The 55,736-nt window shown below is 67.8% G+C and carries 58 protein-coding genes and 4 tRNA genes (1 of these 62 running past the window's edge); 50 read left to right on the top strand and 12 right to left on the bottom strand.

The genetic code is table 11. The features are described 5' to 3' along the window. Positions 1-144, top strand: partial view of a PAS domain-containing protein gene (locus MX659_RS00310; protein ID WP_267191496.1) — the 3' end only. Its footprint begins 240 nt before the window's first position; 144 of the gene's 384 nt are visible here — the last part of the coding sequence; its start codon lies off the left edge, out of view; the stop codon is at positions 142-144. 79 nt (positions 145-223) lie between these two features. On the opposite strand, the gene rbr is transcribed toward MX659_RS00310, so the two are convergent. After that, positions 224-799 (bottom strand): rubrerythrin, encoded by a 576-nt coding sequence (gene rbr, locus MX659_RS00305; protein ID WP_267191495.1) that lies wholly within the window; start codon positions 797-799, stop codon positions 224-226. 113 nt (positions 800-912) lie between these two features. Between rbr and prxU the strand changes: the two genes are divergently transcribed. Next, positions 913-1,629 carry a thioredoxin-dependent peroxiredoxin gene (gene prxU / locus MX659_RS00300; RefSeq protein WP_267191494.1) on the top strand — a complete coding sequence of 239 codons (717 nt, stop codon included), beginning with the start codon at positions 913-915 and terminating at the stop codon, positions 1,627-1,629. A gap of 426 nt (positions 1,630-2,055) precedes the next feature. Then, a complete protein-coding gene (purB, locus tag MX659_RS00295) occupies positions 2,056-3,396 on the top strand; it encodes an adenylosuccinate lyase (RefSeq protein ID WP_267192477.1) in 1,341 nt (446 codons plus the stop codon). Positions 3,397-3,528: 132 nt separating this feature from the next. On the opposite strand, the gene MX659_RS00290 is transcribed toward purB, so the two are convergent. Continuing rightward, positions 3,529-3,978: a hypothetical protein gene (locus MX659_RS00290; RefSeq protein WP_267191493.1), complete on the bottom strand. Its 450-nt coding sequence runs from the start codon at positions 3,976-3,978 to the stop codon at positions 3,529-3,531. A gap of 57 nt (positions 3,979-4,035) precedes the next feature. Then, positions 4,036-4,941 carry a DUF1295 domain-containing protein gene (locus MX659_RS00285; RefSeq protein WP_267191492.1) on the bottom strand — a complete coding sequence of 302 codons (906 nt, stop codon included), beginning with the start codon at positions 4,939-4,941 and terminating at the stop codon, positions 4,036-4,038. Between the two features lie 252 nt (positions 4,942-5,193). Here MX659_RS00285 and heR point away from each other — a divergent pair, with 252 nt between their 5' ends. After that, the gene (gene heR, locus MX659_RS00280) at positions 5,194-5,952 is read left to right on the top strand and encodes a heliorhodopsin HeR (RefSeq protein ID WP_267191491.1); all 759 of its coding nucleotides are present in this window, start codon (positions 5,194-5,196) and stop codon (positions 5,950-5,952) included. 180 nt (positions 5,953-6,132) lie between these two features. Here the strand turns inward: heR and MX659_RS00275 are convergent, their stop codons facing one another. Next, entirely contained in the window at positions 6,133-6,936 is an 804-nt protein-coding gene (locus MX659_RS00275; RefSeq protein WP_267191490.1) for an SDR family NAD(P)-dependent oxidoreductase, read from the bottom strand. Between the two features lie 187 nt (positions 6,937-7,123). Here MX659_RS00275 and panD point away from each other — a divergent pair, with 187 nt between their 5' ends. The 3 genes from panD to MX659_RS00260 all read left to right on the top strand — a co-directional run bounded on the left by panD (position 7,124) and on the right by MX659_RS00260 (position 11,818). Then, entirely contained in the window at positions 7,124-7,525 is a 402-nt protein-coding gene (gene panD / locus MX659_RS00270) for an aspartate 1-decarboxylase (protein WP_267191489.1), read from the top strand. Positions 7,526-7,999: 474 nt separating this feature from the next. Next, entirely contained in the window at positions 8,000-9,430 is a 1,431-nt protein-coding gene (locus tag MX659_RS00265) for an urease accessory protein UreH domain-containing protein (RefSeq protein ID WP_267191488.1), read from the top strand. Between the two features lie 39 nt (positions 9,431-9,469). Further along, entirely contained in the window at positions 9,470-11,818 is a 2,349-nt protein-coding gene (locus MX659_RS00260) for a heavy metal translocating P-type ATPase (protein ID WP_267191487.1), read from the top strand. A gap of 29 nt (positions 11,819-11,847) precedes the next feature. Here the strand turns inward: MX659_RS00260 and MX659_RS00255 are convergent, their stop codons facing one another. Beyond that, on the bottom strand, positions 11,848-14,307 hold the full coding sequence (locus tag MX659_RS00255) for an ATP-binding protein (RefSeq protein ID WP_267191486.1): 2,460 nt from the start codon (positions 14,305-14,307) through the stop codon (positions 11,848-11,850). Positions 14,308-14,455: 148 nt separating this feature from the next. Here MX659_RS00255 and MX659_RS00250 point away from each other — a divergent pair, with 148 nt between their 5' ends. The 24 genes from MX659_RS00250 (at position 14,456) to MX659_RS00135 (ending at position 37,425) form a co-directional block, all read left to right on the top strand. Continuing rightward, positions 14,456-16,051, top strand: coding sequence for an ASKHA domain-containing protein (locus MX659_RS00250; RefSeq protein WP_267191485.1), 1,596 nt, complete (start codon positions 14,456-14,458; stop codon positions 16,049-16,051). A gap of 71 nt (positions 16,052-16,122) precedes the next feature. Then, on the top strand, positions 16,123-17,385 hold the full coding sequence (yedE, locus tag MX659_RS00245; RefSeq protein WP_267191484.1) for a YedE family putative selenium transporter: 1,263 nt from the start codon (positions 16,123-16,125) through the stop codon (positions 17,383-17,385). Between the two features lie 14 nt (positions 17,386-17,399). Continuing rightward, positions 17,400-17,612 carry a sulfurtransferase TusA family protein gene (locus MX659_RS00240; RefSeq protein WP_267191483.1) on the top strand — a complete coding sequence of 71 codons (213 nt, stop codon included), beginning with the start codon at positions 17,400-17,402 and terminating at the stop codon, positions 17,610-17,612. Next, entirely contained in the window at positions 17,612-18,160 is a 549-nt protein-coding gene (locus MX659_RS00235; protein WP_267192476.1) for a DUF3343 domain-containing protein, read from the top strand. The genes MX659_RS00240 and MX659_RS00235 overlap by 1 nt, the downstream gene beginning before the upstream one ends. Next, a complete protein-coding gene (locus MX659_RS00230) occupies positions 18,157-19,044 on the top strand; it encodes an NAD(P)H-hydrate dehydratase (protein ID WP_267191482.1) in 888 nt (295 codons plus the stop codon). The genes MX659_RS00235 and MX659_RS00230 overlap by 4 nt, the downstream gene beginning before the upstream one ends. Continuing rightward, positions 19,034-19,201: a hypothetical protein gene (locus tag MX659_RS00225; RefSeq protein WP_267191481.1), complete on the top strand. Its 168-nt coding sequence runs from the start codon at positions 19,034-19,036 to the stop codon at positions 19,199-19,201. Before MX659_RS00230 ends, MX659_RS00225 begins: the two co-directional genes overlap by 11 nt. Before the next feature lie 115 nt (positions 19,202-19,316). Next, positions 19,317-20,201 (top strand): phosphoribosylaminoimidazolesuccinocarboxamide synthase, encoded by an 885-nt coding sequence (locus MX659_RS00220; protein ID WP_267191480.1) that lies wholly within the window; start codon positions 19,317-19,319, stop codon positions 20,199-20,201. Between the two features lie 3 nt (positions 20,202-20,204). Next, the gene (locus tag MX659_RS00215) at positions 20,205-20,618 is read left to right on the top strand and encodes a hypothetical protein (protein WP_267191479.1); all 414 of its coding nucleotides are present in this window, start codon (positions 20,205-20,207) and stop codon (positions 20,616-20,618) included. Further along, positions 20,615-20,908, top strand: coding sequence for a hypothetical protein (locus MX659_RS00210; RefSeq protein ID WP_267191478.1), 294 nt, complete (start codon positions 20,615-20,617; stop codon positions 20,906-20,908). Before MX659_RS00215 ends, MX659_RS00210 begins: the two co-directional genes overlap by 4 nt. Positions 20,909-20,920: 12 nt before the next feature. Continuing rightward, positions 20,921-21,163, top strand: coding sequence for a phosphoribosylformylglycinamidine synthase subunit PurS (gene purS / locus MX659_RS00205; protein WP_267191477.1), 243 nt, complete (start codon positions 20,921-20,923; stop codon positions 21,161-21,163). 3 nt (positions 21,164-21,166) lie between these two features. Further along, positions 21,167-21,865 (top strand): phosphoribosylformylglycinamidine synthase subunit PurQ, encoded by a 699-nt coding sequence (gene purQ / locus MX659_RS00200; RefSeq protein ID WP_267191476.1) that lies wholly within the window; start codon positions 21,167-21,169, stop codon positions 21,863-21,865. Position 21,866: 1 nt separating this feature from the next. After that, positions 21,867-22,265 carry a hypothetical protein gene (locus MX659_RS00195; protein WP_267191475.1) on the top strand — a complete coding sequence of 133 codons (399 nt, stop codon included), beginning with the start codon at positions 21,867-21,869 and terminating at the stop codon, positions 22,263-22,265. Then, positions 22,262-24,535 carry a phosphoribosylformylglycinamidine synthase subunit PurL gene (gene purL / locus MX659_RS00190; protein ID WP_267191474.1) on the top strand — a complete coding sequence of 758 codons (2,274 nt, stop codon included), beginning with the start codon at positions 22,262-22,264 and terminating at the stop codon, positions 24,533-24,535. The genes MX659_RS00195 and purL overlap by 4 nt, the downstream gene beginning before the upstream one ends. A 60-nt stretch (positions 24,536-24,595) precedes the next feature. Continuing rightward, on the top strand, positions 24,596-26,056 hold the full coding sequence (purF, locus tag MX659_RS00185; protein ID WP_267192475.1) for an amidophosphoribosyltransferase: 1,461 nt from the start codon (positions 24,596-24,598) through the stop codon (positions 26,054-26,056). Beyond that, complete coding sequence (locus tag MX659_RS00180; RefSeq protein WP_267191473.1) at positions 26,053-26,478, top strand: hypothetical protein; 426 nt, start codon at positions 26,053-26,055, stop codon at positions 26,476-26,478. The genes purF and MX659_RS00180 overlap by 4 nt, the downstream gene beginning before the upstream one ends. Positions 26,479-26,560: 82 nt before the next feature. Next, positions 26,561-27,613 (top strand): phosphoribosylformylglycinamidine cyclo-ligase, encoded by a 1,053-nt coding sequence (gene purM / locus MX659_RS00175; protein ID WP_267191472.1) that lies wholly within the window; start codon positions 26,561-26,563, stop codon positions 27,611-27,613. Beyond that, complete coding sequence (gene purN, locus MX659_RS00170; RefSeq protein ID WP_267191471.1) at positions 27,606-28,337, top strand: phosphoribosylglycinamide formyltransferase; 732 nt, start codon at positions 27,606-27,608, stop codon at positions 28,335-28,337. The genes purM and purN overlap by 8 nt, the downstream gene beginning before the upstream one ends. 92 nt (positions 28,338-28,429) lie before the next feature. Then, positions 28,430-29,182: an aminotransferase class IV gene (locus MX659_RS00165; RefSeq protein ID WP_267191470.1), complete on the top strand. Its 753-nt coding sequence runs from the start codon at positions 28,430-28,432 to the stop codon at positions 29,180-29,182. A 62-nt stretch (positions 29,183-29,244) separates the two neighbouring features. Beyond that, a complete protein-coding gene (locus tag MX659_RS00160; RefSeq protein ID WP_267191469.1) occupies positions 29,245-30,117 on the top strand; it encodes an ABC transporter ATP-binding protein in 873 nt (290 codons plus the stop codon). Next, the gene (locus tag MX659_RS00155; protein WP_267191468.1) at positions 30,114-31,358 is read left to right on the top strand and encodes an ABC transporter permease; all 1,245 of its coding nucleotides are present in this window, start codon (positions 30,114-30,116) and stop codon (positions 31,356-31,358) included. The genes MX659_RS00160 and MX659_RS00155 overlap by 4 nt, the downstream gene beginning before the upstream one ends. Beyond that, entirely contained in the window at positions 31,355-32,419 is a 1,065-nt protein-coding gene (locus MX659_RS00150) for an ABC transporter permease (protein WP_267191467.1), read from the top strand. Before MX659_RS00155 ends, MX659_RS00150 begins: the two co-directional genes overlap by 4 nt. A 145-nt stretch (positions 32,420-32,564) precedes the next feature. Continuing rightward, positions 32,565-33,728: a branched-chain amino acid ABC transporter substrate-binding protein gene (locus tag MX659_RS00145; protein ID WP_267191466.1), complete on the top strand. Its 1,164-nt coding sequence runs from the start codon at positions 32,565-32,567 to the stop codon at positions 33,726-33,728. A gap of 97 nt (positions 33,729-33,825) precedes the next feature. Then, positions 33,826-35,385 (top strand): bifunctional phosphoribosylaminoimidazolecarboxamide formyltransferase/IMP cyclohydrolase, encoded by a 1,560-nt coding sequence (gene purH / locus MX659_RS00140; RefSeq protein WP_267191465.1) that lies wholly within the window; start codon positions 33,826-33,828, stop codon positions 35,383-35,385. 69 nt (positions 35,386-35,454) lie between these two features. After that, positions 35,455-37,425 carry a methyl-accepting chemotaxis protein gene (locus tag MX659_RS00135; RefSeq protein WP_267191464.1) on the top strand — a complete coding sequence of 657 codons (1,971 nt, stop codon included), beginning with the start codon at positions 35,455-35,457 and terminating at the stop codon, positions 37,423-37,425. A gap of 9 nt (positions 37,426-37,434) precedes the next feature. Here MX659_RS00135 and MX659_RS00130 read toward each other — a convergent pair whose 3' ends face one another. Then, on the bottom strand, positions 37,435-38,457 hold the full coding sequence (locus tag MX659_RS00130) for a mechanosensitive ion channel family protein (protein WP_267191463.1): 1,023 nt from the start codon (positions 38,455-38,457) through the stop codon (positions 37,435-37,437). 149 nt (positions 38,458-38,606) lie between these two features. On the opposite strand from MX659_RS00130, the gene MX659_RS00125 reads away from it, so the two are divergent. The 6 genes from MX659_RS00125 to MX659_RS00100 all read left to right on the top strand — a co-directional run bounded on the left by MX659_RS00125 (position 38,607) and on the right by MX659_RS00100 (position 40,620). Next, positions 38,607-38,682, top strand: a tRNA-Lys gene (locus MX659_RS00125). 11 nt (positions 38,683-38,693) lie between these two features. Continuing rightward, a tRNA-Glu gene (locus tag MX659_RS00120) sits at positions 38,694-38,769 on the top strand. Between the two features lie 83 nt (positions 38,770-38,852). After that, a tRNA-Val gene (locus MX659_RS00115) sits at positions 38,853-38,927 on the top strand. Between the two features lie 245 nt (positions 38,928-39,172). Next, positions 39,173-39,646: a nucleotidyltransferase domain-containing protein gene (locus MX659_RS00110; RefSeq protein ID WP_267191462.1), complete on the top strand. Its 474-nt coding sequence runs from the start codon at positions 39,173-39,175 to the stop codon at positions 39,644-39,646. Continuing rightward, entirely contained in the window at positions 39,643-40,074 is a 432-nt protein-coding gene (locus tag MX659_RS00105; RefSeq protein WP_267191461.1) for a HEPN domain-containing protein, read from the top strand. Before MX659_RS00110 ends, MX659_RS00105 begins: the two co-directional genes overlap by 4 nt. Before the next feature lie 153 nt (positions 40,075-40,227). Beyond that, positions 40,228-40,620, top strand: a complete 393-nt coding sequence (locus MX659_RS00100; RefSeq protein WP_267191460.1) for a hypothetical protein — start codon at positions 40,228-40,230, stop codon at positions 40,618-40,620. Here the strand turns inward: MX659_RS00100 and MX659_RS00095 are convergent. Then, positions 40,605-41,516 (bottom strand): NAD(P)-dependent oxidoreductase, encoded by a 912-nt coding sequence (locus MX659_RS00095; protein ID WP_267191459.1) that lies wholly within the window; start codon positions 41,514-41,516, stop codon positions 40,605-40,607. The genes MX659_RS00100 and MX659_RS00095 overlap by 16 nt on opposite strands. 63 nt (positions 41,517-41,579) lie before the next feature. Continuing rightward, entirely contained in the window at positions 41,580-42,497 is a 918-nt protein-coding gene (locus tag MX659_RS00090; protein WP_267191458.1) for a cation diffusion facilitator family transporter, read from the bottom strand. A 120-nt stretch (positions 42,498-42,617) separates the two neighbouring features. On the opposite strand from MX659_RS00090, the gene MX659_RS00085 reads away from it, so the two are divergent. From MX659_RS00085 to cysK, 8 genes are all read left to right on the top strand, one after another. Then, positions 42,618-42,920, top strand: coding sequence for a hypothetical protein (locus MX659_RS00085; RefSeq protein ID WP_267191457.1), 303 nt, complete (start codon positions 42,618-42,620; stop codon positions 42,918-42,920). Further along, on the top strand, positions 42,898-43,776 hold the full coding sequence (locus MX659_RS00080) for an alpha/beta fold hydrolase (RefSeq protein ID WP_267191456.1): 879 nt from the start codon (positions 42,898-42,900) through the stop codon (positions 43,774-43,776). Before MX659_RS00085 ends, MX659_RS00080 begins: the two co-directional genes overlap by 23 nt. Before the next feature lie 38 nt (positions 43,777-43,814). Next, positions 43,815-44,765, top strand: coding sequence for a DUF72 domain-containing protein (locus MX659_RS00075; RefSeq protein ID WP_267191455.1), 951 nt, complete (start codon positions 43,815-43,817; stop codon positions 44,763-44,765). A 98-nt stretch (positions 44,766-44,863) separates the two neighbouring features. Continuing rightward, positions 44,864-45,277 (top strand): RrF2 family transcriptional regulator, encoded by a 414-nt coding sequence (locus tag MX659_RS00070; protein ID WP_267191454.1) that lies wholly within the window; start codon positions 44,864-44,866, stop codon positions 45,275-45,277. Beyond that, positions 45,274-46,479, top strand: coding sequence for a cysteine desulfurase family protein (locus tag MX659_RS00065; protein ID WP_267191453.1), 1,206 nt, complete (start codon positions 45,274-45,276; stop codon positions 46,477-46,479). The genes MX659_RS00070 and MX659_RS00065 overlap by 4 nt, the downstream gene beginning before the upstream one ends. A 12-nt stretch (positions 46,480-46,491) precedes the next feature. Next, positions 46,492-46,938 (top strand): Fe-S cluster assembly scaffold protein NifU, encoded by a 447-nt coding sequence (gene nifU / locus MX659_RS00060; RefSeq protein WP_267191452.1) that lies wholly within the window; start codon positions 46,492-46,494, stop codon positions 46,936-46,938. Positions 46,939-46,945: 7 nt separating this feature from the next. Continuing rightward, positions 46,946-47,998 carry a tRNA 2-thiouridine(34) synthase MnmA gene (gene mnmA / locus MX659_RS00055; RefSeq protein WP_267191451.1) on the top strand — a complete coding sequence of 351 codons (1,053 nt, stop codon included), beginning with the start codon at positions 46,946-46,948 and terminating at the stop codon, positions 47,996-47,998. Beyond that, positions 47,995-48,954 (top strand): cysteine synthase A, encoded by a 960-nt coding sequence (gene cysK, locus MX659_RS00050; RefSeq protein ID WP_323745431.1) that lies wholly within the window; start codon positions 47,995-47,997, stop codon positions 48,952-48,954. The genes mnmA and cysK overlap by 4 nt, the downstream gene beginning before the upstream one ends. Before the next feature lie 12 nt (positions 48,955-48,966). Here cysK and MX659_RS00045 read toward each other — a convergent pair whose 3' ends face one another. The 4 genes from MX659_RS00045 to ppcA all read right to left on the bottom strand — a co-directional run bounded on the left by MX659_RS00045 (position 48,967) and on the right by ppcA (position 52,684). Continuing rightward, positions 48,967-49,629, bottom strand: a complete 663-nt coding sequence (locus MX659_RS00045; RefSeq protein ID WP_267191450.1) for an amino acid ABC transporter permease — start codon at positions 49,627-49,629, stop codon at positions 48,967-48,969. Between the two features lie 68 nt (positions 49,630-49,697). Then, on the bottom strand, positions 49,698-50,546 hold the full coding sequence (locus MX659_RS00040) for a substrate-binding periplasmic protein (protein WP_267191449.1): 849 nt from the start codon (positions 50,544-50,546) through the stop codon (positions 49,698-49,700). Positions 50,547-50,581: 35 nt separating this feature from the next. Further along, positions 50,582-51,097 carry a CD3072 family TudS-related putative desulfidase gene (locus tag MX659_RS00035; protein ID WP_267191448.1) on the bottom strand — a complete coding sequence of 172 codons (516 nt, stop codon included), beginning with the start codon at positions 51,095-51,097 and terminating at the stop codon, positions 50,582-50,584. Positions 51,098-51,223: 126 nt separating this feature from the next. Beyond that, the gene (gene ppcA, locus MX659_RS00030) at positions 51,224-52,684 is read right to left on the bottom strand and encodes a phosphoenolpyruvate carboxylase (protein WP_267191447.1); all 1,461 of its coding nucleotides are present in this window, start codon (positions 52,682-52,684) and stop codon (positions 51,224-51,226) included. Positions 52,685-52,764: 80 nt separating this feature from the next. On the opposite strand from ppcA, the gene MX659_RS00025 reads away from it, so the two are divergent. The 5 genes from MX659_RS00025 to MX659_RS00005 all read left to right on the top strand — a co-directional run. Continuing rightward, complete coding sequence (locus MX659_RS00025; RefSeq protein WP_267191446.1) at positions 52,765-53,214, top strand: hypothetical protein; 450 nt, start codon at positions 52,765-52,767, stop codon at positions 53,212-53,214. A 92-nt stretch (positions 53,215-53,306) separates the two neighbouring features. After that, positions 53,307-53,383: transfer RNA gene (locus tag MX659_RS00020), tRNA-Asp, on the top strand. 225 nt (positions 53,384-53,608) lie between these two features. Next, the gene (locus tag MX659_RS00015; RefSeq protein WP_267191445.1) at positions 53,609-54,214 is read left to right on the top strand and encodes a hypothetical protein; all 606 of its coding nucleotides are present in this window, start codon (positions 53,609-53,611) and stop codon (positions 54,212-54,214) included. 109 nt (positions 54,215-54,323) lie between these two features. Beyond that, a complete protein-coding gene (locus tag MX659_RS00010) occupies positions 54,324-54,899 on the top strand; it encodes a cupin domain-containing protein (RefSeq protein WP_267191444.1) in 576 nt (191 codons plus the stop codon). Positions 54,900-54,909: 10 nt separating this feature from the next. Continuing rightward, a partial coding sequence (locus tag MX659_RS00005) for an AMP-binding protein (RefSeq protein ID WP_267191443.1) occupies positions 54,910-55,736 on the top strand: 827 nt, incomplete at its 3' end.

Below are 55,736 nucleotides of genomic sequence, written 5' to 3'. Positions count from 1 at the left end.
CGCTACACGCACACGACCTCCGAGCAGCGGGGAAGCCGGCTCATGGACGTCTCGCTCACCCCCCTCAAGTGCGAGGACGGCGATGTATACGGCGTCCTTTTGATCGCTCACGACGTCACTGACCACGTGAAAGGTGCGTCCTGAGCCTCTGCTGCGGTGCGGCGCAACGCGAAGCGCCCCGGCCTGGCCGGGGCGCTTCCTTCGTCAGCGCGATCTTCTCTGCTCAGTAGTTCTCGCACCACAGCTCGTAGTACGCCTGCGGGTGCTTGCAGGCAGGGCACTCCAGCGGGACCTCGGCGCCTTCGTACACGTAGCCGCAGTTGCGACACTTCCAGTACACGACGCCGTCTTTCTTGAACACCGTGTAGCCGTTGACGTTGTCCAGGAGCTTCCGGTATCGACGCTCGTGGTAGGACTCCACCTTCGCGATCTCCCGGAACGAGGCGGCGATCTCCGGGAATCCTTCCTCCTCGGCGACGCGTGCGAACTCCGGGTAGAGCGTGCCCCACTCCATGAGCTCGCCTTCGGCGGCAGCGAGCAGGTTCTCGGCGGTGGTGCCGATGACGCCGGCCGGGTAGGAGGCCGTGATCTCGACGTCGCCGCCCTCGAGGTACTTGAAGAAGACCTTGGCGTGCTCTTTCTCGTTGTCTGCGGTCTCGGTGAAGATCGCGGATATCTGCTCGAAGCCCTCCTTCTTGGCAACGCTTGCGAAGTACGTGTACCGCATGCGGGCCTGGCTTTCGCCGGCGAACGCCTTCAAGAGGTTCTGCTCGGTTCTCGTGCCCTTGATGCTCGGCATAGAGCCTCCGTTCGTCGTGTTGGCCTGAAGAGATGTGCAGGGTATATACCCGCTTGCACGTATCCATCCTGCGTCACACGGCGACGGCTCGAGCTCGATGAAAGGAGGATGCTGTGGCAGACGATGTCGTGGGATGTGCGCGTCCTACAGGATCAGTCGTTGGAGCGGAGCCGAAAAGCGTGGAAGGTCAACCATCTGATGAGAAGCGTCAGGAGGCGGCAGTGAGCAGCATCATGGTCGGTCGGAATGCGCCAGACTTCGTGGCTCCTGCATACCATAAGGGTTCGTTCAAGCAGGTGAAGCTCTCGGACTACCTTGGCAAGTGGGTCGTCTTGTGCTTCTATCCCGGCGACTTCACGTTCGTCTGACCGACCGAGATCTCTGCGGTCGCAGCCAAGTACGGCGAGTTCCAGGCCCTCGGCGTCGAGGTCATGGCCGTGAGTGTGGACTCGCAGTTCGTGCACAAGATCTGGGACGAACAAGAGCTCTCGAAGATGATCGAGGGCGGCATCCCGTTCCCGATGATCGCGGACGCCGCCGGCCATCTCGGGAAAGCCTACGGCGTGTACGACGACGAGGCGGGCGTCAACGTCCGCGGCCGATTCATCATCGACCCCGACGGTGTCGTGCAGGCAATGGAAGTGCTGACGCCACCGGTCGGCCGCAGGGTGGACGAGACGCTCCGGCAGATAAAGGCATTCCAGCACGTGCGCGAAACGAAAGGCGCCGAGGTGACCCCGTCCGGGTGGGAGCCCGGCAAGAAGGTCCTCAAGCCCGGTCCGGACTTGGTGGGTCGCGTGTGGGAGGTCTGGAAGCCCGGCGACGAGTAAAACATGGTACAGCCCAGGGGCCCCGCGCCGGCTCTGCGATACTGGCGCGGGGCCTCTCAGTTTCCCAAGGGCTCGACGGCCGGGAGGGAGGAGCGCACCGTGGCCTTTGACGCGCACACGGGACCACCCATCGAGCCGCTGAAGAACGGCCCGCTTGTGTACCGCAGGAGGATCGACGCCCAGGATCTTGCGCCGCTCTTGGCCGACGACCGCTCCGACATCGCGTGCAGCGAGACGGCGGTGCTCGGCCGGTGTGGAGCGTCGCACAACAAGCCTTCTGCGACGGCAAGCACTGGGACGTCGGCTTCGTCGAAGGCGAGAAACCGACCACGCGCTGAGGCGTTCTCGCGTGACCCCGGCGGCCCGGTCGGCGATAATGCGCATCGGAGCCATGCGCTGCACGCCGACTCGACGAAGGAGCCGACGATGATCGAACGCTACACGCGCCCCGAGATGGGCCGCATCTGGTCGCTCGAGAACAAGTTCGAGATCTGGAAGCGCATCGAGATCCTGGCGTGCGAGGCGCTTGCCGAGATCGGCATCGTCCCCCCTCACGACCTCGCCGTCATCCGCGAGAAGGCGGCGTTCGACGTAGCGCGCATCGAGGAGATCGAGCGCACCACGAACCACGACGTCATCGCGTTCCTCACGAACATGGCCGAGCACATCGACGCCGGCCTGGGCCCGGAAGATCCCAAACCGAGCCGCTGGGTGCACTATGGCATGACCTCGTCGGATCTCGGCGACACCGCGCTGTGCGTCCAGATGACGCAGGCCCAAGACATCATCATCGAAGACGTCAGGCGCCTCGGGCGCATCTGCAAGCGCCGCGCGCTGGAGTTCCGCGACACGGTGTGCGTCGGGCGCACCCACGGCATCCATGCTGAGCCGATGCTGTTCGGCCAGAAGTGGGCGAGCTGGGCGTGGATGCTCAAGCGCGCCGAGAGCAGGCTTATCGCCACACGCCAGTACTCCTGTGCGTGGGGCGCGATCTCTGGTGCCGTCGGCTCGTACAGCAACATCGACCCGTTCGTGGAGTCGTACGTGTGCGAGAAGCTGGGGCTCGCTCCCGATCCGTGTTCGACGCAGGTGATCGCGCGGGACAGGCACGCGCACGTGCTCGCCGTGCTCGCCACAGTCGCGGCCACCGCCGAAGCCATCGCGACCGAGGTCCGTGCGCTCCAGAAGACCGACACGATCGAGGTCGAAGAGCCGTTCGCTGAGGGCCAGAAGGGCTCCTCGGCCATGCCGCACAAGCGCAATCCCATCACCGCCGAGCGCGTCTGCGGGCTCGCGCGCGTGGTGAAGGCGAACGCGCAGGTCGGCTTCGACAACGTGGCGCTGTGGCACGAGCGCGACATCTCGCACTCGAGCGCGGAGCGCGTCGTGCTGGTCGACTCGTTCATCGCGCTCGACTACCTGCTCGACAAGCTGGCCTGGATCTTGGACGGACTGCGCGTCTATCCCGACAACATGCGCGCGAACCTGGAGAAGACGCGAGGGCTCATCTACTCCTCACGCGTGCTGCTGGCGCTCGTCGACGCGGGTATGAAGCGCGAGGATGCGTACGCTATCGTGCAGCGCAACGCGATGCGCGTGTGGGACGACATCCAGCACGCGCGAAGCGGACCGAGCTTCCGTGAGATGCTCGAGTCCGACACCGACTGCGTGCTCAGCCCAGACCAGCTTGACGCCATCTTCGATCCCCGTGCGTTCCTGAAGCGCGCAGGCGTGATCTTCGAGCGGCTGGAGGCGCTGGAGTTCTGATCCGGCAGGCCTCCGGTCGGTGCACGCTTGTGAGTTCGGTCCGCGGCGTGGAGCGCGATCCTGCCGGAAAGAGCGGGCCGCCCGGCACATCCGCCAGAGCGGCCCGCACTGTCGTGAGAACGGTGCTTCAGGTCACTGGACGTCGATGAAGATGGGATTCGAATAGAACCACAGGTCCGCGAACGCCTTGGCTCCGTCGTTCGTGCCGACAAGGTCGTCGATCAAGGGGTTGCCCTGAGCGTCCGTCTCGTTCGGAACGTCGAGGCCGAGGTTGGTGCCTCTCAGGCGGAGGTAGCAGTCGTGATCGACGTTCGTCAGCACGTACGAGACCGTGTGCCACGTCCCCTTGTTCGGCTGCCCGGCCCAGTCGGGGGACGAGAAGCGGGCGATGACGGCCGTCGTCGTGTTGACCTCGCTCTGGTACTCGGGAGTGCCAGGGAGGGCCTTGGGGCCCACGAGGCCCTTGATCAAGTCGATGTGATCGACCTTCGGAGCGTCACCGTTGGTGTTCTCCATCGGCACGTGGAAGCGGATGGACACGCGCACGTTCGAGCCAGGGCGAACCCGGAGCGTCTCGCCCATCGTGGCGGTGCGCAGCCCATTCTGCGTGCCGAAGCGCAGGCTGTCGATCAGGAGTTGCTATCTGGTTGCACGGCCGGGCCGGGTGCGTCCGCGCTTCCGCGGAGGAAGCGGCATGAGCACGGAGGTGCGCGTCTTGTACTCCTCGTAGTCGTCTTGCCCGCCCCAGCGCTCGTCGGCCTGGCGTTCGAGGATCGGCACGCCGCTTATGCGCGTGATGAGCAGGAAGACGAACAGCGGGGAGACGAGCGTCGCGAGCTGCCATCCGCGCAGGGCGGGGAAGGCGATCAGCGCCACGCCCGTCCACAGTGTGATCTCGCCGAAGTAGTTCGGGTGGCGTGACCACGACCACAGGCCGGTGCGGATGAATCGGCCCTTGTTCGCGGGGTCGGCCCGGAACCGGCTCTTCTGAGTGTCCGCGACAGCTTCGATCACGAAACCGGCAAGCCATACGGCAAGTCCGACAGCGGCCCAGGCATCCAAGGGGGACCGCGTCGTCGAGCTGATAGCGGCCAGGGCGGCTCCGGCGGTCAAGGTGATCCACAGCCCCTGGATGGTCCAGGCGTTGAGGTACTTCACGAACGAGGTCTTGATTTCCTCGAAACGGCTGTCCTTGCCTGCCCTGAGCACCCGTCTGAACAAGAAGAACCCGAGACGGCCAGCCCACACGATCACGAGCGCGGCGAGCAGAAGCGACCGTGCGTCGAGCGGCCTGCTGAGCAACGCCGTCAGGACCGTAACCACGATGTAGGTGAGGCTGCCAGCGAGGTCGTAGAAGCGCTCGGTCTGCATGAGGTACGCGGGCACGAACGCCGCGATCTGCACCAAGAAGGCCAGGGCGACCGCCACGGCGAACACGGGGATCTGGCCGATGCGCGCGCTGCCCTGGGAACCGGCCCAGGCCACTGCGGCCGCGATGGCGATCGTTGCGGGGGTCGCGAGTACCTCTGACGGCTTCAGCTTCATGGGGCTCCTTCGATCAAGCGGTCGTGCGTCCGGCGGTCACCGGTCGTGTCGTATGTTCCCCATTGGTGCATCATGCTCGTGCGTGCGCCCCTCCGCCGAAAGCGTCGCGAGGCGAATCCGAGGTTTCCATTCGCTCGGTGAAGCCCGAAACGGGAATAGATGGAAGCGTGCGCCTGCAAGGTCGCGTTGGATGCAGGCGCGGCGCCCACCAACGCGAGGTGCGGCCGCACCTGACACGACAAAGGAGCGTCCATGAGCGACACAGAATCCCGGTTCAAGCGGCTCAGGCTCTACAACCTCGTCATGGGCTTCTTCCACCTGGCCCAGGGTCTGGCCATCGTGGTGATGACTCGCTCGTACAAGGTGGCGGTCACCGCGTCGTGGCTCGACACGCGGCCCGGCTCGGGCGTGTTCAGCCAGCCGAAGCTCTACTTCGAGTACGAGCTCGGATATGCAGTTGCGCTCTTCCTGTTCATGTCGGCGCTCGCCCACTTCGTCATCGCCGGGCCAGCATTCAGGGGGTACGTCGATGGCTTGAAGAAGAGCCACAACTACTACCGCTGGATCGAGTACGCCTTCAGCTCCTCGCTCATGGTCGTGCTGATCGCATCGATCACCGGCATCACCGACATCGCCGCACTCACGGCCATCGCGGGTGTGAACGCGTCGATGATCCTCTTCGGCTGGCTGATGGAGAAGTACGAGCAGCCCGGGAAGCCGGACTGGACGCCGTTCATCTTCGGGTGCATCGCGGGCATCTTCCCGTGGATGGCGATCGCGGTGTACCTGTGGGGGCCGGGTGCAAGCGACCTGACGCCCTCGTTCGTGTACTGGATCTTCGTCTCGATCTTCTTGTTCTTCAACAGCTTCGCCCTCAACCAGTTCTTGCAGTACAAGCAGGTCGGGAAGTGGAAGGACTACCTGTTCGGCGAGTCCGCATACGTGTTCTTGAGCCTCGCGGCGAAGTCGCTGCTCGCCTGGCTCGTGTTCGCGAACGTGCTGGTGCCGTAAGACGCCAGCGGGACTCGGATAGAAGGTGCGACTCTCAGCGGGGCCTGGTTCGGTGCTGTCATGTGCGGGAGGCTGCTGCGCGGGCAGGCCGATCCATGCCCCGCGATGAACCGCTCGCGATGATCCATGGGCGCATGCCGAGTGCTGTGGCGCTCGTTCAGGCGCGGGGCTCTGGCGTGCTTACCCCAGCAGCGAGCGCATCTGCTTGTAGATGATCGCCGCGGCGCGCTCCGGCATCAGGCGGTATAGGCGGTCCATCATCTTCGCATCGCTCCCGATCAAGACGCGGTAGGCGTCGTTCTCCATGCCGTCGAGGATGGTGCGGGCAGCCTCCTGCGGCGAGGTGGTCTTGATCTTCGGGGCCTTTGCCTCAGCGCTCGCAGGAGCCTCCACTCCCGAGTGCTTGGAGATGTCGGTGGCGATCGCCCCGGGGAAGACGACGGTGACCGAGACGGTGGTGGCGGTCAGCTCCGAGTGCAGCCCCTCGGTCAGCAGCTTCACCGCCGCTTTCGACGCGCCGTAGACCGTCTGCCCGGGCACAGGCAGGAAGCCTCCCATGCTCGAGACGTTGACGATGTGCGCTGCGGGCCGCTTGAGCAGATGGGGCAGGAATGTCTTGGTCATGTACATGACGCCCCAGAAGTTGACGTTCATGACGCGCTCGATGGCGCCGTAGTCCAAGTCGTTGAGCTTCACGAACGGCTGGATGATGCCTGCGCAGTTGATGATCCCGTCGATCTGGCCGTGTGCTGCGATGATCGCGTCCGGCAATGCTTCGATGGCCGCCCTATCGGTGACGTTCACGACGTGGGTGGAGAGCCGCTCTGCCCGGGAGCCTGCGAGCCGGACGGTCTCCTGAAGCGCCTCCGCGCTGATGTCGAGCGCGGCCACGCGGGCTCCCCGGTCCAAGAGCTGCAGCACCAACTCGCGCCCGATGCCGTTGCCTCCGCCCGTGACCGCGATCGTCTTGCCTGAGACCCGCATCCCGTCCTCCCTTCCTGGTTGTCGGACCCAGCGGGGCCCGCCTCGCAATGAAGCGGTCGCTCCCGTTCGCTAGTGTAGTCCTCCGGGCGTTCGGCTGCAGCGTGCGAGCGGCTCAGGTATTCTTCCTCTGCACACCACAGGCCAGGGCTCGACCGCGCCGCGGCGGGCACCAGGAAGGGAGCAGAGCATGCTTCGAACGATGCTCGGAGGAAAGATCCATCGCGTCACAGTCACGGAAGCGAACGTGCAGTACGAGGGCAGCATCACCGTGGACGAAGGCCTGCTCGAGGCTGCCGGGATGCTGGTCGGCGAGGCAGTGGAGATCTGGGACGTCACGAACGGCGCTCGTCTGCGCACCTACACGATCGCGGGGCCGCGCGGTTCGGGCGTCGTGTGCGTCAACGGTGCAGCGGCACATCTGGTCGAAGCGGGAGACACCGTGATCATCGCGAACTTCGTGATGCTGGACGACGCAGAGGCGCGCGTTTGGTCGCCGAAAGTGGTGTTCGTCGACGAGCGCAATCGCGTGACGCAGGTCCGCACGGAGAGCGTGCAGGTTGGCACGCAGTTTGCGGATTCCACGTCGTGATGCCTGGTCACCGAACACGCTCGCATGCGGCAGCAGTGCTCGTCTTAGCGGCGCTGCTCGTTTCCGTCGTCGTCCCGATATGCACGATGCCGGAGTGCAACGGGCCCGCGTGCTCGCATCCGTCAGCGCCGTCTGAGCGGGCGAGCAGCCGATTCAAGAGCGCGTGCGGCCAGGGTGCCGACGACCGCGCCGGAGGGCCATCGTGCGACGAGAGCGTCATGCGGCACGAGCAGCCGGCGGTGTCGGTGTCGAACGCACGCGTCGACGGCCCCCGATGGTCGGTCGCGACCTGCGCGGCGCCGCATGCTCTTGCTGCGCTCGAGCGCGCCGTGCCCTTCGCGCAGCGCACCGACGCGCCGCCATCTCCACCTCCGGATCCGCGCTTCTGTCGTCTTGTGATCTGATAGCTCCTCCTCTGCGTGCCGCGCTTCGTGAGTGCGGGAATACGGCCTGTCTCTTTCCAGAGGAGGAAGCATGAATCTGTTCTGGCCCATGGTGGGCATCGGACTCGCCACGAGCGTGCACTGCGTGGCGATGTGCGGTCCGCTCGTGCTCACCTATGCTGTGCGGGGCGCCGACGGCGCGAGCGGCGTGGGACGCCTCGTACCTCACGTCGTGTACCAATCTGCACGCTTGACCAGCTACGTCCTGGTCGGCCTTCTGATGGGCTCCATCGGAGGGCTGTTGGGGCTCGGCCGCTTCCGCGGGTGGGTCACCGTCGCGGCCGGGATCATCATGGTGTTGCTCGGTCTCCAGATGACGGGCAAGTTCCCGGCGTTGACCCGGCTCGTGCCGCGCATGCCCAGACCGCTCATGAACGCGCTCGGCCGGCTCCGTCGCACCAGCAGGAGCGGTGGGACCGAGACGAGCCTGGCCACGCCGGCGGTGTTCGGGCTGATGACGGGGCTCATGCCGTGCGGTCCGCTGCTCTCGGCGCAGATCGCGGCCGCAGGTGCGGGCTCGGCGGCGGGCGGCGCGCTTGCGATGCTCGGCTTCGGACTGGGAACGATGCCCCTGATGCTCGGCTTCGGAGCGGCATCAGGGCTGCTCTCCGCGCAGTTCAAGCGCAGGATGATGGCGTTCGCCGCCGTGCTGGTCGCGGTGCTCGGGCTCGTGATGCTGGACCGAGGGCTCAATCTGATCGGCTCGCCGGTGTCGTTCTCGCGAATCGCGAGCGCGGTGACCGGACCGAGCTCGTCGAGCAGCACCTACGCAGTCGCAGCCGACGGTGTGGCCGAAGTGTCGCTGGTGATCGAGAACGTGCAGTTCAAGCCCCAGACCATCGAGGTGCCTGCAGGCAGGCCGGTGCGGCTCGTCGTCGACCGGCGAGAGGACAACGCATGCTCGGCCCAGCTCGCAGTGCCGCAGGCCGGGGTGCTGGTGGACCTCGCCGCCTTCAGCACCACGACGGTCGACCTCCCCGCGCTGCCCGAAGGGACGTACACCCTCACGTGCGGGATGGGCATGATGAGCGGCGAGATCCGTGCGGTTCCGACGGGCGGAGCTGCGTCGCGCGGCGGCAACGGCGGCCGGACGTCCGTGACGGCGGACGCGGCCGGCTCGCCAGCCGGCTCGTCGTACTCGTGCGCGTGCTGCGGAGGCGGCGCGAGCGGGCCGTCGGTGACCGGCACGGCCACGATAGACGCCGGAGTGCAGCGCATCACCATCGACACCTCGTCGGGACGCTACGTGCCCGACATCGTGGTGCTCAAGCGCGGCGTGCCGGCCGAGATCACCTTCACGCAGTCCACGGGCTGTCTTTCGGTGGTCGAGATACCGGATCTCGGTATCGCTCGCGACCTGACCGAGGGGCCCGTGACCATCACGCTTCCAGCGTTGGAGCCGGGCGAGATCGGGTTCAACTGCGGGATGCGCATGGTGTTCGGGAAGATAGTGGTTCAGTGAGATCAGTGGGCGAGAGCCCACCTGTGAATGGAGGAACCGGTGGAAGAGCCGAGATCTGATGCGACGAGCGAAAAGGAGCAGGTGGCTGAGGAGGCCGCATTCGCCCTCACCGGGATGACCTGTGCCGCGTGCGCTGCCGTGATAGAGAAGACGGTGAGCAGACTGCCGGGCGTCGAGGCCGTGAACGTCAACCTGGCGAGCGAGAAGATGACCGCGTCGTTCGACCCGGCCGTCGTGGCCGTGCGCGAGATCGTCGAGGCGGTGGAGCGGGCCGGGTACGGCGCCGCGCCCTTGGAAGAGGCGTCCTCGGCGCCAGGGGCGGTATCCGAAGCAGAAGACGTCCAGCGCGCGGCCCAGCGAGAGCACGAGCGCCGCCAGCAGCGGTTGTTGGTGTTCTCGGCAGCGCTCTCGGTGCCGCTGTTCTTGATCTCCATGGTGCCGCCGTTCATGGAGACCGTCCCCAGAGCGCTGGCCGCGCTGCTCGAACGCGTATTCGGCGGCATGTGGGACCCCATGATGGTGGCCAAGTACCTGGGCTTCGTCCTCGCGACCCCGGTCCAGCTCATCGCCGGCCGGCAGTTCTACCGCGGCTTCTGGCACGCGCTCAAGCAGCGGACCGGCAACATGGACACGCTCATCGCTATCGGCACGAGCGCGGCCTACCTCTACTCGACGGCTGCGACGTTCGTGCCAGCGCTCGAGAACGAGCCAGTGTTCTTCGAGACCGCAGCGCTGCTCATCACCTTCGTGCTGCTCGGGAAGCTCCTCGAAGCGCGGGCGAAGGGCCGGACGGGCAATGCCATCCGCAAACTGATGGGTCTTCAGGCCAAGACCGCAAGGGTCGTGCGAGACGGCGCGGAAGTCGACCTGCCGATCGAGCAGGTCGTCCCCGGCGACCTCATCGTGGTGCGGCCGGGCGAGAAGGTCCCGGTGGACGGCGTGGTCGTGGAGGGGCGTTCGTCAGTGGACGAGTCGATGCTCACTGGCGAATCGATCCCCGTCGAGAAGAACCCCGGGGACGCGGTGATCGGCGCCACGGTGAACAAGCTGGGGTCGTTCACGATGCGTGCCACCAAGGTCGGTCGTGACACGATGCTTGCGCAGATCGTGCGCCTCGTGGAGCAGGCGCAAGGCTCGAAAGCGCCCGTGCAGCGGTTCGCCGACCGCATCTCCGCGATCTTCGTGCCTGCGGTGCTCGCTGCCGCGGCGATGACCTTCCTGGTGTGGCTGCTGATCGTGCCGCGCTTCGCGGACCCCGGCCTGTACGCGGAGGTCACGCCGTTCGTCAAGGCGCTCCTTGCGGGCACAGCGGTCGTCGTCATCGCGTGCCCGTGCGCCTTGGGGCTGGCGACACCGACCGCCATCATGGTCGGCACCGGGAAGGGCGCCGAGCTCGGGGTGCTGTTCAAGACCGCCGAGGCGCTCGAGCGCTTGGAGAAGGTGGACGCGGTCGTCTTCGACAAGACGGGCACTCTCACGCTCGGCAAGCCGCAGGTCACCCGGACGCTCGCATTCGGCATCAGCGACGACGAGCTGCTTCGGCTCGCTGCGTCATTGGAGCGCGCCTCCGAACACCCCTTGGCCGATGCGGTGGTGGAACGAGCGCGCTCGCGTGGGCTTGCTCTCGACAAGCCGGACTCGTTCGAGGCTGTCCCAGGGCGGGGGGTGGCTGGCTCCGTGGAGGGCGTGCGCGTCGTGTGCGGCACGCGGAAGCTGCTCGCAGAGGAGGGCATCGACCTTTCGCGGGCTGAGGCGAGCGTGGAGGCGTTCGAGGACAGCGGCGAGACCGTCCTTCTCGTGGCGGTCGACGGACGCCTGGCAGGGCTGATCGCTGTCGCGGACACCATCAAGCCGGAGAGCCGCGAGGTCGTCCGGTTGCTCGAAAGCTCAGGCCGCGAGGTCTACATGATCACCGGTGACAACGCTCGCACTGCCCGCGCGATCGCCGAGCAGGCAGGCATCGACCCGAAGCGTGTGCTCGCCGAGGTCATGCCGGAGCGCAAGGCGAGCGAGGTCGCCAGGCTGCAGGACGAAGGCCGCGTGGTGGCGATGGTCGGGGACGGCATCAACGACACCCCCGCTCTGGCGCAAGCGGACGTGGGCATCGCGATGGGGGCCGGAACTGACGTCGCGCTCGAAGCGGGCGATGTGGTGCTGGTCCGAAACGACCTGCGCGACGTGGTGTCAGCCTTCGAGCTTTCCAAGGCGACGATGCGGAAGATCCGGCAGAACTTCGTCTGGGCGCTGGGGTACAACACGCTCGGCATTCCGGTAGCGGCACTGGGTCTGCTGCGGCCCGAGATCGCAGGCGCTGCGATGGCGCTCTCGAGCGTCAGCGTGGTGACGAGCTCGCTCATGCTGAAGCGGTTCAAGCCGAGCGTCCGGTAGGCAACGAGGGGCGGCCCGTCAGGGCCGCCTCACTCCTGGGGCAGCGTGAGCGTGAACGCGGAGCCCTTGCCCACGGTGCTCTTGACGGTAAGGGACCCTCCGAGGGCGCACGCGAGCTGCTTGGCTATCGCGAGACCCAGGCCGGTCCCTTCGCGCGCGCCGCCGTCCTGCAGGCGCACGAAGTCCTGGAAGATGTCGCCGAGGCGCTCCTTCGGGATGCCGGGGCCGGTGTCCTTCACGGTGAACGAGACGGTCCGGTGGCCGTCGCGGGAGACGATCACGGACACAGAGCCGGTGTCGGTGAACTTGACGGCGTTCGTGAGCAGGTTGAGCAGGATCTGCCGGACCCGGGTCTTGTCTGAAGTGAGCGGCGGCACGGGATCGGGGACCTCGCAGGCGAGGGCGAGGCCCTTCGTTTCAGCTGCTGGCCGAATCGTCTCTGTCACGTCGCGCACGAGCTCGGCGACGTCGATGGGCTCGCGTGAGAAGACGACCGCGCCGGCCTCGATACGCGAAAGGTCCAGCAGGTCGTTCACGAGCGTGAGCAGGTGGTGGCCCGATGCGTTCACCATCGAGAGCTGCTTGCGCTGCTCGTCGTTGAGCGGGCCGGCAAGGCCCTGGAGCAGCAGTTCCGTGAATCCGATGATGGAGTTGAGCGGGGTGCGAAGCTCGTGGCTCATCGTGCGCAAGAAGCGGGTCTTGGCCTCATTCGATTCGGCGAGCTCGCGGGTGCGCTGCTCGAGTTCCCGCGCCTGCTCTTCGAGCTGCTCTGCCTGCGCTTCCAGCTCGCGGTTTGCAGCGTTGAGCTGCTCGGTCTGGGCGAGCAGCTCCTCGTTGGCGGCAGCGATCTCCTCGTTCGACGCGGCGAGCTCCTCTGCCTGCGCCTGCAGTTCCTCGTTGGCGGTCTCAAGCTCTTCGGTGCGCTCTTGGACGCGCTGCTCGAGCTCGGCGTTGAGCGCCTCCAGCTCCTCGAGCGCACGAAGCCGCTCGACCTCGTGCCAGGCGGCCTCGAACACCAGAGCGAGCTCGACCGCGTCCTGCTCGTCGTAACCGGAAGCCCTGTTGGCAAGCCCGGCCACTGCGACCGGCGTTCCGTCCACAACGACCGGCACCGCGAGGAAGGTGGAAAGCGGAAGGTGGTGCCGAGGGTGACCGCGCGCTTCAAGCGCCCGGTCCGCGTCCCTATTGATGATGAGCGGCTCACCTGACGCGAGCGGTTCTGCCCAGGCGCCGATCTCTGCGGTGGGGATCCAGTCGATCGAGCGCACATCCGGCGGTCCGGGCTGGACGATGCTGTCGCTCAGCCGGACCTCGGGGCGCATACGGTCGCGCTCCGCGTCGTACCGGTACACCGCACCGGCCGGGCTTCCCGTTCTGTCCATGACTGCGCGGAGGAGGCGCACCAGCAGATCGTGGGTCGAGCTGGGCCTGGATCGCAGAGTCTCCAGCACCGTCGCGAGCCGCTGCGCGTCGACTCTCCGCCTCGCTGCCAGCCACCGGGACCACAGTCCCACGCTGCTGCCCACTATCGTGATCTCGAGCAGGGCGATGACGAGGAGCATGGCGGCCTCCTCGGACCGCCAGGCGGCCAGCGCCTCCGCCCGGTCTACCTTTGCGAGGAGCACCCACGGCGTGCCTTCCAGCTTCTCCGCGAAGGCGATGACCCGGACGCCGCGGTAGTCGCGTCCTTCAAGGATCCCGCTCGCCCCCCATGCAGCGAGGGCCTCCACAGACCCGGACGCGCGGTCGATCGACTTAGAAAGCGGCGGATTGCTCGCGTGACGGAGCGGTGTGAGTATCTGTGCCGCGTCACCGTCGCGCTCGAGAAGCAGGGTCTCTGCGCTTTCGGATGCGGTCGGCCACGTGCCGATCAGCGGATACAGGAAGTCGTCTGCGCGTACGCTCGCAACGAGGAGCGCCGTTGGTCGTCCGGCCGAATACTCGGGGAGGGGTACCACGAAATCGACGTGCGGCGGCTCATCAGGCGAGGAGCGATGGATGGTCGAGAACGCCACTTCCCGCGAAGCCACGGCGCGCTCGATCGCATCCCGAAGCGACGGCGCCACATGGGCGTCTACGGCATACGGTGCAAGGATCGGACGACCCTCAGCATCGGTGATCCGGGCGTCGGTGCACCCGTATCGGACTTTGAACGACGCCAGGTGGTCTTTCACGAGAGCCTCGTCTGCCGCCGTTGCGCTGCCTGATGTGATCGCGGCGACGGCGGACGTGAAGGGCTTCGCGCTCCCTAGAACGGTCAGCGCCTGCCTGTGCATGTCGAGCCACTGGAGGAGTTCCGACACCTTGTACGCAGCCGTGGTCTGGAGCTCTCGCACTACGGAGGCGCGCTCTTGCTCGGATTCTGCCTTGAGTAAGAAGGCTCCCCCGATGAGCGTGACGAGGAATGCTGCGACGACGCTCCACACGAGCCACGCGGGCGGCGTCGCCCTCTGAACGAGAAGCGGGGTCCGGGCCTTGTCGGGGGTCACCACCGTATCCATTCCGTGCGAGAGCGATGCCGGTCGCCATGCACATAGGCGACGATACTATACACCCATTGTCGGCTCTTGATGCGCGTTTCTGGAGCGAGCGGGTAGAATCGCACCACGGCCACGGCGTTTCGAGAGGCGTGCAGGATTGTCGCCACGAGTCGAGTTCCCCCGTCACGGTGTGCACGTGTGCGTCGAGCCGCACGCCACGCTCCTCGCGGCGGCCCGGGCGGCAGGCGTGCCTATCGATGCGCAGTGCAGCGGCGTAGGGACGTGCGGCAGGTGCGTGGTCCGCGCAGAAGGAGCGCTGTCGGCGCCCGCCGAGGAGGAGCTCGCCGTGCTCGGCGTCGATGCGGTCGCGAGCGGGCATCGTCTGGCGTGCCGGGCGCGGGTGCTCGGAGACGTGCGCGTGCACGATGCGGACGTCGCGCCCGTGCGGGCGGTCGCGCACGCGACGGAGGCATCTTTCTGGGAGCCGGACAGCCGAAAGCACCTGGGGGCCGGGTCGCTCGGGCTCGCGTTCGACATCGGCACCACAACGGTCGTGCTCGCGCTGGTCGATTTATCCACCGGCGACGTCGAGGCCACGCGGAGCATGCTGAATGCGCAGTTCCCGTGGGGCGCCGACGTCATGTCGCGCGTCGCTGCCGTCCAGCACGAAGGGCTCGAGGCGCTCCGAGCGCCGCTCGTCGCGCAAGTCGTGCGCCTCGCGAACGCCGTGATGGCCGACGCCGGGGCTCCGGCCTCTGCGGTCTCGGAGCTCGTGATGTGCGGGAACACCGCGATGCGCGGCATCTTCCTCGGCGACGACGTGGGCCCGCTCGGCGCCGCGCCGTACGAAGGGGTGCCGTTGGCGGCGCGCGACGCATCGGGGGCTGAGCTCGGGCTGGCGGGGCTCGAGCACGTCTCGGTGCACGCGCTTCCCTGCGCCTCGGCGTTCATCGGCGCGGACGTCGTCGCCGGCATCGTCGCGACGCGCTTCGCGCTCAGCGAAGGGCCCGCGCTCTTCATCGACCTCGGGACGAATGCGGAGGTCGTGCTGGCGACCGGTTCCGGCCTTCTCGCGGCGTCTGCTGCGGCAGGTCCGGCGCTGGAGGGGGCGGGCACCACGAGCGGCATGCGCGCCGCGCCAGGAGCCATCGAACGCGTGCGTCGGACGGAAGATGGGCTCGAGCTCGACGTCATCGGCGGCGTGCCGCCGCTCGGGTTGTGCGGCTCAGGGACGCTCGATCTGCTTGCGGCTCTGCTGGACGCGGGCGTGCTCGACCCGAGCGGAAGGCTTCAAGCGCCGGGCGGTCCGCTCGATGAGCGAGTGATCGAGCGCGACGGCGTCCGGGCCTTCGTGGTGGACGCCGGCCGTCCGGTCGTCCTCACCCAGAAAGACGTGCGGGCCGTCCAGCTCGCGAAGGGCGCCATACGGGCGGCGATCGAGCTTCTGCTCGACGAGGCCGGCATCAGAGCGGAGCAGGTGGAGCGCGTGGTGGTGGCCGGCGGCTTCGGTCTGCACGCAGACGCGTCCTCGCTGGTGCGCATCGGGATGGTGCCCCACGGCCTCGAGACGCGGTTCTCGTTCGTCGGGAATGCGGCGCTCGAGGGCGCTCGTGCCGCGTGCGTCTCGCGCGCCGCGCGACGCGAGGCGGACCGCGTGGCCGCGAGCATACGCACGCTGGACCTCGCATCGGCACCGCAGTTCCAAGGCGCTTTCGTCCGGGCGCTCGACTTCCCGCCGAAGAACCCGCGCTGATTGTTGACTATTCATCACATTTATAGATAGCATCACTCCAAGCGCAGTCATCGACTGAATGGGGTGGTGCCATGTCTGGAAGGCGCATGGTAGGGCCGTCTGCGTGGGTCTTCGGCGCGGCCGGGGCGTTCATCGGCGTCGTCGCGGCCTGGCTCGTGAGCCAGGGCAACCCGGGGAACATGGGTCTGTGCATCGCGTGCTTCCTGCGCGATACGGTCGGCTTCTTCGGCGGGACCAAGGCCAACATGGGGGCGGTCGCCTACATCCGGCCGGAGATCGTCGGTCTGATGCTGGGTGCGATGGCCGCCTCCCTCGCCACGAAGGAGTTCCGGCCTCGTGGCGGATCCAGCACGCCGCTTCGATTCGTGCTCGGATTCATCTTCATGACCTCGGCGCTCATCTTCTTGGGCTGCACCGTCAGGGCGTGGCTGCGGCTGGCCGGCGGCGACCTCAACGCCGTCTACGGCATCCTCGGGATCATCGTCGGGGTCACCGTGGGCGCTCTGTTCTTGAAGAGCGGCTACAACCTCGGTAGGTCCGTGAAGCTGCCTGCGCCCGTGGGATGGCTTGGACCCGTGCTCGCAATCGTGCTGCTGGCTCTCGCGCTCGCATCGTCCTCGGGCTCCGCTCCGATGGGCTTCACCGTCACCAAGGCAAAGGCGTTCGCGACGGGCACGACGCCCCCCGCCGTCTTCTTGAAAGGCCCTGATGGCAAACCGGCGACGATTCTCAAGCCGGAAGGTGCCACGCTTGCCGAAGACGGCTCGGTCGTAGGTGCCGATGGCGCAGTCGTCGCGTCTGCGGAGGCAGTGGCGAAGGCCAAGCCGCAGCCAGGCGGCAAGCGTGCACCGCTGTACATCGCGCTCGTTGCCGGTCTCGTCCTCGGCGTCGTGGCGCAGCGAAGCCGCTTCTGCTCCATCGGCGGCATCCGTGATGTCGTGCTGGTGCGGCGCTTCGACCTGCTCTTCGGCGTGATCGGCCTGCTCGTCGGCGCGTTCGTTGCCAACCTCGTGCTCGGCCAGTTCAATCTCGGCTTCGAGAACCAGCCTATCGCGCACACCGACGCGCTCGGCAACTTCGCGGCGATGACTGTGGCCGGCCTCGCTGCTGTCATGCTCGGTGGATGCCCGTTCCGGCAGGTCATCATGTCCGGCGAGGGCGATGCCGACGCGTTCGCGGCCGTCCTGGGCATGATGGGAGGCGCGCTGTTCGCGCACTGGTACGGCATCGCGTCCTCACCGAAGGGGCTGTCGCAGTACGGATGGCCGGCGCTCGCTGTCATGGCAGTCGTTCTCGTCGCCATCGCGCTCATCAAGCGCGAGCGGACGGCGTGAGGGAGGAGGCGCACATGGTCGAGGTCGATGTCAGAGGATTCTCGTGCCCGGTCCCGCTGATGCGCACGAAGAAGGCGCTCGAGGCAGAGCCGGAGGCGATCACCGTGCTCGTGGACAGCGGGACGGCGAAGGCGAATGTCGTGAACCTGCTCAAGGACAGCTCGTACGACGTAGCGATCGAGGAGACTGCCGAGGGCTGGACGATCATCGGCAAGAAGTCGTCGTGATGCTCTTCCGGAAGAAAGACCGCAGGGAGGCCCCGGACGCCCACGAGGCGTCCGGGCTCTTCCTGTTCGACCAAGTCCCGGACGCGTTGTGGGCGGAGCGCGTCTTGAAAAGAGCGGGGTACGACTACGCGCTCGTTGCGCCCCCGCACCACCTGCGGGCCGGCTGCGATCTCGCCGTCGCGGTGCCGCGCGTCGAGCACGTGGGCGCCGAGCGTCTGCTGCGCGAGTCAGGCGTGCCCGTGCGGGGCTGGGTCGACGATCCAGGCTCGTCGGCCGCACCTGTCGACCTCGTGACGACTGTGGACTTCGGAGACCACCTCATGGTGCGTGCGGGCAACATGAAGATCGTCGTCGACAAGAACACGCTGGTGATCGTCAACACCTCCGGCGGCGGCTGCCCTGACATCCCGTACCTCAACGTGGAGCTGGTCGGCAGGCGCTTGGACGAGGCTCCGCGACCGAAGTCGCTGGGGTATACGCTGTGCGGGCTGATGCTCGACCGCGCGTACGAAGAGGCGTGCGCTCTTCTAGGGGTGGAGCCGGCATGACGCTTCTCGTGGTCGCGACGTATCCGGTCGAAGGCGGTCCGCTGGTGCTCGGGCCAGCGTTCCTCGAAACCGACGGTTCGCTTCGCGTGGGCGATGCAGCCGTCCCGCATGCCCAGGGCACGGCCGCGATGCTCGGGGCGGCGTGCGCAGCGTCGCGCTACCTCGGGACTTCCGCGCCCTGGGCGCTCATCGCGGGCGACATCGGACGCGGCGACGGCACGCGCGCAGTCTTCAATGCTCTGCCAGCAGCGCTCGCGCAGGCGCGGCCGTCTGTCGTCGCGTTCCACTACCTGCAGCCGATCATGGCCCTCATGCGCGAGGCGGTCGGCGCGGTCGAGCGCGAGGCGCCTGGAGCGCTCTTGGTCGCGGACGCTGGGGGGATGTACGCCGCGAAGGCGGCGGGGCTCGCGTCTCGCTTCGAGCTGATGACGCCGGACGTCGGCGAGCTCGGCTTCCTGGCAGACCCTGCGGCCACACACCCTGCATACGTCTCGCACTATCTCTTCGGCACGGACGGGTTCGACCCCGTGAAGCTCAGCGGCCTGGCGCACGAGCGGGGCGGCGCAGCGCGCGTGCTCATCGTCAAGGGTGAGATCGACCACATAGCCGAGCAAGGCGAAGTCGTGGCGACCGTCGCTGAGCCCCTGGTCCCGGCCCTCGAGGCGATAGGCGGGACGGGCGACACGCTTGCAGGGCTGGCCTCCGCATTCTTGGCGGCGGGGTTCCCGACGCTGGACGCCGCCGTGTGCGCGGCGCGCGCGAACCGCGAGGCGGGTCGGGTCATGGGCGCTACGCCGGCGATGCGGGCCCGCGACCTCGTGGCCGCTCTGCCTGACGTGCTGCGCGACAACCTCTGCGCGTGGAGCGGTGCCTGTGCTCTGTGACGCCAGGTTTGGGCGGGCCTCCTTCCAGGGCCTGCGCGTCATCCGGCTGAAAGGCCGGTTGCACCTCCAAGTCCACAAGGCCGTCGCGTTCGTGCTCGCCGCCGCCGCGGTGTTCCACGCTCTCGCGGGGCTCGCCTTCTTAGGCGTGATCGGCTGAGGCACCGAACCAAGCAGTCGTTCGTCTCGCTGTCCGCTCCTGACGGCGGCGCCTCCTTGCCCTACAATGCGATGTGCGCACGACGCGCGATCTGGAGGGCATCGAAAGGGGCACCATGCAGCTGCCGGGTCTGACTCCCGATGCGCAGGGCAAGGTACGAGACATCTTCGATCTGGGCGATGAGCTGCTCATCGTCGCCACCGACCGCATCAGTGCGTTCGACGTCGTGCTGCCTGACCCGATCCCGTACAAGGGCGAGGTGCTCACGAAGATCTCGCTCTTCTGGTTCGACCACCTGAAAGACGTCGTTGCCAGCCACCTCATCTCCGCGGACGTGCGCGACCTGCCCGAGCAGTACGCGGAGTACGCTGAGGCGCTCAAAGGCCGCATGATGCTGGTTCGCAAGGCGCAGGTGTTCCCCGTGGAGTGCATCGTCCGGGGCTACCTGGCCGGTTCTGGCTGGAACGAGTATCGCGAGCACGGCACGGTGTGCGGGCAGAAGCTCCCGGCCGGCCTCGTGGAGTCCGACCGGCTGCCGGAGCCGATCTTCACGCCGTCGACGAAGGCCGCCATCGGCGAGCACGACGAGAACATCTCGTTCGAGCGGATGTGCGAGATCATCGGCGAGGAGCACGCCACGCGCCTGCGCGACGTCTCGCTCGAACTGTACTCGCGGGCAGCTGAGCACGCGCGCTCGTGCGGCATCATCATCGCGGACACGAAGTTCGAGTTCGGGCTCATCGATGGCGAGGTCGCCCTGATCGACGAGGTCCTCACGCCGGACTCGTCGCGCTTCTGGCCAGCGGACTCCTACGAGCCCGGCCACGGCCAGCCGAGCTTCGACAAGCAGTTCGTGCGTGACTGGCTGGAGGCGAGCGGCTGGGACAAGAAGCCGCCCGCGCCGTCGCTGCCAGAAGACGTCATCGTGATGACTGCCGAGAAGTACGTCGAGGCGTACGAAGCGATCACGGGCGAGCCGTTCGTCCCCGAGAACGAGTGAGAGATGGCCAGACGAAGCCCGCTCAACCCGCGCTACCAGAAGCATGCGAAGGTCGGTTCGACCAAGCGCAGCGCGTCGTCGCTCAAGCCTAAGCGAGAGGCGGGCTCTGCCACGAGCACTGTCTCGGCCGCGCCGAAGCAGGCGGCCGAGAAGAAGAGCGCGATACCGGCTCTCCCGACATCGCCTGAGATCCAGCGGTGGCGCCGGGTGTGGTGGGCGCTGTTCGCCGTGATGGTGGCGACCGCCGCCGTGAGCTACCTCCCGTCGCTCCGTCACGACGTCACTGCGCAGCGCGTGGGGATGGCCGTGCTTACTGCGGCGTTCTTTCCCGCGATGTACATCGAGCTCGTGGTCATCCGCCGCTTGCGCAACGACCTCATCAAGCAGCAGAAGAGCCAGAAGAAGGACAAGAAGTGAGCCTGAACGACCTGCCGCGGCACGTCCGCGCGCACGTGTACCTCACCTGGGCGGGGATGGGGCTCTCGGCGCTCGGCATCCTCGGGTTCTTCCTGTCGTTCAACGACGTTGCCGGGCCATCGCGCTGGGCGGTCGGCGTGCACCGCGACATCCCGTGGGGCGCGTACTCGGCCATCTTCGCATGGATCGCCGGGCTCATCATCACGTGGTACGGCAGGAAGCGGATCGACGCGGCCGTGCGCGCACGCAAGCGCGAGCTTGCTGACGCGGCGCGTGTGGACCTCGACTGAAGGGAAGCGGCAGTGGCCAGGTTCGACGTGTATGTGACGTACAAGAAGGGCATCTTCGACCCGCCGGGGGCGACTGCCGAGCGTGCGTTGCAGCACCTGGGCTACGACGAGGTCCGCTCGGTGCGGATCGGCAAGTACGTGCAGCTCGAGGTGGCCGACGGCACCAGCGAGGACCGGGTGCGCGAGATGTGCGAGAAGCTGCTGGCGAACCCGGTGATCGAGGACTTCCGCATCGTGCGCGTCGAGGAGGCGTAAGCGGTGCGGTTCGGCATCGTCGTCTTCCCCGGCTCCAACTGCGAGCAAGACGTCAAGCACGCGCTCGACGTCCTCGGGCTCGAGTCCCGCTACGTGTGGCACGGCGAGCAGGACCTCACCGGCCTGGACGCCGTCGTGCTGCCGGGCGGGTTCTCGTACGGCGACTACATCCGCTGCGGCGCGGTGGCGCGGTTCTCGCCGGTGATGAGCGAGGTCGTGCGGTTCGCGGAGCGCGGCGGCCCGGTCCTCGGGATCTGCAACGGGTTCCAGATCCTCACCGAGGCGCACCTGTTGCCGGGCGCTCTTCTGCGCAACCGGGGGCTGAAGTTCATCTGCAAGGAGGTCGCTCTGCGGGTCGAGCCGAGCGTCTGCGCATGGATGGACGCTGAGCCGGGACGCGTGCTTCGCATCCCTATCAACCACAACGAGGGCAACTACGTCTGCGATCCCGAGACGCTCGAGCGACTCAACGGCAACGGCCAGGTGGTGATGCGGTACTGCGAGCCGGATGGCACACGCGCGCCGGGCGGGAGCGCCCCGAACGGAGCGCTCGACGACATCGCCGGCATCTGCAACGAGCGCGGGAACGTGTTCGGCCTCATGCCGCATCCGGAGCGCGCAGTGGATCCGGTCACGGGCGGCACTGACGGTCGCGTGGTCTTCGAGTCGATCGTACGGCGCATGGCAGCGATCGGAGGCTGACATGTCGGTAACCATGACAGGACCGCTCGCGGCCTTCCTGCAAGGGCTAGCGTTCGCGCTGGTGGTGGGGTCGCTCTTCGTGATCGTGCATGCGCTTGGGCGCCGCGTCGAGCGGTGGCGGTGGCCATGGGTCCGCTGGGCGTGGGTGGTGCTCGCGGCCGAGTACGTTCTTTCGTTCGCGGCGCTGTTCATCTTCAAGGACCGAGACGTCGTGCTGACGGTGTTCGGCGTGTCGTACGTGACGGCGATCGTCGTCGTGGTCGCGTACCTGCTGCGCGTGGTGTTCCCGCCTCCCAAGCGCGACGACGGGTCGCCCTCTGAGCCTGGTGCCGTCGGGACCCCCGTGGCGCCGGCCGGGTCCGGCGCTGAGGCGCGCGACCTTCCCGAGGAGGACCTGTGATCCGCGAGGACCTGACGCCCGAGCTGGCCCCGAAGCTCGCTGTGGAGCTCGGTCTGAAGCCCGCAGAGTACGACCGCATCGTCGAGATCCTCGGGCGCACGCCGACGGTGACCGAGCTGTACATGTACTCGCTCATGTGGAGCGAGCACTGCTCGTACAAGCACTCCCGGCGCGTGCTCAAGCTGTTCCCGACAGAAGGCGAGCACGTCTTGCAGGGTCCCGGCGAGAACGCCGGTGTCATCTCGGTAGGCGACGGCTGGGCGGTCGCGTTCAAGATGGAGTCGCACAACCATCCGAGCGCCATCGAACCGTACCAGGGCGCCGCGACGGGCGTCGGCGGCATCATCCGCGACATCTTCACGATGGGGGCGCGTCCGATCGCCTCGCTGGACTCGCTGCGGTTCGGGCCGCTCGAGAAGCCGAGGCAGCGCTACCTGTTCGAGGGCGCCGTGGCCGGGATCGGCGGGTACGGCAACTGCATCGGCGTGCCCACCGTCGGCGGGGAGGTCTACTTCGAGGAGGCCTACGAGGGCAACTGCCTCATCAACGCGATGGCCGTCGGCCTCATGCGCGAGGAGCGCCTCACCCGCGCGGTGGCGGCAGGGCCAGGCAACCTGCTCCTGCTCATCGGCTCGACCACGGGTCGCGACGGCATCGGCGGCGCGAGCGTGCTTGCGAGCCAGGAGTTCGACGAGCGCGCCGAGGAGAAGCGACCGAGCGTCCAGGTGGGCGACCCGTTCGAGGAGAAGCTGCTCATCGAAGCGTGCCTGGAGCTTCTCGATCGCAAGCTCCTCGTCGCGCTCGGCGACCTGGGCGCGGCCGGGCTCACCTCGAGCGCAAGCGAGATGGCCTCGCGCGGTGGGGTGGGGCTTGAGATCGACGTGACGAAGGTGCCGCAGCGAGAAGAGGCGATGAAGCCGTTCGAGATCATGGTGTCCGAGTCGCAGGAGCGGATGCTCGCCGTCGTCACGCCTCAGAACCTCGCGGCTGCGCAGGCCGTCTGCGACAGGTGGGGGCTGCGCTCGACCGTGATCGGCCAGGTCACCGACACCGGGCGGTTCGTCGTGCGCGAGGGCGGCGCCGTGGTGGCCGACGTGCCTGCGGACTCGCTGGCTGGCGACGCACCCGTGTACGACCCGCCCGCCGAGCGGCCTGCGTACCTCGACAGGGTGCAGTCATTCGACTGGCACACAGTGCCGCACCCGGACTGCGGCTACCTGCTCGAAGACGCGTTCCTGGCCGTGCTGGCAAGCCCGAACGTATGCTCGAAGCGCTGGATCTGGGAGCAGTACGACCACCAGGTCATGCTGAACACAGCTGTGCTGCCCGGATCGGACGCGGCGGTCGTGCGCATCGGCGACACGGGCCGCGGCGAGATGACGCGGCGGGCGATCGCGCTGTCTTCGGACTGCAACGGGCGCTACTGCTACCTCGATCCGTACCTCGGAGCGCAGATCGCGTTCGCTGAGGCGGCGCGCAACGTTGCGTGCGCGGGTGCCGTCCCGGTGGCGATCACGGATTGCCTGAACTTCGGCAACCCCGAGAAGCCTGAGGTCTTCTGGACGTTCCGTGAAGCGGTGCGCGGTCTTGCGGACGCCTGCCGGTTCTTCGGCGTGCCGGTCGTATCGGGGAATGTGAGCTTCTACAACGAGAGCTTCGGTAACGCCATCTACCCGACGCCGACGGTGGGCATGGTGGGGCTGCTCGACGACGTGGAGAAGCGGTGCACGATGGCGTTCAAGCGCGAAGGCGACGTCGTGGTGCTCATCGGCGAGACCGACGACGATCTCGGCGGGAGCGAGTATCTGAAAGTCGTGCACGACGTGGTGGCCGGCCGCCCGCCCGCGCTCGACCTCGCATTGGAGCGCGACGTGCAGGCGACGGTCATCGAGGCGATTCGCGGAGGCATCGTGAACGCCGCGCACGACTGCTCGGAAGGCGGCCTGGGGATCGCGCTCGCCGAGTGCTGCCTTGCCGGGAGCATCGGTGCGAACGTCTACCTCCCTGACGACCTGCCGCCCGCCGTCGCGCTGTTCTCGGAGACGCAGAGCCGCATCGTCGTCACCTGCGCTCCCGAGCAGACAGACGGGCTCATCGAGATCTGCGACCGGCACGAGGTTCCGTTCTCGGTGCTCGGCACGGTCGGTGGCGACGCGCTCGTCTTCGACGAGGAGACGCGCTTCCCGCTCGAGCGTCTGCGCGAGGCGCACGAGCGCACGCTGGAGCGGTTCGTCGGCACCGCCGAGGCGGTCGCTGGGCTGACGGAGTGAGCCGTCCGTGAGCGTGGTATGCTACGCGCGTCCGGCTCCGGCAACGAGGTCCACGCGAGCATGACCGGCCACCTGCTCCCACCCACCACCGTCGCGGAACGGCCCGACCGTCCCGAGGAAGCGTGCGGCGTCTTCGGCGTCTACGCTCCTGGCGAGGACGTGGCGCGGCTGACGTACTTCGGGCTGCACGCGCTGCAGCACCGCGGGCAGGAGTCTGCTGGCATCGCGGTAGGCGACGGGCACACGCTCACGGTGGTGAAGAACCTCGGCCTCGTCCCGCAGGTCTTCAAGGAAAGCGACCTGGCGACGCTGCAAGGCCACGTCGCCATCGGCCACACGCGGTACTCGACGACCGGCGCGAGCTCCAAGTGGGAGAACGCGCAGCCGATGCTCTCGTCGATCGGGCCGAACACGATCGCGCTGGCGCACAACGGCAATCTGGTGAACACCCTCGAGCTCCGCCAGCAGCTCAAAGGCGCCGGCTTCCGTTTCCGCTCGACGACCGACTCGGAAGTGATCGCGTCGCTCGTCGACCACTTCACCCAGCGGCACAACTCCATCAGGGGCGGAATCCGCGAGACGATGCAGCTCATCTCTGGCGCCTACTCGGTGGTGCTGATGACCGAAGAGGCGCTGTACGCGTTCCGCGATCCGCACGGCGTGCGTCCGCTCGCCTTGGGGAGCCTCGCAGGCGGCGGATGGGTGGTCGCCTCCGAGACGTGCGCGCTCGACATCGTGGGCGCGGCGTGGGTGCGCGACGTACGCCCCGGGGAGATGATCAAGGTCGGGGCGCGGGGGCTTCAGAGCGAGCAGGCGGTTCCCGAGTCGCGCCATGCGCTGTGCATGTTCGAGTTCGTGTACTTCGCGCGTCCCGACAGCGTGCTTCTCGACTGCTCGCTCTACGAGGCGAGGATGCGGATGGGCGAGGCGATGGCGCGCACGGCTCCGGCCGACGCTGACCTGGTGATCGGCGTGCCGGACACAGGGGGTCCTGCCGCCGTCGGCTTCGCGAAGGCGAGCGGCATCCCATACGCAGAAGGGCTCGTCAAGAACCGGTACGTTGGCCGCACGTTCATCTCGCCGACGCAATCGCTCCGCCAGCAGGGCATCCGGCTCAAGCTGAACCCGCTCAAGCACGTGATCGAAGGCAAGCGGCTCGTCGTCGTCGACGATTCCATCGTGCGCGGCAACACCACCAGGCAGCTCGTCGCGTTGCTCAAAGATGCTGGCGCGAGCGAGGTGCACATGCGCATCACCTCTCCGCCGGTGAAGTGGCCGTGCTTCTACGGCATCGACACCGACACGCAAGAGCAGCTCATCGCGTCCGACCACACCGTCGAGGAGATCCGAGCACACATCGGCGCGGACTCGCTCGCGTACCTGTCTGTCGAGGACATGGTGGCGGCGACAGGGCGCCCCGCAGGCGAGTACTGCCTCGCGTGCTTCACCGGCGAGTACCCGATCGAGATCCCCGAGTCGGTCCGTCGCGGGAAGTTCCGCATCGAGGCGCCGGTGAGATGACAGACGCGGGCGTGCTCGCGGGCGCGGTGGCGGAAGGCGGGCGCCTCGCGCTCGCGTACAACCCGCTCGCGTCCGCGCTTGCGGCCGTCGGCGCCGGTCTTCTGGCGGGCTTTCGCGGCGCTCGGCGCTGGCACGGTGCGCTGGCGGCCGTCACCGTGCTCGGGGGCTGGGCGCTGGGGGACGGTGCCGCGGTCGCCGGAGCGCTCGCCGCGGCGTCTGCACGCGCACATCCTGTGGCGGAGCCCATGCTCGCAATCGGCGTGTGGGCTTCAGGGGGCCTCGTGATCGGGTACGCCATGCCGGCCGCGGTCGGTGTCTTCGTCGGGCGGCGGGTGTTCTTCGGCACCGGCAGGCTCGCGGCGGCAAGCGTCGGGCTGGGGACGGCGCTCGCGCTCGCGGTGGTGATGCGTGCGGCAGGGTGAGGAACCCGGCCGAGTGGACGGCGGTGCTCGCTCTCGCCTGCGCGTCGGGTAGAATGATGGTTCCAGGCGGAGGAGGAGCACCGTGGCCGACGAGCAGCGCCCCATCACCTATCGCGACGCCGGTGTCGACATCGACGAAGGCGCGCGTGCCGTCGAGCGCATCCGCGCGCACGTGCGCTCGACCTATCGGCCCGAGGTCATCGGCGACATCGGCGGCTTCGGTGGCATGTTCTCGGCGGCCGCCTTCAAGGACATGGACGACCCGGTGCTCGTGAGCAGCACCGACGGTGTCGGCACCAAGCTCAAGGTGGCGCAGCTGCTCGACCGTCACGACACGGTCGGCATCGACCTGGTGGCGATGTGCGTTAACGACGTGCTCGCGGTGGGTGCGGAGCCGCTGTTCTTCTTGGACTACATCGCGATCGGCTCGCTTTCCGCGCAGAAGGTGGAAGCGATCGTCAGCGGCATCGCAGAGGGATGCCGCCAGGCCGGTTGCGCGCTGATCGGCGGGGAGATGGCCGAGCATCCTGGCACGATGGCGCCTGACGACTACGATCTTTCTGGCTTCTGCGTGGGTGTCGTCGATCGGGGCGCCGCGGTCACCGGGGAGAGCATCGCGCCGGGCGACGTCGTGCTCGGCATCGCGTCGAGCGGGCTGCACTCCAACGGCTACTCGCTCGTGCGCAAGGCGCTCGTCGAAGGCGCAGAGGGCGCGCTCGAGCTTCCGAACGCGGCGCTCGGCGGCGGCACGCTCGCGGACGCGCTCCTTCAGCCGACCCGCATCTACGTCCGGCCGGTGTTGGACGCGCTGCGTGCGGTCGGCGGCATCAAGGGCATGGCGCACATCACGGGCGGCGGCATCACGGAGAACCTCGCGCGTGTGCTTCCCGGAGGATTCGAAGCGCGGGTCGTGCTGGGATCGTGGCGCGTCCCGGGAATCTTCTCGCTCGTGCAGCGGGCGGCGGCCCTGCCGGACGACGAGATGCTCCGGACCTTCAACATGGGCGTGGGGTTCGCGCTGGTGTGCGACGAGCGCCGCGCTGCCGAGGTGGCGGCGCGTCTGACCGCGTCTGGCGAGCGCGTGTTCGAGATAGGCACCATCGTGGAAGGCGAGGGCGGTGTGAGCTATGTCTGATCTCGCAGAGGAGCCGGTGCTGGACGAAGAGGTCTTCTCGCTGCTCGAGGAGGAGCCGCCTCCGCGGCGCCTGCGCGTCGGGGTTCTGATCTCGGGAAGCGGCACGAACCTGCAGGCGCTGATCGATGCGAGCGCGTCGGGCTACCTGGACGCGAAGATCGCCGTGGTGGTCTCCAACAAGCACGACGCCTTCGGCCTTGAGCGTGCCCGCCGCGCCGGCGTGCCCGCCGTGGTCGTGGACCGCGCGCGGTACGACAGCAGCTTTGCGTACAACGCTGCGATCGCGGACGTTCTGAAGGAGCACGGCGTCGATCTCGTGGTGATGGCGGGGTACATGCGCTTGCTCGGCAAAGAGGTGCTCGCGGCGTTCCCTAACCGCGTGATGAACCTGCACCCGTCGCTTCTGCCTGCCTTCGCGGGCGCCTCGGGCATCAAAGACGCCTTCGAGTACGGTGTGAAGGTCACCGGCGTCACCGTGCACTTCGCAGACGAGCACCTCGACCACGGGCCGATCATCTGCCAGGAGCCTGTCCGTGTGGAGGAAGGCGACACGCTAGAGACGCTCGAGGCGAAGATCCACGAGGTCGAGCACCGGCTGATCGTCGAGGCGGTGCGGTTGTTCGAGCAGGGACGGCTGCTCATCGAGGGCCGCAGGGTGCGCGTGCTGCCTGAGCCTGACGAGGGTTCCGGCGGCAGGTCTCACATAGGTTTAGATTCCGTTTAGATGTCCGTGTCACGCTTCGTCCATCGGGGACGTGTCGCGGTGAGAGGGGGCGCTGCGGCCGTCCCTCCTTCGTGCGCACGGCGGTGGTGCCGATGAACGTGCGCATCGACGTTCCCCGAGATGCCGTGACCGGCCACTGGCCTACCGTCGCGCTGCGCGAGACCTGTCGCGTCGCGCTTGACCGGTCGGTGCCGCTCTGGCCGTACCACCGTCGGCGGCTCGCAGCAGGCGGATGCAGCGACCCGGTGCTTGCCGCGGTCGAGAGCGCCGCAAAAAGCGCGCTTGCCAAGCTCCCGGACGGCATCTCCAGCCGGACGCGGCTGACCGCTCTCGTGGATCCGAACGCCGGCGTGTCGGTGGTGGTGCAGCGCCGGCTGAGCTCGCTCGATGCGCCGACCGGCATCGTGGGCGTCCCGGTTGTGGTTGCCGAGGCTCCCACGCTGCCGCGCGGCGCGGCGAAGCCGGCGGACCGCACGCCGTGGGACGATGCACAGCGCGCGGCGGTGGCTGCCGGAGGCAACCAGGCGATCCTCGTGACGCCGGACGGCAGCGTCATCGACGGCGGTACCGCCGCGATCATCGTCCGCACCGGCAGCGTGGCGCTCGCTCCGCTGTCGCCGCCCGCGACTGCGAGCGTCGCGCTGGCGTGGGCCCTGGACCACGCCGCCCGCCTCGGCGTCAGCATCCGTCAGGCGCCGTTGTCGCTCGCGCAGCTTGAGGAGGCCGACGAGGTGGTGTACCTGAACGCGTTCGGCGGCGCCCGCGCCGATCGCCGCGGCGAGCGTTCGCTCGCGTGCGCCATCCAAGCGGAGCTCGACCGGTTCTGGCTTCCCCGGCGCGGGTAAGATAAAAGGTATTGTCGTGAGGCGCGCTGGACGGCCGCCTCGTGTCGGACGGGGGTCACAGCATGTCTGAGGTTCGTGGACCTGCCATCGCCGTCGAGGACCTGCGGTTCTCGTACGGGGAGATCCAGGCGGTCAAAGGCATCTCGTTCGAGGTGATGCCCGGTGAGATCCTCGGCTTCCTCGGTCCGAACGGTGCGGGCAAGTCGACGACGATCAAGATGCTCATCGGGCTGCTGCCGCCGCAGGGCGGGACAGCGACCGTGCTCGGCACTGACGTGGGGCTTGACGACCCCGGCCTGCAGGCACGCATCGGCGTCTGTTTCGAGGAGAAGAACCTCTACTTGAACATGACTGCGCGCGAGAACCTTGCGTTCTTTGCGGCGCTCTTTGGCGTGAAAGACGCCGACATCGACGGCGCGCTCCGGCGCGTCGGGCTTGCAGACCGCGCGAACGACCGCGTCAAGACGTTCTCGAAAGGCATGCGGCAACGGATGATGATCGCTCGCGCGTTCATCAACCGCCCGGATGTGCTCTTCTTGGACGAGCCGACCGACGGGCTCGATCCGGTGACCGCCGCTGCGATCCGTGCCACCATCAAGGAGGAAGCGGAGCGCGGTGCGGCGGTGTTGCTCACGACGCACGATATGTTCGAGGCCGACGAGCTCTCGGACCGTGTCGCGTTCATGAACGAAGGCCGCATCGTTGCGCTCGACACGCCTGAGAACCTCAAGCTGAAGCACGGCACGCGAGCGGTTCGCGTACGGCTGCGCGATGGCGAGGGCGTGCGCGAGGAGGTGCTGCCGCTCGGCGACAGCGAAGCGTCGGCGCGGCTGGCCGAGCTCGCCGCATCGCCCGACTTGCTCACCATCCACACAGAGGAGGCCACGCTTGAGCAGATCTTCATCAGGCTGACGGGCAGGGGGCTTGCGGGATGAGGCGCACGGTCTCACGGGTGGCGATCGTGTTTGCGCTGCTCAAGAAGGAGCTCGTCGCGTACGCGCGGGACACCGTCTACCTCGCGCTCACCCTCGTGGTGCTCATCGCTGCTCCGCTGCTGTTCCGCGCGATGCCGGACCGCGTGGACGAGGAGCTCGTGCTGGCGATCTGCCCGCCGGTCGAGCGGCTGCTTGAAGGCTCTACCGAGGCGCTCCGAGCGCTCGGCGCCTCAGAGGCGGACATCGCGCGGATTCGCCAGGCGGACCTGACGAACCAAAAGGGGCTGCTGCTCGTCGAGTTCGATGACGCGGCGAAGATGCGGGCGGCGATCGAGGGGTCGCTCGAGGTGTGGCGCGCTTCCGACGGCACGCTCGTCTTTGTTGACACGACGGCTGGCGAGAAGCGGCCGCGGGGCGCCGAGCGCGTGGACGTGCAGGTCGGCGTCGCGTTCCCGGAGCGTTTTCTCGCCGACCTTGTTGCGGGCGCACGCGGGATCGAGGTGACGGTCTACACGCACGCTTCCGCTCCGCCCGAGCTCAGGCAGGCTGTGACGAGCTTCGTGCGGGAGGCCGCGTTCGAGATCGCAGGCGATGAGCTGCCGGTGCGGTTCCCGGACGAGAAAGACGTCGTGCTCGGGACCGACCGGCTGGGCGACCAGGTCTCGCTTCGCGAGAAGATGCGCCCGATGCTCCTGTTCGTGGTGTTGATGATGGAGACGTTCTCGATGGCCTCGCTCGTCTCCACCGAGGTGCTTGAGAGAACCGTGACCGCGGTGCTCGTCACGCCCGCGAAAGTCTCCGACTTCATCGCCGCAAAGACCATCTTCGGCACGCTCGTGTCGTTCACGCAGGCCCTGATCGTGCTCGCGCTCATCGGCGGGCTGACGGCGTCGAGCTGGTCGGTCGTGCTGGCGGTGCTCGCTATCGGCGCCGTGATGTTCACGGGGATCGCGCTCATCGTCGGCGCTGCAGGCAAGGACTTCATCGGGCAGCTCTTCTACGCGATGCTGTTCACTGTGCCCCTGCTCATACCGGCGTTCGCGGTGCTGTTCCCAGGGTCCGTCGCTCCCTGGGTGCGCGTCTTGCCGACGTTCCCCATCATCGACGTGCTCGTGAAGGCCACGGTCTACGGAGGCGGATGGCGCGAGGCGGCCGGGTCGCTCGTGTACGCCCTCGCGTGGCTCGCCGTCCTGTTCGGCGCCGGGGTCGTAGCGCTGAGACGGAAGGTGGCATCGCTATGAGTCCGCGGCTGACGGCCACGATCCTCAAGAAGGACTTCGCCTCAGGGACGCGCTCGCCCGTGTTCCTGTGGGCGCTCGTGCTGCCGCTCGCGATCACGCTCGTGCTGCAGGTGGCGTTCGGCTCGCTGTTCCAGCCGAAGCCCCGGCTTGGCATCGTCGACCACGGGTCGTCCCAGGTCGTGCGTGCCGTGCAAGCCGCAGATGGCATCCGGGTGCGGGTCTTCGAGGACCCCGAGGCACTGCGCGAGGCGGTGGAGGCGAACGACGTGGATGCCGGCCTTGTGCTTCCGCGCGGCTTCGACGAGGCCGTGAAGGCGGGCGCGCGGCCGACGCTCACCTTCTGGATGAGCGGCGAGAGCTACGCGGCCAACCGCATCGTGCTCGCGGTGACGACGATCGATCTGCTGCGCACGCTCCAAGGCGCGCGTCCGCCGGTCGAGGTGCGTGTGGAAAGCGTCGGCGAGGCGGGTCTGCCCATTTCGGTGAGGCTGGTGCCGCTCATCGTGTTCTACGCGCTCGTGATGGCGGGGCTGTTCGTCCCGAGTTCCAGCCTCGTGGAGGAGAAGGAGCAAGGAACGCTCAAAGCGCTTCTGGTGACGCCGGCGAGGACGACCGACGTCCTCGTGGCGAAGTGGACGCTCGGCGTGGTCCTTGCGAGCGCAATGTCGGTCGTGACCCTCGTGCTGAACCGCGCGCTCGGCTCGAACTGGCCGGAAGTCCTCGTCGTTGTCGCAGTGGCAGCGATGCTCACCTCTGCGCTCGGCATCGTCGTGGGCGCGCTCGCCTCCGATTCGCAGATGCTCTTCGGCATCGTGAAGGGCTCCGGCATCTTCCTGTTCGCGCCGGTGGCCTTCTACCTGTTCCCGGACTGGCCGCAGTGGATCGCCAGGCTGTTCCCGCTGTACTGGATCATCGACCCCATCTGGCGCGTCGCGGTGCTGGGGGGCCACCTGTCCGAGGTGGCGTCCGAGATCGGCGTCGCGCTCGGCATCACCGTGGCGCTGGGGGCGCTCGCGCGGTCGCTCTCGAAGCGCATGCAGCTGCAGATCGCGACGCGGTGACGCAGGGGGCGCTCCGCTGGCGCAGGGCGGCCGCAAGACGAGGGCGGCGGATCGCGTCCGTCTGGTATCATCCCGCGGGGAACGCTCACGCAGACGCGAGAGCGCTCGTTGTGTATGCGGAACGATGTGACTGGGAGGCTGCGCTATGACACGAGCGTGGAAGGGGTTGGCGGTCGTGACGGCCACCGCGCTGCTCGCGGTCGCTGCCGTGGGCTGCGGTTCGCGGAGCAGCGAGGAGCCGACGAGCGAGCAGGCGAAGACGGTGAAGATCGGGTTCGCAGCGCCGCTCACGGGCGACAACGCGGTGTACGGCCGCGGCATGCAGCGCGCGGTGCAGATGGCCATCGACGAGGCCAACGCGAGCGACCGGGTCAAGCAGGCGGGCGTCCGCTTCGAGCTGTCCGCGCAAGACGACCAGGGAGACCCGAAGCAGGCCGTGAACGTCGCGACGCTGCTCGCAGGCGATCCGGCGGTGGTGGGCGTGGTCGGCCACTTCAACTCCGGGTGCTCGATCCCGGCATCGGCCGTCTACCAGCAGGCCGGGCTCGCGATGGTATCGGTCTCGTCGAATCCTCAGCTCACGGCGCAGGGATTCGACGTCGTCAACCGCATCGTCGCGAAGGACGACACGCAGGGCTCATTCGCTGCCGACCTCGTGTACGACAAGCTCGGCATCCGCAAAGTGGCCGTGCTCGATGACTCGACGCCGTACGGGAGCGGGCTTGCTGCTGAGTTCGTGAAGCGGTTCGCGGCCAAGGGCGGCACGGTGGTAGTGCAGGAGAAGGTGCAGGCCAAAGACGTCGACTTCTCCGCGCTCGTCACGCGCATCAAGTCGACGAGGCCCGAGGCGATCTACTATGGCGGCGCGCACACCGAAGGCGCGCTGCTGTCCAAGCAAGCGAAGGAGAGCGGCCTGAAGGTGCCCGTCATCGGCGGCGACATGCTGTATTCGGCCGAGTACATCTCGATCGCCAGGCCGGAGAACGCCGAAGGCGACATCTGCACGAGCCTCGGGCTGCCGCTCGAGCAGCAGCCGAAGGGCGTGGAGTTCAAAGCCGCGTACAACAAGCGGTACGGCGAGGACCCGGAGGCGTACGACTCGTACGCGTACGACTCGGCCTGGATCATCATCGAAGCGGTGCTCCAGGCCGGCGCCGATCGCGGTGCGGTCGCGAAGGCCGTCCGTGGCATCACCTACGACGGCGTGACGGGCACGACCTCGTTCGACGAGAACGGCGACACGCGCAACCAGGTGATCTCGGCGTATCGCGTCGAGGGAGGCGCGTGGAAGCAGCTGCTCGACCAGTAGCGCGTCGAAGTCGAGAACAGCGACGGCCCCGGTGCACGCGCCGGGGCCGTTTGGCACAATAGGCGCACACGGCAGACGGACGAAGGGCGGCAGGGGCATGGATCTCGTGAAGGTCAGGCGCGCGCTCATCTCGGTGACGGACAAGACCGGCGTGGTGGAGCTCGCGCGAACGCTCGCGGACGAGTTCGGCGTCGAGGTGGTCTCCACCGGCGGCACCGCGAAGGTGCTCGAAGAGGCCGGCGTCTCAGTCCGGCCGATCGAGGACCTCACGGGCTTCCCGGAGATGATGGACGGTCGGGTGAAGACCCTGCACCCGAAGGTGCACGGCGGGCTGCTCGCGCGGCGTGACTCCGACGAGCACATGCGCCAGGCCGAGGAGCACGGGATCGGCATGATCGACCTCGTGGTCGTGAACCTCTACGCGTTCGAGAAGACGGTCGCGCGCGACGGGGTCACCGAGGAGGAGGCGATCGAGAACATCGACATCGGCGGGCCCAGCATGCTGCGCTCGGCCGCGAAGAACTTCGCGAGCGTGTGCGTCGTCACGGACCCCGCCTGCTACGCCTCGCTCGTCGAGGAGCTGCGCGCCAACGGAGGGTGCACCACGCTCGCGACGCGCCGCGCGTACGCCACGGAGGTCTTCCGCCTCACGAGCGCGTACGACAGCGCGATCTGGATGTACCTGTCGGGCTACCGCGCGCAGCGCTTCCCGCACGAGGTGCGCTTCCGTCTCGAGAAGGTGCAGGACCTGCGGTACGGCGAGAACCCGCACCAGCAGGCCGCGTTCTACCGCTTCGTCGATGCGGCCGAGCACACGCTCGCGCGCGCGGAGCAGATCCAAGGCAAAGAGCTGTCCTACAACAACATCCTCGACACGGACGCGTGCTGGGCAGCGGTGCGCGAGTTCGACGAGCCCGCGTGCGTGATCGTGAAGCACACGAACCCGTGCGGCGTGGCCGTGGCAGCAGACGTCGTGGAGGCGTACAAGCGCGCCCACGAGGCCGACCCCGTCTCCGCGTACGGCGGCGTGATGGCCTTCAACCGGACCGTGCCCGCCGCGCTCGTCGAGGCGATCTCAGCGAACAAGCAGTTCGTCGAGGTGATGATCGCGCCGGACTTCGAGCCCGGGGCGCTCGAGCTTCTCGCAGCGAAGCCGAACCTGCGCGTGCTCCGCACGGGCGGCGTGCGGCCCACCGGCGGCCACTACGAGTCGCGAGCGGTGGAAGGCGGCATGCTCGTGCAGACGTCAGATGCGGTGGCCGAAGATCCCGCGGCGTTCCGGGTGGTGACGAAGCGGCAGCCGACCTCGGAGGAGATGGAGCAGCTCCTCTTCGCGTGGAAGGTCGCCAAGAGCGTGAAGAGCAACGCCATCGTGCTCGCGCGCGACTTCGTGAGCGTCGGTGTGGGCGCGGGGCAGATGAACCGCGTGAACTCGGCCCGCATCGCAGTGGAGGCGGCCGGCGAGAAGGCGACAGGAGCGGTCGCGGCGAGCGACGCCTTCCTCCCGTTCGCCGACACGCTCGAGGTCGTCGCGGCGGCCGGGGTGACGGCCCTCATCCAGCCGGGCGGCTCCATCCGCGACGAGGAAGTCATCGCGCGTGCGGACGAGCTTGGCGTGGCGATGGTCTTCACCGGCGTGCGCCACTTCAGGCACTAGCGCCACACCCCGACGGGTATTACAGTTCGTCGTGTGGGCCTCGAACGGTCTCGCGAAAGGACGCTCGCAATGAAGCTCTCGTTCCGGTCCCGGCTGCTTGCAAGCCTCGTCCCGGCTGTGGTGGTCGTACTGGCAGCGGCAGGGCTCTTCGGGGCCCAGCGGTTCTCGCGCGTCATGGAGGAGCAGGGCCAGCAGGCCGCAGACCTGCACATCCAGGTGGCGCGCGACATCCTGGCCGAGCGCATGCGGTCGGTGGAGTCGGCGGCGCGGGTCATCGCGCAGGACCCCGCGATCTCGCAGAGCGAGAATGGGGCGCACGGCGCGCTCGGCGTTGCGCTCTCGAGGCAGTCCGGGCCGCTCGGACTGACCTACGCGGCGGTCATCGAGCCCGATGGCACCGTGGCGGGCACGAGCATGGCCACGCAGCCGTTCACGACATCGTGGAACTACCTCGTCCGAGGGCTCTCTTCCAGCGAACCGACGGTGTCGATCGAGATCGTTCCTGGAAGCGAGCTCGAGAAGCTCGGGCTTCGGGGCTCGCTCGAAGTGCCGATGAAAGAGACGCCCAACGGCACCGTGGTTCCGGGAGAGAACGAAGGCGCGCTGTCGGTCGTGGCGGTGGTCCCGGCAGGCGACCGTCGCGTGGTGGCGGTCCGAACGCTCGTGAAGGACTTCGACCTCGTCGATTCTGTGACTGCGAAGGTCGGGGGGACGGCGACGCTCTTCCAGCGTGGCGTGCGGATCGCGACCACCGTGCGCAACGCCGCCGGGGAGCGCGCGATCGGGACCGCCGTGTCCGACGCGGTGCGCAAGAAGACGCTCTCGGAGCGGCAGACGTACCGGGGCGACGCGTTCGTCGTGAACAAGACGTACATCACCGTGTACGAGCCGCTGAAGAACAGCGCAGGCGACGTCGTCGGAATGCTGTACGTCGGCGTCGACAAGTCGCCATACGTGCGGACCACGCGCTCCTACGCGCTCGCGATGGGCGGCGTCGCCCTGCTCGCGATCGTCGTCGTGGTGCTCCTTGCGTACAACGTGAGCAGGGCGGTGGGCCGTCCTCTGAGCGCGATGCAACAGGCCGCGAGCCGCGTCGCCACCGGCGACCTCACCGTGCAGGTCCCATCGGCGGGCTACCGTGAGGTGGAACAGCTCGCAGGCTCGTTCAACGAGATGACGAAGGGCCTGCGCACCATCATCTCCCAGGTCGAGAGCGCCGTGATGCAGCTTCGCGCCGTTGCGGGCGAGATCGCTGCGGCGTCGCGAGCGTCCGCGGAGCACTCGTCGATGCAAGCGTCGTCCGTGGCCCAGTCCACTGCCGCTCTCGAAGAGCTCGTGCGCAGCTTCGAATCGGTCACGGCAGGCGCGAAGCACGTGCTCGGGATCGCCGAAGACGCGCTCGAGTCGGCGCAAGACGGCGCCAAGCACGTCGTAGGGACGGCGCGCGCGATGGACGAGGTGGCCGCGAAGGCTCGCGAGATGGCAGAAGCGGCTTCTGCGATGGCTTCCGTGACGAGCGACATCGAGGAGATGACCGCCATCATCACCAACATCGCGGGTCGCACGAAGATCCTCGCGCTCAATGCGGCTATCGAGGCGGCGCGTGCCGGCGAGGCGGGCAAGGGCTTCGCGGTCGTCTCGTCCGAGATCCGCGGGCTTGCAGAGTCGGTCAACGAGTCGGCGGGCCACATCGACGAGCTCGTGACGAACATCGAAGCCGCCATCCGGCGCCTGGAGCAGCTCGCGGAGGTCCAAGCGACGCTCACGGAGCAGGCAGCCGGCGAGAGCCACGCATCGCGCGAGGCGTTCGACCAGATCGTGCGCCAGATGGAAGACACCACGCTCGCAGCGAAGCAGATCGCAGAAGCGGCCGCGCAGCAGGACCGCGCCGCCGACCAGGTCGTTCAGGCGATGCAGCAGGTGAGCGTGAGCTCGCACGAGACGGCCGCGGCAGCCGAACAGCTCGCGGAATCCGCGAGCGCCGTGGACGCGGAGACGGAGCGTCTCATCGCGGCCATCAGCAGGTTCAAGACGAAGTAGCGGGCGGGCTCACTTCACGACGACGAGGTGCGGGTACGGGATGACGATGCCGTGCTCGGCGAATGCTGCGGTCACGCGCTTGATGAACTCGCTGCGTATCGCGAACTGGTCTGCGTAGGTGGGCGAGCGGAGGACGACCGTCACGCCGATCCCGGAGTCCTCCAGGGCACGGAAGCGGACAGCAGGCTCGTAGTCGGCAAGCGCAGGCGCGAGGTCGGCCACCGTGGCCGCCGCCACGTCTGACGCCACGCGTTCGACGAGGTCGAGGTCGCTTCCGTACGCCACCGTGAACTCCACCGGAACGCTCAGCGGCTGCTCGGGCAGCGCGTGGTTGGTGACGATGGACTGCGCGAGCTTGGCGTTGGGCATGACGACGAGATTGCCGCCTTGCGCGAGGAGCGTCGTGTACCGCCAGGTGACGTCCTGGACGACGCCTTCCTGCCCCGTGTCGAGCGTGATGTGGTCGCCAGGGCGGATCTGGCGAGATGCGAGCAGCTGGAGTCCCGCGAAGAGGTTCGAGAGCGTGTCTTGCAGCGCGAGCGCGACGGCCAGGCCGCCGACGCCGAGCGCGGTGAGGACGGGCGTCACCGAGATGCCGAGCGCGTTCAGCACGAGCAGCGCGCCCAAGGCCACCACGCCGATGCGCGTGAGGTTGACGAAGATGCTCGTGGACGGAAGCGGCCCGTCCGGCGACTGGACGTACTCGCGCACAAGGCCGACCGCGACGCGCGTCGCTGCGACGGTGAGCGTGATCCCGCCTGCGACGAGCAGCAGCCGCGAGAAGAGCGCGTCAGCGGCGGGAGCGAGCGGCTCTGCGCGAAGGCGGAGCAGCCCGGCCGCGATGCCGAGCCACCACGCGGGCATCCCGCGCAGCCCGGCGACGATCGGTGCTCCGGTGCGTGCGGCCTTCGTGGCGAGCGACTTGAGCGTGCGGCTCCCCACAGCCTGCAGCACGACGCCTGCTGCGGCGCCCCCGGCGACGTGCGCGGCGAGCAGGCCGATCTGTTCGAGCGATGCTCCAAGGACGGTCATGGTTCCTCCTTCGCGCAACAATGGTACCGCTTCACGCCGGAGCTGCCGCGCGTTTCTCGCGCGTGCGCCGTCCGCGCCCGTTTGACCGCGAGCACACCAGTCGCTAGACTACCCTTTGCGCTTCGGGCCGGAGGTCCGGTCCAGGTCGCGGGCCGTTAGCTCAGCTGGCAGAGCAGGGGACTTTTAATCCCAAGGTCGCAGGTTCGAGACCTGCACGGCCCACCACGAGCATACGGGCCCCCATCGTCTAGCGGCCAAGGACTCCGCCCTTTCAAGGCGGCAACAGGGATTCGAATTCCCTTGGGGGCACCAGACCATGCAGGGCGCCTCGCTCACGCGGGGCGCCTTTCGTTCTGGTCTGCGAGCCCTGCTAGAATGCAGGGCGTGCACGGCGTGGGCGGTTAACTCAGCGGGAGAGTGCCTCCCTTACAAGGAGGAAGCCGGGGGTTCGAATCCCTCACCGCCCACCATCGCTCGGTCGGCTGCGGGGCTGGGCGTGGGGCCAGGAGCGACACGCGGGTCGGCAATCGGGAGGCTCGAGAGAGGGTCATCAGTGCGCGCTCGGAGTCGAGGGGGAAGCGCCCTGGTTGCCTGGCCAGGATGAGACGTATATGATGGCTACATGTCTACTCAGAGTGAACATATATCTATCCTGAATGAACTCACGTTCAGAACGACTGAAAACCCGACGGTTCAAGAGCGGGTTCTCGGGCTGTTGCTGGATTCCGGTGGCGAAGAGCTCACCGAGTCCGATGTCCGTGCCTCGCTCGACCTCCCGCGCGCGACCGCACATGTCGCGCTGCGCTCGCTCGTAACGCAGGGTCTGGTTCAGGACCGTCGAATCGGTCGGTCGCGACTGTACTGGGTCGACGGGGAGGACGCGCTCATCAAGGCTCTGAAAGCGGCGCGCTCTATCCGCCGCGCGCGTATCGCCCTTTATCCGGTTCGCCACAAGGTCGTGCTTGCAGTGCTCTATGGCAGCTCTGCCACGGGCGATGATCGCCGAGGCAGCGACATCGATCTTCTTGTGGTCGCCGAGGACAAGGATGCGGTGCTTCAGGAGCTTGCGCGCCATCAGTGGCTTCAGCCAGTGGTGATGACATCGGGTGAGCACATGCGCCTGATCGCTGAGGGCGGGAGCTTCGCGGCGGCCGTCGCGCGAGGCACGGTCATCTGGAGGCGGCCATGAGCGAGTTTGAGAAGTGTCTCAAACGTGGTGGGCTGAAACCGCTGCGGGATGTCGGCGCCGACGTCGTTCGCAGAGAACTCCATGCCGCCCGTTCCGATCTGGAGGATGCAGAAAGGCTGCTTGAGCTCGGCATGGTCAAACGCGCGACCATAACTGCGTACTACGCCATGTTCCACGCTGCGCGCGCAGCTGTCCTCCATGCCGGCTACGCCGAGAAGAGCCACTACTGCTTGCTCGTGGCGTTTCGCGACCTGTACGCAGCAACTGATGAGGGCCGCGAGCTCGCAATCGGCATCGAGCGCGCCCGTGTGCTTCGCGAGAACGCAGACTACCACGGGGATTTCTCGGAAGACGCCGCCGAGGCATCCACACACGTCGCACGACGTTTCGTCCGGTTCGTCGAGCGGGTCCTTCAGCAGAACGCGTGAGCCGCTCATGCGGCTGCCTCGCCCGCGCGCCGTTCGAACCGGCCAACCCAGGCTCAGCCTCTCACAGGCTTCCTCATGTTTGCAGGCGCTCGCGAGCGTCCGGCGAACATGACCGCCGAGGGGGGACTGTTCCGGAACGTCAAGGGGGAACGTATGCTCGACGAACGCATCCGAACCGACGACGAGTCGCTCGGCAGACGACGCTACCACGTGAACAAGCAGCGCGCAGTGGAGCGGTCGCTCGAACGGTGGCGGCACGGGTTGAAGGCGGACTGGCATCTGCTCAGCCGCGACGACGTGGCGAACATGGCCTACATCGCAGGCGAGCTGTGGGCGACGCTTGCGCGCGACGAGTGGGAGAGCGTGCACTTCAGCAAGCTCGGGCTTCACGAGACCCGTCTCATCGTGGCGCACGCCGATCGGCTCCGGCGCCACGGTGCCCGGCACGAGGAGACCATCGCCGAGGTCATGCGGCTGGTGGAGCAGGCGCGCGTCCGGTCCGAGGCGGGGGCGTTCGACGCGAGAGCCGATCAGTCGCCAGCGTGATCGACGGGCGCTGCCTGCTCGCCGCGCTCGTAGAGGAGCCACAGCGCGTGCGTTCCAAGCTCCGCGCCGCCTGATTCGTGCAGCCGCGCGTACAGGCGCTCCGCCAGGCCGAGCCCTGGCAGCGCAAGGCCGAGCGTCCGCGCCTCGTCGAGCGCGATGCGCAGGTCCTTCACGAAGTGCTTCACGTAGAAGCCCGGAGCGAAGTCGCCTGCGAGGATGCGCGGGCCGTACGCGCCCCACGACCACGAGTTCGCGCCGCCGCCGGAGAGCGCCGCGTGCACGCGTGCGAGGTCGAGCCCCGCGGCCTTCGCGTACTGGAGCGCCTCGATGAGCCCGAGCATCGTGCCGGCGATGCCGATCTGGTTCGCCATCTTCGTGTGCTGCCCGGCGCCCGGTCCGCCCATCAAGGTGACCGTCTTGCCCATCACCTCGAACAGCGGTAGCGCACGCTCGTAAGCGGCCGCATCGCCGCCGACCATGATGGTAAGCGTCGCGTTGCGAGCGCCGACGTCGCCCCCGGACACCGGCGCGTCGAGCGCCGCCAGTCCGCGAGCCGCGGCGGCCTCGGCGATGCGCACCGCGAGCGTCGGCGTCGACGTCGTCATGTCGACGAGGAGCGCGCCGTCTGGCGCCTGGTCGATGATGCCGCCCGGCGCGAGGTAGACCTCCTCGACGTCGCGCGGGTAGCCCACCATCGTGATGGTGACGTCAGCCATCGAAGCCGCTTCGCCCGCGCTTCCGGCCCAGATGGCGCCCGCGTCGAGCAGCGGCTCGGCCTTCGCCTTCGTCCGGTTGAACACGACGAGCGGGTACCCCGCGTCGAGCAGGTGCCGGGCCATGGCTGCGCCCATCACCCCGGTGCCGATGAATGCGACGGTCGGACGTTTGTGCGACACGGTAGACCTCCTGTTCGTCTGGGCGACCCGCGTGCGTGGCCCGCTCGCGCGTCGCCCGGTGCCTCACTCGCCTTTCGGCAGCGAGTCGACCTCCACGTAGACCCGCTTGATCTCGGGGTGCTCCGCCTGCAGCCGTTCTTCGATGCGGTGGATCGCCCGGTGGACGGCCTCGGCGTGGATGCCGCGCCGGAACTGGACGCCGACGTTCACGAGCAGGTCGTGCGGTCCCATGTACATCGTCAGGAGTTCGGTGACGCGCTCGACCGCCTCGTCTGACGCGATGATCTCGGTGAGGCGGCGCGTGAGCGCGGGGTCGGCGCCTTCGCCCAGCAGCAGCCCGTGCGTCTCTGCTGCGAGAAGCCACGCCACGCCCATCAGGATGAGGCCGATGACGATCGACGCCGCGCCGTCGAAGTAGGGGTTCTCGAGCAGATGTCCGAAGAAGACGCCGAGGAACGCCACCACCAAGCCGAGCATCGCAGCAGAGTCTTCGAAGACCACCGTGTAGAGGCTCGGGTCTTTCGACGAACGGATGAACTCGAGCGGGCGCGCCCCCTTGCGCGCCTTGTTGAATTCTCGGACGGCGACGCGGAACGAAGTCGCCTCGACGGCGAACGCGAAGGCGAGCACGGCGTAGTTCCAGGCAGGGTTCTCAAGCGGGCTCGGGTGCTGGATGTGCGTGATGCCTTCGTACACGGACATCCCGCCGCCGATGCCGAAGATGCTCATCGCCACGATCAGGCTCCAGAAGTAGAGCGACTTGCCGTACCCGAACGGGTGCTCCTGGTCCGCGGGGCGCGCAGACTGCTTGATGCCGAGCAGCAGAAGCGCGCCGTTGCCGGTGTCGACGAGCGAGTGGATGCCTTCGGCGATCATCGCCGAGGAGCCGGTGATCGCAGCCGCCACGAACTTGCTTGCTGCGATGACGAGGTTGCCGATGATCGCGGCAACGACTGCGGTCTTGGATTCGCCGGACGCCATGGTCTCTCCTCGTGTCGGTGCGTGCTGCACCATCCTAGCGGATTGTCGTCCGAACGCGCGCGCGGCTGAGCCGGGTACGATACAGTGTGCAGGCACCGCAACCGACGAATCGAGCGAGACATGAGACGAACCGAGGTACGAGCAAAGCACGCGCTCGCCCTGACAGCCACGGCTGCCCTGTGCGCAGCGCTTGCAGCGGGCTGCGGGTCGGAACCCGCGGCTACGCCCGATGCAGGTGGCGCAGAGACGCCAGAGCAGATCGTCGTGTCTCGGTGCACGAAGTGCCACGACCGTTCGCGCATCGATGCGGCGTCACACGACGCCGAAGGGTGGGCGCGGACCATCGACCGCATGATCGGCAAAGGGGCGCGCCTCACGGCCGATGAGAGGGCGGCGCTCATTGAGTACCTTGCTGGCCGCTGAGGCGCCGCCGCTTAAGGTGCTCTCCCTTTCGCTTCCGAGCACCCAGCTTCGCGTCGGGGCCGCCGGCTCGGGCGAGCTCGCGATCGTCGTCCCGGCCACCATATCGCTCGTCGAGGACTGGGAGGCGATGACGCGCTTCTTGGGCCGACGGTTCCACGCGGTGTTCTTCGAGCTTCCCGGCCACGGAGGCAGCGTCGCCTACGAGGAGCCTTTTTCGAGCCGGCTGGTCGCCCGAACGGTTCTGGAGGTCGCCGACGCGTTCGGGGCCGAGACCTTCACGCTCGTCGGCTTCTCCTTCGGCGGGCTGCTTGCACTGCGTGCGCTCCAGGCGGCACGCGAGCGCGTGCGGCGCATCGCGCTCCTGTCGCCCTTCGTCGGCAGCGAGGCCCTCAAGCGCTCCGCGGCTGAGACGGTCATGCTACGCGCGACCGTCGCCGCGCTCGAGCCGGAGTTCGCTCGCCGCGGGATGCTCGCGGTGTTGCGGAACCCCGCCACGGTGGCGGTCGTCGACTGGTATATGCGCACCGTGGGCGGCTTCGAGACCTCGGCCGACCTGTCCGAGCGCCTGCGAGGCTTCTCGGCCTCGACCCTCGACGTCTTCCTCGCGCAGGTCCGCGAGGTGCTCACGACGCCTTCCTCCGACCTTGCAGGGCCGTTCGACGCGCCGTGCCTGTTCGGCATGTCGCGGTACGACCCGCTGCTCGACTTCGCGACGACGCAGCGGTTCGTGCGCGAGCAGTTCCCGCGCGCGACCGAGGTGGTCTGGGACTGGCCGTACCATGCGCCGCCCACGCCGCTGACGCTTACCGATTACGAGCGCGACCACCGCGCGCTTCTCGAGTTCGACCGCGACTGAGCGTTCGGCGGGTATCCTCTGCACCGAGAGGAGGCCTCGTGGGATCTGTCCGCATCGGCACCTGCTCGTGGACCGACAAGACGATGGTGGCGGCGTGGTATCCGCCGGCCGTGCGGACCTCCGAGCAGCGCCTGCGGTACTACGCGGCGAGGTTCGACACCGTCGAGGCCGACTCGCCGTTCTACGGCATCCCCCGCCCGAGCGTCGCGCAGGCCTGGGCGGAGCGGACGCCCCCCGGTTTCGCCTTCCACGTCAAGGCGTTCGGGCTGCTCACACGGCACTCGGTGGAGGAAGAGCGCTTGTCGCCGGAGTTGCGCGAGCTCGTCACGCACGTCGACGTGCGCGGGAGAGTGCGCGACGCCTCGCCGGAGCTTCTCGATGCGGCGTTCGAGGAGTTCCGAGCGTTCCTCGAGCCGCTCGGGTCTGCCGGCAAGATGGGCGGCGTGCTGCTGCAGTTCCCCCCGTGGGTGACGGCCACCGACCGCGCGCACGCGCACGAGAACCTCGCCTACATCGAGTATGCGGCCGCCGCGCTCGCGCCGCACCGCGTGCTCGTCGAGTTCCGGCATCCGTCGTGGCTGACCGGTCGGCAGCACGCGCAGACGATGCGCTTCTTGGCGGACCGCGGTCTTTCGTACGTGAGCGTGGACGCGCCGCAGTTCGCCGATGCCTCGACCATGCCGCCGGTGACCGCAGCCACGAGCGACTGGGCGTACGTTCGCATGCACGGCCGGAACCGCGAGACGTACTTCGCGCGCACGGGATCCGCCGCCGACCGCTTCGACTACCTGTACACGTCAGAGGAGCTCGCCGAATGGGCGCCCCGCGTCCGGGACCTCGCTCAGCAGACGAACGTCACCTGGGTGATGTTCAACAACTGCAAGCACGACTACGCGCCACGCAACGCGCGTGAGCTCGCGAGCATGCTGCACGTCGAGCCGTACGGGGGCAGCGGTGCGGCGGGAGGCCAGCTCGATCTCGGGGTGTGAGCCCGAAGCGCACGTGCGGCCCTGCTTGACGGACCGGCCCCGACGGCGTATGTTCCGTTATATCCGGTAGAGTTTGTCGGAAATAGGAGCAGACGGCCGTGCAGATCACCACGAAGTCCGAGTACGCGCTGCTTGCGCTCATCGAGCTTGCGGAAAGCGGCGACGGGCGCCCGGTGAGCCTCAGGCGGATCGCGGAAAGCCGCGGGCTGCCAGAGCCGTTCCTCGAGCAGGTGTTCACCGCCCTCAAGCGCGACGGCATCGTGCAGGCGGTGCGGGGCGCACGCGGAGGGTTCCTGCTTGCTCGACCGGCCGAGCACGTGACGGCGCTCGACGTCGTGGAAGCGGTCGAAGGGCCGGTGCGTCCCACGACCTGCGACGCGCCCGTGTGTCCCGTGAGCGGCGAATGTCCGGCCATGCCGGTCTGGGACCGGGTCACCGCCGCGATGCGCGACGCGCTCGCGTCGTTCACCCTGGCGGAACTCGCAGACCACGACATGCACAGGAAGGGATGAGACGGATGGAAGGCGTGACGTACCTCGACTACTCCGCGACGACGCCGGTGGATCCGCGCGTCGTGGAGGCGATGCTGCCGTACCTCACCGAGCGCTTCGGCAACCCCAACAGCCTGTACCGCCTCGGGCGTGAGGCGCACGCTGCGCTCGAGGACGCGCGCGAGCGGGTCGCGCGCAGCATCAACGCGGCTGCCGCAAGCGAGGTCATCTTCACGGGCTGCGGCACCGAGTCGGACAATGCGGCGATCATCGGCATCGCGACGGCGAACGGCCGCAGCAGCGGACATGTCGTGGTGAGCGCGTTCGAGCACCACGCAGTGCTCGAGCCGGCGCATGCGCTCGCGAAGCGCGGGTTCACGGTCACCGAGCTCGAGCCGCGCCCGGACGGGACGGTGTACCCGGAGGACCTCGAGGCGGTGATGCGCGACGACACCGTGCTCGTGTCGATCATGCACGGCAACAACGAGATCGGCACGCTTCAGCCGATCGCCGAACTGGCGAAGGTCGCGCACGCGCACAAGGCGGCGTTCCACGCTGACGCGGCGCAGACGCTCGGCAAGGTGGACGTCGACGTGCAGGCGCTCGGCCTCGACGCGATGAGCTTCTCGGGCCACAAGATCTACGCGCCGAAAGGCGTCGGCGTGCTCTACCTCAAGCGGGGAACGCCGTTCGCGCCGCAGATGCTGGGCGGCGGGCAGGAGTCCCGCAGGCGGAGCGGCACGCAGAACGTGGCCGGGGCCGTGGCGTTCGCGGCTGCGCTCGAGATCATGGACGAGGAGCGGCCTCGCGAGGCACCGAGGCTTGCTGCGCTTCGCGACCGGCTCGTCGAGCAGGTGCTGTCGCGCATCGAGCACGCCCGCCTGAACGCGGCCGACGCGCCTGAGCGGCTGCCGCACATCGCCAACTTCATCATCCCTGGCTGCGAAGGCGAAGCGATGCTGCTGCACCTGGACGCCGCGGGCTTCGCGGTGTCGACGGGGTCGGCGTGCAGCTCCGGCTCGCTCAAGCCGAGCCACGTCCTGCTGTCGATCGGGCTGCCGCCCGAGCTCGCGCACGGCTCGCTGCGCGTGAGCCTTGGACGGTGGAGCACGGAAGCGGACGTGGACGCGTTCGCAGACGCGCTCGTTCCGATCGTCGAGAAGCTGCGCAAGATGAACCCACTGTACGAGAAGACGATCGCTGCGCTCACGCGCGGCGCGTGACGGAGGAGCGGCATGTACAGCGAAAAGGTGATGGAGCACTTCGCGAACCCACGCAATGTCGGCGTTATCGAGGACGCTGACGGCGTGGGGGAAGTCGGCAATCCCGTGTGCGGGGACGTCATGAAGATCACCATCAAAGTCGCCGACGACCGCATCGAGGACATCAAGTTCCAGACGCTCGGGTGCGGTGCTGCCATCGCGACGAGCTCCATCGTGACGGAGATGGCCAAGGGCATGACGCTTGCGGAGGCGGCCGCCATCACCAAGCAGCAGGTCGCGGACGAGCTCGGCGGCCTGCCCCCTGCGAAGATGCACTGCAGCGTGCTTGCGACCGATGGGCTCAAGCGGGCGATCGACGACTACCTCGTGCGCGCCGGCCGCGATCCGATCGGCGGGAAGATCCTGTCCGAGGACCCGGACTTCGACCCGCACGGTGCCGACGACGAGTGCGAGGTGTAGTCGCGCCATGGCACGCGTGCTCGTCGGTATGAGCGGCGGGGTCGATTCGGCGGTGGCGGCGCTGCTGCTCCTCGAGCAGGGGCACGACGTGGTCGGAGCGACGCTGCGGCTCGGTATCGCAAAGCTGCACGGCCGGCAGTGCTGCGGCGAGGAAGCGGCGATCGAGGCGCGGCGCGTCGCCGGCGAGCTCGGCATCCAGCACGTCACGGTGGACGTGGCAGACATCTTCGCCGCCGAGGTGGTGGAGCCGTTCGCTGCGGCGTACGCCGGTGGACGGACGCCGAACCCGTGCGTCGTGTGCAACGAGCGTGTGAAGTTCGCGGCGCTCATCGAGCGGGCCGACGCGCTCGGGTGCGACGAGGTCGCCACCGGCCACTACGCGCGCGTCGTCACGGGCCCTGACGGGCGGCCGTCGATCGCGCGCGGCGCCGATGCGGCCAAGGACCAGTCGTACTTCCTGTACCGGCTCGATGCGGCGACGCTTGCGCGCGTGCGGTTCCCGCTCGGGAACCTCACGAAGGGCGAGGTGCGAAGGATCGCCGCACGCGCCGGGCTGCCTGTTGCGGCACGCGACGAGAGCCAGGAGGTCTGCTTCGCCGACGACCACGTCGCGCTCGTGGCGCGGCTGCGTCCCGAGGCGCTGCGCCCCGGGCCTATCGAGACGAGCGACGGCACGGTCGTCGGGGCGCACGCGGGTATCGCGCGCTACACCGTCGGGCAGCGCAAGGGCATCGGCATCGGGGGCCCAGGCGGCCCCTGGCGCGTCGTCGCCATCGATGCAGAGCGCAACGCAGTCATCGTTGGGGCGTCTGCATCGCTGCTCGCTCGGCGGTTCGTGCTCTCTGACGCAGTGTGGCGGCCGACGGGCGCCGCCGTCCGGTGCTTCGCGGTGCAGCGCTATCGCGCGCGGCCTGCGGCGTGCGAGGCGCGGTACGATGGCAGCCGCATCGTTGTCGAGCTGGAAGATGCCTGCGAGACGACTGCCCCCGGGCAGTCGGTGGTGCTGTACGAGGGCGACGTCGTCATCGGCGGCGGCGTGCTGGAGAGGTGGGACCGATGATCAGCGTGAAGGACTCCGTGGTCTCGACGATCGGCCGGACCCCGCTCGTGCGGCTGCAGCGGCTGGCAGACGGGCTGCCTGCTGCGGTGGCCGTGAAGCTCGAGTCGCGCAACCCTGGCGGGTCGGTGAAAGACCGCATCGGCTGGAACATGGTGCGTGACGCCGAGGAGCGCGGGCTGCTGCGGCCAGGCCGCTCCGTCATCGTCGAGCCGACGTCCGGCAACACGGGCATCGCGCTCGCGATGGTCGGCGCTGCGCGCGGCTACCGCGTGGTCCTCACGATGCCCGAGAGCATGTCGGTCGAGCGCCGAAAGCTGCTGGCGGCGTACGGCGCCGAGCTCGTGCTCACGCCGCGGGAGCGAGGGATGGCGGGCGCCGTCGAGGAGGCCGAGCGCATCGCGGCAGCGACGCCGGACGCGTTCCTCACGCGGCAGTTCGACAACCCAGCGAATCCCGAGGCGCACTACCGCACGACCGGCCCGGAGATCGAGTCCGCCCTCGACGGCCTGACGCTCGGTGCGTTCGTCGCCGGCGTCGGGACGGGCGGGACCATCACGGGAGTGGGCCGCTACCTGCGCGACGCAGGCATGGGAGCCCGGATCGTGGCCGTGGAGCCCGCCGAGTCGCCGATCATCGCCCAGCGGCTGCGCGGCGAGCGCGAGACGCCGGGACCGCACGGCATCCAGGGCATCGGCGCGAACTTCGTGCCGAGCGTCCTCGATCTCGGGCTCATCGACTCGGTGGAGCACGTCACCACTGCCGAGGCGATCGCGATGGCCCGCAGGCTTGCGCGCGAGGAGGGCCTGCTCGTCGGCATCAGCTCCGGCGCCAACGTCGTTGCAGCGCTCCGCGTGGCAGCAGACCCGGCGCTTCGCGGAACCGTGGTGGTCACCGTCGCACCGTCCACCGGCGAGCGGTACCTCTCGACGCCCCTGTGGGAAGGCTTCGGCGAGTAGGGCGGCCCTCGATCACGCTCGGCCGAGTGCAAGCCGTCGTTCGAGAAGCCTGCTCAGCAGCGAGAATGCGAACGTCAGGACGAAGTACACGAGCGCCACGACCGCGAAGATCTCGAACGCGCGGAACGTACGCGAGTAGACCTGGTTCGCGATGTTCATCATCTCCGTGATCGCGAGGAGCGATACTAATGAGGTGTCTTTGAGCATCGATGAGAATGTGTTCACCAAGGGCGGCGTGGCTGTTCGGAGCGCTTGCGGAAGGATGACGCTCGTGAGTGTCAGCCAGCGGGTCATTCCGAGGGCGTGTGCGGCGTCATACTGGCCGCGATCGATGCCCGCCAGCGCACCGCGGACGATCTCAGAGATGTACGCGCCGCCATTCAAGCCGAGGCCGAGGACCGCAGCGGTCATAGCCTCCATGACGATACCTATCTGGGCCAAGCCGTAGTAGATGAAGAACAGCTGGACCAAGAGCGGCGTCCCTCGGAAGAGCTCCACGTATGCAGCGACGACGACAGTGAGCCGATGCGGCCTGCTTCGGATGATGCCGACAGCCAGTCCGACGAGGAGGGCGACTGCGAACGAGACCGCAGTGATGCGTACGGTGAGCACCGCGGCGGCGCCAAGCTCGGGCACCCAATTGAGGATGATCCTCCACTGTAGGTCGTTACGCACGGTTCCTCCCAGGCGCAGCAGGGCTGCCTGCTCGGCAGCCCTGCCCTCCTTCACGAGGCGCTAACGCGCTACTGCTGCTGGATGGTGAGCCACTTCTTGACCAAAGCGTCGTACGTCCCGTCGGCTTTGACTTCCGCGAGCGCCTTATTGAACGCCTCGACGAGCGAGGTGGAGCCTTTGCGGAAGACCCCCACCAGCTCGGCGCTCTCGAGAGGTTCGCTCGAGACCTCGAAACTGGGGTCGACCTTCGCCTGCTCGAGCGCGAAAGTGTAGCCCGCGATGACAGCATCGATCCTGCCGGCCTTCAGATCGTTCATCGCGTCCTGTGTGAGCTTGTACTTCTTGAGGCCCTTGAAGCCGATCTCCGGATTCAGCTCGTCTGCAAGCTGTTCGCTGCCTGAGCCAAGCTGGACGCCGACGATCTTGTCTTTGAGGTCGTCTTTGCTCGTGATGCCCTTGGGATTCCCTTTCGCGACGATGATCACGTCCGGCAGAAGGTAGTACACGTCGGAGAACTCGACGTTCGCCTCCGCGGCCTCCTTCTTCGACATAGCCGAGAAGATGACGTCATAGTCGCCTTTCTCGAGCCCGCCCAAGAGCGCCTGCCACTCTGCGGGCCGGTACGTCGCCTTCACGCCCATCTTCTCGACGATGGCGTTCATCAGATCGATGTCGAAGCCCTCGATCTCCTTGGTTTGCTCGTTCGTCGATTCGAACGGGGCGTAGAAGGGGGCCAGGCCGACGATGATCTCGCCCCGTTCCTTGACCGTCTGCAACGACGCGTCCTTCGCAGCCTCCTCGTCTCCGATCGTCGCACCGCCTTGCTCGGCCGTTGTGGTGCACCCGCCGAGGGCTAGGGTCGCGATGAGCAGCAAGGCCAGTGTGCTCGCAGTCACGATGCGCAATCTCCGTGCCATACCAGCTCCTTTCGTGTGCCTCGTTGGTTCGATCATCAGAGGGAGTCCTCTGGGACCGCGATGAACCGTGCCTCGATGCCCGCTTCCGAAAGCATCTGCGCGAGGACTTCGAAGAAGACGCCCGAACCCTCGACCGTCCTCGCATGCTGAGGTGTGCCCCCGGCGCCGTACACGTCCTCAGGTTCGCCGCCTGAGTACCCCTGGCACGTCAGAGCGACTCCGCAGTTCGGGCTCCCATCCACACCGATGACCTCGCTCAGCGTCACCCCACCTGCCTTCAACGCTGACAGGGTATCGAGGATGGGGCGAAGGATCTCGGCGCAGTGCCGACGGAACGCTCGGGTATCGTACTGCTCGTAGGTCATCCCCCATCGCTGCATGCCCAGATACGTCGCTTCGGGGCATGGCAGCTGGATGAGTGCGGTTTCCCCGTCGAGCATCTCTCGAAGGGCCGGGCTCCTACCTGTTTGGCGGACCAGCCCGTGAACCTTCGTCGTCGGGTTCAGCAGGCAGTGCGCGACGAGCGTCACGGAAGAACATCGGGCAGGCATTGTTGTTCCTTTATAGACAACATCAGCCTGCTATATATCACCTTGTGAGATGACAGGCAAGCAACCCCTGATGTCGAGGCCGGCAAACGTCCCCGATCAGGCACATGATACCATCGGGGTGGACGCTCACCCCAAGAACCGGCGGACCAGCGCTGCCTGCACCACGAGGTCGGGGACGATCGAGTCCTGCCCTGTTGCCAGCGCGTCGCGGATGCGGCGCACGAGCTTCCCGTGCGCCTCGTCGGGCTCGACGTCGTAGCCCGCTCGGACGAGCGCTCGCCGGATCGGCTCCGGGAAGTACGGCGAACCGAGGTCAGCGCGCGCGAGCGCTTCGCGCATCTTGGCGTCGAACGACGGGTACGACTCGCGCACGAAGGCCAGGTCCCCGGCGGTCAGCGCGTCGAGGCCGAGGAGCTCGGGCGGGACTCCGAGCGAGTACAGGGCGCATGTGAACGAGATCGCGCGGGGCAGCGAGACCCCGCCGACCTGGCGCGCGTATCCGAACAGCCCCACGTGCAGTTTGCGCGCGCGTCTGCGCGGGACGAACGACGCGACGCGGTTGATGGCCGGTGCGAGCGCCGTCACCTGCTCGCGGTAGGTCGCGCTGTACCGCTCTATGATGTCGAGGACGCGCTGTTCGTCGACAGGCGTCGGCGGACCTATCTCTCGAGACTTCAGATGCTCGATCGCCCGTTGCACGTCGGACGGCGGGAAGTCGTACTTGAACGCCGATTGGATGGTGAAGGTCACGACGCTCGGGTACTCGCGTCCGACACGCTCGGCGGTATCGGGCCGCAGGCCGCCTCGGAACGGTGCCGAGCCCATGCCGAGGATCGGGTGTATGCGCACGCCGAGACGCTCGGCCACCGCGCCGAGCTGCTGCAGCGCGACCTTGTTGGCGAGAGCAGCGGAGACGAGCCCGAAGTTCATGGCGGTGTCCGATCGCGCCAAGAAGACGCGCTGGTCGGCCACCTCTTTGTCACGGAGGTACTCCTCCACGACACGCGCAGCGTTGAACATCCCGTCGACGTCCTCGAACAGCGGGATGACCTCGATGAGCTCTGGCTTGGTGGGTCCGATCCACTCGGCCACGGTAATGTCCCCCGGACGCACCGGCTGGTCTTGGCGTCTGACGATGAAGTCGGCGTAGTAGCGGAAGATCCGGTCGATCTCGGCGGCGGAGGTCGTCATGGGCAGGATGACCTCGAAGATCGGCGCGACGTCGCGGCCGTAGAACAACCGTGCCGTGTCGAAGGACCGAGGGATGCTCTCCAGCGTCTCGAGCAGTACTTTGGCCTCGGCGGTCTCGACGGCGGGGTTCGGTACGCGCAGCGTGAGCCGCAGCTCTTCGCCGAGCGTGCGTGTCCGGAAGAACGGCTCGAAGTAGCTCAAGAGCTTCTTGACGACGAACGTGTCGATCTCCTTGCCTTCCACGTCCCACATCTGCTCGTCGCACCCGAGATGCGAGTACGCGTAGTACGCCTCGCGGATCTCGTCTTCGCCAGCGAGCACCTGCGAAGTGGAGAAGAACGGAACAGAGGCGTTGTCAGGGTGCTGGGTGCTCATGCAGCGGGGGATGCGCGTCATCTGTCCTCCTCAGAGAACCGCAGATAAGGCCGGATCGTCTGATGGGTAGGTTCCCCTTTGCAGGCAGGAGGTCGAGGGCCGTGAGGCATGTCGTGTGGGTCGTCATCACAGCAGCGCTCGTCGCAGCCGTCTCCGGATGTGTCGCGGGCACGCCGGCCAACGACGGCGCAGGTGGCGGAGCGTTCGAGCCCCCTGCGGCGATGCCGCCGGCGGTACCATCTCCTCGTGAGCCCGGGCTCACCGGGCTTCCGGACGGCCGCGTCCAGGCGCTCGGTCGGCTCGCTCGCATCGACTTGGAAGGCGGGTTCTGGGCGATCGTCGAGGGTGCTGGGACGCAGCAAGGCGCGGACAAGGTCGTGGCGGTCATCGCGAACGCCGACGAGTGGGAGCGCACGCTCGAGGCGCTCGAAGGCTCCGTCGTCATCGCGGTCGGCCGGCGTTTCGAGGGCGCGTCGATCCGCATGGCAGGCCCCGAGGTCGTCGTCGAGAGCATCGCGGAAGCGGGAACGGTGCCTGGCGCGCCGAAGTAGGGCCTGCGCGCAAGCCGCTGTCAGCACCCATCTAGACACGCCGCGCTCGGCTCGCTACAATCCGTTCGCTGTCCGTGCGTGCACGGGCGCGTGGGGTGTTAGCTCAGTTGGTTAGAGCGCTGGCCTGTCAAGCCAGAGGTCGCGGGTTCGAGTCCCGTACATCCCGCCATCAGCCGTCTTCAGGCCGGGTGCGACGAAGGTCCGCCCGGCCTGTTGCATGCTCGGACGTCCGCTCACCGGGTGTGGTACGCTGCCCGAAACGGCGCTCGGATGCGGGGAGGCAGCGATGGCGGAGGCGGACAGTCCCTCTGGTGCACCAGGAACCACAAGTCCCTCTGAAGGAGCGCCGGCGCCCTCGCGGCCCAGGCGCCGCGGGTGCCTGACCGCGGTCGGTGTGCTCGCAGGAATCGTCGCGCTCGTGGTCATCGGCGGAGCGGTGGTGCTCGCGAAGGTCTCGAAGCCGCGCGGCCTCGGCGTTACGTGCACGCAGGCGGATTTCGACAGCGCGTGTAAGAAGATCGGCGTCGAGTTCCCGAAGACCCCTCCTGCCAGTGACGGCACGCGATACGAGCGCGTCTACGAGGGCAGCAAGCCTCTCGACGTCACCCTTACCGAATCGGAGATCTCGGCCCTCATGTCGTTCAACCACGACGCCTCCTACTGGCCCATCAAGAGCATGCAGGTCGACATCACCGGCCCGGGCTCGGCTCGTGCGTCGGCCGTCGTCTCGTACGCTGGACGTGACTGGCCCGTGTACGTCGCCGGGACCGGCGGTCTTGCGGGGCGGTCGCTGTCCGTCGACTTCAGCGAGGTGCAGGTCGCAGGCATCACGGTCCCCGCGCAGTACTACGACGCGGGGGAGCGCTTTCTCGCCGACGTCGTGAACCGGCGGCTCGCACGGATACCGGGACTCGACGTGCAGAAGGTCGAGTTCACCGACGCTGGCGTGCACGTCGTCGGCACGGTGTGGGAGAAAGCGGAGTGGCGGGAAGTCCCGTAGTCCGCCCGCGCCTGCCCGCTTTGTCGTATCATGCACGAAACCGCATGCGGCGCACGCTGGGATGCCACGTGCGTCGCATGCCTCGCATCACGGGGACGGAGGGCGTGGCATGGCAGACGACCGTATCGGCAAGAAGATGGCGACCGTGCGCGAGTCGCTCGGGCTCTCGCGCGAGGAGCTCGCAGAGCGCGCCGCATGCGACGTGTCGGTGATCGAGCGCCTCGAATCGGGCGAGCTCGCGCCGTCGCTGGCGCCGCTCATCAAGATCACGCGTGCGCTCGGCGTCAGGCTCGGGACGCTGCTGGACGACGACGCCAACGTCGGCCCGGTGGTATGCCGGGCGGCCGACGCGGAGCGCACCGCCCGGCTCAAGAGCCTGGAGACCGTAAGCGACGCAGGCGTGCTCGACTTCTATTCGCTTGCGGCGGGCAAGTCCTCGCGTCACATGGAGCCGTTCGTCATCGACGTCAATCCGGCGGCGGTTGCATCGCACGCGCCTTCTCAGCATGAGGGCGAGGAGTTCATCTACGTGCTCGACGGCGAGATCGAGGTGGCGTACGGCAAGGACGTCCACCGGCTCGGACCGGGCGACAGCATCTACTACGACTCCATCGTGCCGCACGAGGTGCGGGCCGCCGGCGACGCCCCTGCGCGGATCCTCGCGGTCGTCTACGCGCCGCTGTAGAGGAGGAGCGATGGGCCTGCACACCGAGCTCACCATAGGCGCGTACTTCGAGCAGAAGGTCGCTGAGCGCGGCGACGCGGACTTCATCGTCTATCCCGACCGCGACCTGCGCTGGAGCTACCGCCAGTTCAACGAGCGGGTGGACGCGCTCGCCAAAGGGCTGCTCGCGATCGGCATCGGCAAGGGAGACCACGTCGGCATCTGGGCCCGCAACGTGCCCGACTGGCTGACATTCCTGTTCGCCACTGCGAAGGTCGGCGCGGTGCTCGTCACGGTGAACCCCGTCTACAAGTCGCACGAGCTCGCGTACGTCATCAAGCAAAGCGACATGAAGGCGCTGGCGATCATCGATGCGTTCCGCGACGTCGACTACGTGCAGATCCTGCGCGAGCTCGTTCCAGAGTCGCGGACGCAGGAGCGCGGACGGCTGATGAGCGCGGAGTTCCCGATGCTCAAGTCGCTCATCTACCTGGGGCCGGAGAAGCACCGAGGCTTCTACTCCATGCCAGAGCTTCTGCTGCTCGGCGAGCACGGCGACGATGCAGCGCTGCGTTCCGCGCTCGCCTCGACGCGCAACGACGACGTCATCAACATGCAGTACACCTCTGGGACCACGGGGTTCCCGAAGGGGGTCATGCTCACCCACCGCAACATCCTCAACAACGGCTTTTTCATCGGCGAGCGCCAGAAGTTCACCGAGGCCGATCGGCTGTGCCTGCCGGTGCCGCTCTTCCACTGCTTCGGGCTCGTCTTGGGCGTGCTCGCGACGCTGACGCACGGCGGCACGCTCGTGATGGTGGAAAGCTTCGACCCGCTGATGGTGCTCGCAGCGATCCA

The sequence above is a fragment of the Parvivirga hydrogeniphila genome, from assembly GCF_023371205.1.
Classification (GTDB): Bacteria; Actinomycetota; Coriobacteriia; order Anaerosomatales; family Anaerosomataceae; genus Parvivirga; species Parvivirga hydrogeniphila.
This window is presented reverse-complemented; position numbering and strand designations above follow the sequence as displayed.

Excerpts from the sequence above, each read along its gene's own strand:
- rbr (WP_267191495.1), bottom strand. The coding sequence starts at position 799 with ATGCCGAGCATCAAGGGCACGAGAACCGAGCAGAACCTCTTGAAGGCG.
- yedE (WP_267191484.1), top strand. The coding sequence starts at position 16,123 with ATGTCTGGAAGGCGCATGGTAGGGCCGTCTGCGTGGGTCTTCGGCGCG.
- MX659_RS00155 (WP_267191468.1), top strand. The coding sequence starts at position 30,114 with ATGAGGCGCACGGTCTCACGGGTGGCGATCGTGTTTGCGCTGCTCAAG.
- MX659_RS00085 (WP_267191457.1), top strand. The coding sequence starts at position 42,618 with ATGAGACGAACCGAGGTACGAGCAAAGCACGCGCTCGCCCTGACAGCC.
- MX659_RS00135 (WP_267191464.1), top strand. The coding sequence starts at position 35,455 with ATGAAGCTCTCGTTCCGGTCCCGGCTGCTTGCAAGCCTCGTCCCGGCT.
- purN (WP_267191471.1), top strand. The coding sequence starts at position 27,606 with ATGTCTGATCTCGCAGAGGAGCCGGTGCTGGACGAAGAGGTCTTCTCG.
- MX659_RS00090 (WP_267191458.1), bottom strand. The coding sequence starts at position 42,497 with ATGGCGTCCGGCGAATCCAAGACCGCAGTCGTTGCCGCGATCATCGGC.
- purH (WP_267191465.1), top strand. The coding sequence starts at position 33,826 with ATGGATCTCGTGAAGGTCAGGCGCGCGCTCATCTCGGTGACGGACAAG.
- MX659_RS00275 (WP_267191490.1), bottom strand. The coding sequence starts at position 6,936 with ATGCGGGTCTCAGGCAAGACGATCGCGGTCACGGGCGGAGGCAACGGC.
- panD (WP_267191489.1), top strand. The coding sequence starts at position 7,124 with ATGCTTCGAACGATGCTCGGAGGAAAGATCCATCGCGTCACAGTCACG.
- MX659_RS00180 (WP_267191473.1), top strand. The coding sequence starts at position 26,053 with ATGACAGACGCGGGCGTGCTCGCGGGCGCGGTGGCGGAAGGCGGGCGC.
- MX659_RS00215 (WP_267191479.1), top strand. The coding sequence starts at position 20,205 with ATGGCCAGACGAAGCCCGCTCAACCCGCGCTACCAGAAGCATGCGAAG.
- MX659_RS00150 (WP_267191467.1), top strand. The coding sequence starts at position 31,355 with ATGAGTCCGCGGCTGACGGCCACGATCCTCAAGAAGGACTTCGCCTCA.
- purF (WP_267192475.1), top strand. The coding sequence starts at position 24,596 with ATGACCGGCCACCTGCTCCCACCCACCACCGTCGCGGAACGGCCCGAC.
- MX659_RS00165 (WP_267191470.1), top strand. The coding sequence starts at position 28,430 with ATGAACGTGCGCATCGACGTTCCCCGAGATGCCGTGACCGGCCACTGG.
- MX659_RS00105 (WP_267191461.1), top strand. The coding sequence starts at position 39,643 with ATGAGCGAGTTTGAGAAGTGTCTCAAACGTGGTGGGCTGAAACCGCTG.
- ppcA (WP_267191447.1), bottom strand. The coding sequence starts at position 52,684 with ATGACGCGCATCCCCCGCTGCATGAGCACCCAGCACCCTGACAACGCC.
- MX659_RS00290 (WP_267191493.1), bottom strand. The coding sequence starts at position 3,978 with ATGGGCGAGACGCTCCGGGTTCGCCCTGGCTCGAACGTGCGCGTGTCC.
- nifU (WP_267191452.1), top strand. The coding sequence starts at position 46,492 with ATGTACAGCGAAAAGGTGATGGAGCACTTCGCGAACCCACGCAATGTC.
- MX659_RS00130 (WP_267191463.1), bottom strand. The coding sequence starts at position 38,457 with ATGACCGTCCTTGGAGCATCGCTCGAACAGATCGGCCTGCTCGCCGCG.
- MX659_RS00265 (WP_267191488.1), top strand. The coding sequence starts at position 8,000 with ATGAATCTGTTCTGGCCCATGGTGGGCATCGGACTCGCCACGAGCGTG.
- heR (WP_267191491.1), top strand. The coding sequence starts at position 5,194 with ATGAGCGACACAGAATCCCGGTTCAAGCGGCTCAGGCTCTACAACCTC.
- MX659_RS00145 (WP_267191466.1), top strand. The coding sequence starts at position 32,565 with ATGACACGAGCGTGGAAGGGGTTGGCGGTCGTGACGGCCACCGCGCTG.
- MX659_RS00195 (WP_267191475.1), top strand. The coding sequence starts at position 21,867 with ATGTCGGTAACCATGACAGGACCGCTCGCGGCCTTCCTGCAAGGGCTA.
- MX659_RS00220 (WP_267191480.1), top strand. The coding sequence starts at position 19,317 with ATGCAGCTGCCGGGTCTGACTCCCGATGCGCAGGGCAAGGTACGAGAC.
- mnmA (WP_267191451.1), top strand. The coding sequence starts at position 46,946 with ATGGCACGCGTGCTCGTCGGTATGAGCGGCGGGGTCGATTCGGCGGTG.
- MX659_RS00240 (WP_267191483.1), top strand. The coding sequence starts at position 17,400 with ATGGTCGAGGTCGATGTCAGAGGATTCTCGTGCCCGGTCCCGCTGATG.
- MX659_RS00235 (WP_267192476.1), top strand. The coding sequence starts at position 17,612 with ATGCTCTTCCGGAAGAAAGACCGCAGGGAGGCCCCGGACGCCCACGAG.
- MX659_RS00230 (WP_267191482.1), top strand. The coding sequence starts at position 18,157 with ATGACGCTTCTCGTGGTCGCGACGTATCCGGTCGAAGGCGGTCCGCTG.
- MX659_RS00010 (WP_267191444.1), top strand. The coding sequence starts at position 54,324 with ATGGCAGACGACCGTATCGGCAAGAAGATGGCGACCGTGCGCGAGTCG.
- cysK (WP_323745431.1), top strand. The coding sequence starts at position 47,995 with ATGATCAGCGTGAAGGACTCCGTGGTCTCGACGATCGGCCGGACCCCG.
- MX659_RS00100 (WP_267191460.1), top strand. The coding sequence starts at position 40,228 with ATGCTCGACGAACGCATCCGAACCGACGACGAGTCGCTCGGCAGACGA.
- MX659_RS00285 (WP_267191492.1), bottom strand. The coding sequence starts at position 4,941 with ATGAAGCTGAAGCCGTCAGAGGTACTCGCGACCCCCGCAACGATCGCC.
- purB (WP_267192477.1), top strand. The coding sequence starts at position 2,056 with ATGATCGAACGCTACACGCGCCCCGAGATGGGCCGCATCTGGTCGCTC.
- MX659_RS00160 (WP_267191469.1), top strand. The coding sequence starts at position 29,245 with ATGTCTGAGGTTCGTGGACCTGCCATCGCCGTCGAGGACCTGCGGTTC.
- MX659_RS00040 (WP_267191449.1), bottom strand. The coding sequence starts at position 50,546 with ATGGCACGGAGATTGCGCATCGTGACTGCGAGCACACTGGCCTTGCTG.
- MX659_RS00035 (WP_267191448.1), bottom strand. The coding sequence starts at position 51,097 with ATGCCTGCCCGATGTTCTTCCGTGACGCTCGTCGCGCACTGCCTGCTG.
- MX659_RS00065 (WP_267191453.1), top strand. The coding sequence starts at position 45,274 with ATGAGACGGATGGAAGGCGTGACGTACCTCGACTACTCCGCGACGACG.